The sequence below is a fragment of the Paracoccus denitrificans genome, assembly GCF_900100045.1.
Lineage (GTDB): Bacteria > Pseudomonadota > Alphaproteobacteria > Rhodobacterales > Rhodobacteraceae > Paracoccus > Paracoccus denitrificans.
On record NZ_FNEA01000025.1, the window covers coordinates 1 to 57,238 of the forward strand.

At 66.2% G+C, this 57,238-nt stretch carries 49 protein-coding genes and 1 pseudogene (1 of these 50 cut by a window edge); 29 read left to right on the top strand and 21 right to left on the bottom strand.

All coding sequences use genetic code 11. The annotated features are described in order from the left end of the window. Nucleotides 1-29 precede the first annotated feature (29 nt). From BLT64_RS19205 to BLT64_RS19255, 11 genes are read right to left on the bottom strand one after another with little or no spacing between them, the layout of a single operon-like run. Nucleotides 30-1,685, bottom strand: a complete 1,656-nt coding sequence (locus BLT64_RS19205) for an acyl-CoA synthetase (RefSeq protein WP_011747436.1) — start codon at nt 1,683-1,685, stop codon at nt 30-32. 39 nt (nt 1,686-1,724) lie between these two features. Then, nucleotides 1,725-2,117, bottom strand: coding sequence for a rhodanese-like domain-containing protein (locus BLT64_RS19210; RefSeq protein WP_011750813.1), 393 nt, complete (start codon nt 2,115-2,117; stop codon nt 1,725-1,727). A 2-nt stretch (nt 2,118-2,119) separates the two neighbouring features. Beyond that, a complete protein-coding gene (locus tag BLT64_RS19215) occupies nt 2,120-2,698 on the bottom strand; it encodes a peroxidase-related enzyme (RefSeq protein ID WP_011750814.1) in 579 nt (192 codons plus the stop codon). Then, a complete protein-coding gene (locus tag BLT64_RS19220) occupies nt 2,695-5,010 on the bottom strand; it encodes a molybdopterin-dependent oxidoreductase (protein ID WP_011750815.1) in 2,316 nt (771 codons plus the stop codon). The genes BLT64_RS19215 and BLT64_RS19220 overlap by 4 nt, the downstream gene beginning before the upstream one ends. Nucleotides 5,011-5,022: 12 nt before the next feature. Further along, nucleotides 5,023-6,567: an acetolactate synthase large subunit gene (locus BLT64_RS19225; protein ID WP_011750816.1), complete on the bottom strand. Its 1,545-nt coding sequence runs from the start codon at nt 6,565-6,567 to the stop codon at nt 5,023-5,025. After that, entirely contained in the window at nt 6,564-8,054 is a 1,491-nt protein-coding gene (locus BLT64_RS19230) for an FGGY family carbohydrate kinase (RefSeq protein ID WP_011750817.1), read from the bottom strand. The genes BLT64_RS19225 and BLT64_RS19230 overlap by 4 nt, the downstream gene beginning before the upstream one ends. Then, nucleotides 8,054-8,731 carry an L-fuculose-phosphate aldolase gene (locus BLT64_RS19235; RefSeq protein WP_011750818.1) on the bottom strand — a complete coding sequence of 226 codons (678 nt, stop codon included), beginning with the start codon at nt 8,729-8,731 and terminating at the stop codon, nt 8,054-8,056. The genes BLT64_RS19230 and BLT64_RS19235 overlap by 1 nt, the downstream gene beginning before the upstream one ends. An 8-nt stretch (nt 8,732-8,739) precedes the next feature. Further along, nucleotides 8,740-9,786, bottom strand: a complete 1,047-nt coding sequence (locus BLT64_RS19240) for a 2-hydroxyacid dehydrogenase (RefSeq protein WP_011750819.1) — start codon at nt 9,784-9,786, stop codon at nt 8,740-8,742. Next, nucleotides 9,783-10,982, bottom strand: coding sequence for a CaiB/BaiF CoA transferase family protein (locus tag BLT64_RS19245; RefSeq protein WP_011750820.1), 1,200 nt, complete (start codon nt 10,980-10,982; stop codon nt 9,783-9,785). Before BLT64_RS19245 ends, BLT64_RS19240 begins: the two co-directional genes overlap by 4 nt. Next, nucleotides 10,979-11,746, bottom strand: a complete 768-nt coding sequence (locus BLT64_RS19250; protein WP_011750821.1) for a CoA-transferase — start codon at nt 11,744-11,746, stop codon at nt 10,979-10,981. Before BLT64_RS19250 ends, BLT64_RS19245 begins: the two co-directional genes overlap by 4 nt. Beyond that, nucleotides 11,743-12,552 (bottom strand): CoA transferase subunit A, encoded by an 810-nt coding sequence (locus BLT64_RS19255; protein WP_011750822.1) that lies wholly within the window; start codon nt 12,550-12,552, stop codon nt 11,743-11,745. The genes BLT64_RS19250 and BLT64_RS19255 overlap by 4 nt, the downstream gene beginning before the upstream one ends. A gap of 203 nt (nt 12,553-12,755) precedes the next feature. On the opposite strand from BLT64_RS19255, the gene BLT64_RS19260 reads away from it, so the two are divergent. From BLT64_RS19260 to BLT64_RS19305, 9 genes and pseudogenes are all read left to right on the top strand, one after another. Continuing rightward, complete coding sequence (locus BLT64_RS19260; protein ID WP_254777246.1) at nt 12,756-13,907, top strand: ABC transporter ATP-binding protein; 1,152 nt, start codon at nt 12,756-12,758, stop codon at nt 13,905-13,907. After that, nucleotides 13,904-15,679, top strand: coding sequence for an ABC transporter permease subunit (locus BLT64_RS19265; protein ID WP_011750824.1), 1,776 nt, complete (start codon nt 13,904-13,906; stop codon nt 15,677-15,679). Before BLT64_RS19260 ends, BLT64_RS19265 begins: the two co-directional genes overlap by 4 nt. 31 nt (nt 15,680-15,710) lie before the next feature. Beyond that, a complete protein-coding gene (locus BLT64_RS19270) occupies nt 15,711-16,787 on the top strand; it encodes an extracellular solute-binding protein (protein WP_011750825.1) in 1,077 nt (358 codons plus the stop codon). Nucleotides 16,788-16,884: 97 nt separating this feature from the next. Beyond that, nucleotides 16,885-17,640 (top strand): IclR family transcriptional regulator, encoded by a 756-nt coding sequence (locus BLT64_RS19275; RefSeq protein ID WP_011750826.1) that lies wholly within the window; start codon nt 16,885-16,887, stop codon nt 17,638-17,640. A 63-nt stretch (nt 17,641-17,703) separates the two neighbouring features. Then, a pseudogene (locus tag BLT64_RS27435) lies at nt 17,704-18,172 on the top strand (aldehyde dehydrogenase family protein). Nucleotides 18,173-18,305: 133 nt separating this feature from the next. Further along, complete coding sequence (locus BLT64_RS19290) at nt 18,306-19,538, top strand: putative DNA modification/repair radical SAM protein (protein ID WP_011750828.1); 1,233 nt, start codon at nt 18,306-18,308, stop codon at nt 19,536-19,538. Next, the gene (locus tag BLT64_RS19295) at nt 19,535-20,974 is read left to right on the top strand and encodes a UdgX family uracil-DNA binding protein (RefSeq protein WP_011750829.1); all 1,440 of its coding nucleotides are present in this window, start codon (nt 19,535-19,537) and stop codon (nt 20,972-20,974) included. Before BLT64_RS19290 ends, BLT64_RS19295 begins: the two co-directional genes overlap by 4 nt. Before the next feature lie 72 nt (nt 20,975-21,046). Continuing rightward, the gene (locus BLT64_RS19300) at nt 21,047-21,529 is read left to right on the top strand and encodes a pyridoxamine 5'-phosphate oxidase family protein (protein ID WP_011750830.1); all 483 of its coding nucleotides are present in this window, start codon (nt 21,047-21,049) and stop codon (nt 21,527-21,529) included. 279 nt (nt 21,530-21,808) lie between these two features. Then, nucleotides 21,809-23,284 (top strand): phospholipase D-like domain-containing protein, encoded by a 1,476-nt coding sequence (locus tag BLT64_RS19305; protein WP_011750831.1) that lies wholly within the window; start codon nt 21,809-21,811, stop codon nt 23,282-23,284. Nucleotides 23,285-23,304: 20 nt separating this feature from the next. Here BLT64_RS19305 and BLT64_RS19310 read toward each other — a convergent pair whose 3' ends face one another. Next, entirely contained in the window at nt 23,305-24,534 is a 1,230-nt protein-coding gene (locus BLT64_RS19310; protein ID WP_011750832.1) for an NAD(P)/FAD-dependent oxidoreductase, read from the bottom strand. A 31-nt stretch (nt 24,535-24,565) separates the two neighbouring features. Then, nucleotides 24,566-26,614 carry a catalase gene (locus tag BLT64_RS19315; RefSeq protein WP_041530701.1) on the bottom strand — a complete coding sequence of 683 codons (2,049 nt, stop codon included), beginning with the start codon at nt 26,612-26,614 and terminating at the stop codon, nt 24,566-24,568. Nucleotides 26,615-27,036: 422 nt separating this feature from the next. Between BLT64_RS19315 and BLT64_RS27165 the strand changes: the two genes are divergently transcribed. The 4 genes from BLT64_RS27165 to BLT64_RS19340 all read left to right on the top strand — a co-directional run bounded on the left by BLT64_RS27165 (nt 27,037) and on the right by BLT64_RS19340 (nt 30,047). Then, nucleotides 27,037-27,771 carry a peptidoglycan-binding domain-containing protein gene (locus BLT64_RS27165; protein WP_011750834.1) on the top strand — a complete coding sequence of 245 codons (735 nt, stop codon included), beginning with the start codon at nt 27,037-27,039 and terminating at the stop codon, nt 27,769-27,771. A gap of 213 nt (nt 27,772-27,984) precedes the next feature. Next, entirely contained in the window at nt 27,985-28,542 is a 558-nt protein-coding gene (locus tag BLT64_RS19330) for a hypothetical protein (RefSeq protein WP_011750835.1), read from the top strand. A gap of 43 nt (nt 28,543-28,585) precedes the next feature. Next, complete coding sequence (locus tag BLT64_RS19335; protein ID WP_128493111.1) at nt 28,586-28,984, top strand: hypothetical protein; 399 nt, start codon at nt 28,586-28,588, stop codon at nt 28,982-28,984. Between the two features lie 139 nt (nt 28,985-29,123). Then, entirely contained in the window at nt 29,124-30,047 is a 924-nt protein-coding gene (locus tag BLT64_RS19340; protein WP_232290649.1) for an extracellular catalytic domain type 1 short-chain-length polyhydroxyalkanoate depolymerase, read from the top strand. Nucleotides 30,048-30,153: 106 nt separating this feature from the next. Here BLT64_RS19340 and hydA read toward each other — a convergent pair whose 3' ends face one another. The 3 genes from hydA to BLT64_RS19355 are packed head-to-tail and all read right to left on the bottom strand — an operon-like array spanning nt 30,154 to nt 33,079. Beyond that, nucleotides 30,154-31,554 carry a dihydropyrimidinase gene (gene hydA, locus BLT64_RS19345; RefSeq protein ID WP_011750838.1) on the bottom strand — a complete coding sequence of 467 codons (1,401 nt, stop codon included), beginning with the start codon at nt 31,552-31,554 and terminating at the stop codon, nt 30,154-30,156. Further along, a complete protein-coding gene (locus BLT64_RS19350; protein ID WP_011750839.1) occupies nt 31,551-32,270 on the bottom strand; it encodes a GntR family transcriptional regulator in 720 nt (239 codons plus the stop codon). Before BLT64_RS19350 ends, hydA begins: the two co-directional genes overlap by 4 nt. Before the next feature lie 41 nt (nt 32,271-32,311). Continuing rightward, complete coding sequence (locus tag BLT64_RS19355; RefSeq protein ID WP_011750840.1) at nt 32,312-33,079, bottom strand: maleate cis-trans isomerase family protein; 768 nt, start codon at nt 33,077-33,079, stop codon at nt 32,312-32,314. Nucleotides 33,080-33,285: 206 nt separating this feature from the next. Here BLT64_RS19355 and BLT64_RS19360 point away from each other — a divergent pair, with 206 nt between their 5' ends. The 5 genes from BLT64_RS19360 (at nt 33,286) to BLT64_RS26955 (ending at nt 38,371) form a co-directional block, all read left to right on the top strand. Then, nucleotides 33,286-34,404, top strand: a complete 1,119-nt coding sequence (locus tag BLT64_RS19360) for a TRAP transporter substrate-binding protein (RefSeq protein WP_232290650.1) — start codon at nt 33,286-33,288, stop codon at nt 34,402-34,404. Continuing rightward, nucleotides 34,401-35,054 carry a TRAP transporter small permease subunit gene (locus tag BLT64_RS19365; RefSeq protein WP_233902072.1) on the top strand — a complete coding sequence of 218 codons (654 nt, stop codon included), beginning with the start codon at nt 34,401-34,403 and terminating at the stop codon, nt 35,052-35,054. Before BLT64_RS19360 ends, BLT64_RS19365 begins: the two co-directional genes overlap by 4 nt. Beyond that, entirely contained in the window at nt 35,051-36,352 is a 1,302-nt protein-coding gene (locus BLT64_RS19370; RefSeq protein WP_011750843.1) for a TRAP transporter large permease, read from the top strand. Before BLT64_RS19365 ends, BLT64_RS19370 begins: the two co-directional genes overlap by 4 nt. Next, complete coding sequence (locus tag BLT64_RS19375) at nt 36,353-37,825, top strand: amidohydrolase family protein (RefSeq protein ID WP_011750844.1); 1,473 nt, start codon at nt 36,353-36,355, stop codon at nt 37,823-37,825. A 243-nt stretch (nt 37,826-38,068) separates the two neighbouring features. Then, nucleotides 38,069-38,371, top strand: coding sequence for a membrane dipeptidase (locus BLT64_RS26955; protein WP_011750845.1), 303 nt, complete (start codon nt 38,069-38,071; stop codon nt 38,369-38,371). A gap of 69 nt (nt 38,372-38,440) precedes the next feature. On the opposite strand, the gene BLT64_RS19385 is transcribed toward BLT64_RS26955, so the two are convergent. Continuing rightward, nucleotides 38,441-38,902: an Lrp/AsnC family transcriptional regulator gene (locus BLT64_RS19385; RefSeq protein ID WP_011750846.1), complete on the bottom strand. Its 462-nt coding sequence runs from the start codon at nt 38,900-38,902 to the stop codon at nt 38,441-38,443. Nucleotides 38,903-39,022: 120 nt separating this feature from the next. Between BLT64_RS19385 and BLT64_RS19390 the strand changes: the two genes are divergently transcribed. Further along, nucleotides 39,023-40,090, top strand: a complete 1,068-nt coding sequence (locus tag BLT64_RS19390) for a Glu/Leu/Phe/Val family dehydrogenase (RefSeq protein WP_011750847.1) — start codon at nt 39,023-39,025, stop codon at nt 40,088-40,090. Between the two features lie 235 nt (nt 40,091-40,325). Next, nucleotides 40,326-40,892 carry a YitT family protein gene (locus tag BLT64_RS19395; protein WP_128493113.1) on the top strand — a complete coding sequence of 189 codons (567 nt, stop codon included), beginning with the start codon at nt 40,326-40,328 and terminating at the stop codon, nt 40,890-40,892. 567 nt (nt 40,893-41,459) lie between these two features. Here the strand turns inward: BLT64_RS19395 and BLT64_RS19405 are convergent. The 3 genes from BLT64_RS19405 to BLT64_RS19415 form a co-directional block, all read right to left on the bottom strand. Next, nucleotides 41,460-42,698: an NAD(P)/FAD-dependent oxidoreductase gene (locus tag BLT64_RS19405; RefSeq protein ID WP_011750850.1), complete on the bottom strand. Its 1,239-nt coding sequence runs from the start codon at nt 42,696-42,698 to the stop codon at nt 41,460-41,462. Between the two features lie 16 nt (nt 42,699-42,714). After that, nucleotides 42,715-44,958, bottom strand: coding sequence for a S9 family peptidase (locus BLT64_RS19410; protein WP_011750851.1), 2,244 nt, complete (start codon nt 44,956-44,958; stop codon nt 42,715-42,717). A 92-nt stretch (nt 44,959-45,050) separates the two neighbouring features. Next, nucleotides 45,051-45,671, bottom strand: a complete 621-nt coding sequence (locus BLT64_RS19415; protein ID WP_011750852.1) for a TetR/AcrR family transcriptional regulator — start codon at nt 45,669-45,671, stop codon at nt 45,051-45,053. Nucleotides 45,672-45,861: 190 nt separating this feature from the next. Between BLT64_RS19415 and BLT64_RS19420 the strand changes: the two genes are divergently transcribed. The 9 genes from BLT64_RS19420 (at nt 45,862) to BLT64_RS27660 (ending at nt 56,743) form a co-directional block, all read left to right on the top strand. Then, nucleotides 45,862-47,244: an MFS transporter gene (locus BLT64_RS19420; protein WP_011750853.1), complete on the top strand. Its 1,383-nt coding sequence runs from the start codon at nt 45,862-45,864 to the stop codon at nt 47,242-47,244. Nucleotides 47,245-47,292: 48 nt separating this feature from the next. Then, nucleotides 47,293-48,405, top strand: a complete 1,113-nt coding sequence (locus tag BLT64_RS19425; RefSeq protein ID WP_011750854.1) for a serine hydrolase domain-containing protein — start codon at nt 47,293-47,295, stop codon at nt 48,403-48,405. 9 nt (nt 48,406-48,414) lie between these two features. Beyond that, nucleotides 48,415-49,917 (top strand): M81 family metallopeptidase, encoded by a 1,503-nt coding sequence (locus BLT64_RS19430; protein ID WP_011750855.1) that lies wholly within the window; start codon nt 48,415-48,417, stop codon nt 49,915-49,917. Between the two features lie 97 nt (nt 49,918-50,014). Then, nucleotides 50,015-51,493, top strand: coding sequence for a M17 family metallopeptidase (locus BLT64_RS19435; RefSeq protein ID WP_011750856.1), 1,479 nt, complete (start codon nt 50,015-50,017; stop codon nt 51,491-51,493). Nucleotides 51,494-51,498: 5 nt separating this feature from the next. Then, the gene (locus BLT64_RS19440) at nt 51,499-52,545 is read left to right on the top strand and encodes a M42 family metallopeptidase (protein WP_011750857.1); all 1,047 of its coding nucleotides are present in this window, start codon (nt 51,499-51,501) and stop codon (nt 52,543-52,545) included. A gap of 226 nt (nt 52,546-52,771) precedes the next feature. Continuing rightward, on the top strand, nt 52,772-54,118 hold the full coding sequence (locus BLT64_RS19445; RefSeq protein WP_011750858.1) for a carbohydrate porin: 1,347 nt from the start codon (nt 52,772-52,774) through the stop codon (nt 54,116-54,118). 134 nt (nt 54,119-54,252) lie between these two features. Next, nucleotides 54,253-55,299, top strand: a complete 1,047-nt coding sequence (ocd, locus tag BLT64_RS19450) for an ornithine cyclodeaminase (protein WP_011750859.1) — start codon at nt 54,253-54,255, stop codon at nt 55,297-55,299. 444 nt (nt 55,300-55,743) lie between these two features. Then, nucleotides 55,744-56,613 (top strand): class II aldolase/adducin family protein, encoded by an 870-nt coding sequence (locus BLT64_RS19460; RefSeq protein ID WP_074810595.1) that lies wholly within the window; start codon nt 55,744-55,746, stop codon nt 56,611-56,613. Nucleotides 56,614-56,620: 7 nt separating this feature from the next. Further along, nucleotides 56,621-56,743: a hypothetical protein gene (locus BLT64_RS27660; protein ID WP_260155472.1), complete on the top strand. Its 123-nt coding sequence runs from the start codon at nt 56,621-56,623 to the stop codon at nt 56,741-56,743. 48 nt (nt 56,744-56,791) lie between these two features. Here BLT64_RS27660 and BLT64_RS19465 read toward each other — a convergent pair whose 3' ends face one another. Continuing rightward, nucleotides 56,792-57,238: the 3' portion of a hypothetical protein gene (locus BLT64_RS19465; RefSeq protein WP_011750861.1), read on the bottom strand. It continues 1,062 nt past the right edge of the window; the window shows 447 of its 1,509 coding nt (coding positions 1,063-1,509); its start codon lies beyond the right edge, outside the window — the gene reads right to left on this strand; it ends in the stop codon at nt 56,792-56,794.

The window sequence follows — 57,238 nt, forward strand, 5'->3', positions numbered from 1 at the left end:
CCGGATCCGGCCCTTCAGGTCCCCGCCCTTCAGGTCATTGCCCGCGCCAGTTCCGCCGCCCGCGCACGCAGGGCGAACTTCTGGATCTTGCCGGTCGAGGTCTTGGGCAGCGGCCCGAACACCACCCGCGACGGGCATTTGTAGCCCGCAAGCCCGGCGCGGCAATGCGCGATCAGGCCGGGCTCGGTCTCCTCGCCGCCCTCGCGCAGCTCCACGAAGGCGCAGGGGGTCTCGCCCCATTTCTCGCTGGGCATGGCGACCACGGCGCAAAGCGCGACGGCGGGATGGCGGTAGAGCTGTTCCTCGACCTCGATCGAGGAGATGTTCTCGCCGCCCGAGATGATGATGTCCTTGGAGCGGTCCTTGAGCTGGACATAGCCGTCGGGATGCATCACCGCCAGGTCGCCGGAATGGAACCAGCCGCCGGCAAAGGCCGCCGCCGTGGCCTCGGGGTTCTTCAGATAGCCCTTCATCACCACATTGCCGCGAAACATCACCTCGCCCAGCGTCCGGCCGTCGGCGGGCACGGGCTGCAGGGTTTCGGGGTCCATCACCGCCAGTTCGTCCAGCGACAGGTAGCGCACGCCCTGCCGGGCCTTGCGCGCCGCCTGCCCGGAAGGCGGCAAGCCGTCCCAACCGGGATTCCATTCGTTCACCACGGCCGGGCCATAGGTCTCGGTCAGGCCGTAAAGATGGGTGACCCCGAAGCCGGCCTTCGCCATGGCCTGCAGCACCGTCTCGGGCGGCGGCGCGGCGGCGGTGTTGAACGTCACCTGCTGCGGAAAGCCGCGTTTCCGGTCGGCCGCAGCGTTCAGCAGCGTGGACATAACGATGGGCGCCCCGCACAGATGCGTGACGCCGTGATCCGCGATGGCGTCGAAGATCGCCCCCGCCCGGACCCAGCGCAGGCAGACCTGCGTGCCCGCCTGCACCGGCACCGTCCAGGGAAAGCACCAGCCGTTGCAGTGAAACATCGGCAGGGTCCACAGATAGACCGGATGCCGGCCCATCCCGGCATGGATGACGTTGTTCAACGCCATCAGCGCCGCACCGCGATGGTGGTAGACGACGCCCTTGGGATTGCCGGTGGTCCCCGAGGTATAGTTCAGCGAGATCGCGTCCCATTCGTCGCCGGGCGGGGTGGCGGCGAAATCCGGGTCGCCCTCGGCCAGCAGCTGCTCATAGTCGAGGCTGCCGATGGGTTCGCCCTTGGGATGGGGGGCATCGTCGGGATATTCGGCATCGTCGAAGTCGACGACCAGCGGCCGCACCCCGGCCAGGGCCAGCGCCTCGGCGGCCATTGCCGAGAACTCGCGATCCACGATCAGGACGCGGCTTTCCGCGTGGTCCAGCTGGAACGCCACGGTGGCGGGATCGGAGCGGGTGTTGATCGAATGCAGCACCGCGCCCCCGGCCATCGGCACGCCGAAATGGGCGTGGATCATCGGCGGCGTGTTCGACAGCAGGACCGAGACGGTATCCCCCCGGCCGATCCCCCGGCCCAGCAGCGCCGAGGCCAGCCGGCAGCAATCGGCCCAGAGCCGGGCATAGCCGTGGCGCTGGCGGCCATGGATCACCGCCGGGTGGTCGGGATGGATCCGCGCCGTCCGCCGCAGATAGGATATGGGCGTCATCGGCTGGTGGTTGGCCGCCGCTCGTTCCAGCCCCTCGTCGTATTCGGTCATGCTTTTCCCCCTGATCCGCCCGGATGCGTCGGACAATGCCTATCCCCTTGCCGGGCGTTCGGCCACCGGTTGGCCGGCCCTGCGCCATTCCCCGAAGCCGCCGCGCAGGGACCGCGCGTCCAGCCCCATCTCCTGCGCCACCCTCGCCGCCAGCAGCGAGCGCCAGCCCGAGGCGCAGTAGAACACATAGGTCCCGCCCTCGGCAAAGCGAGGCTTGTGATAGGGGCTGTCGGGGTCGATCCAGAACTCCAGCATCCCCCGCGGCGCGTGAAAGGCGCCGGGGATCAGCCCTTCGCGCTCAAGCTCGCGCGGGTCGCGGATATCGACCAGGACCACCTGCGGATCGTCCCGCATCCGGGCCGCCTCATCGACCGTGACCGATTGCACCACGGCCTCGGCCTCGGCCAGCAGCTGCTTGTAGCCGACAGCCATGCTCAGCGGCCCATCGTGTAGAATTCGTCGTTGGGCCGCATGCTGGACACGTTGGCCAGCCGGTTCGACATGCCGAAGAAGGCGGCGATGGCGGCGATGTCCCAGATGTCGTCCTCGTCGAAGCCGTGGCCGCGCAGGGTGGCGAAGTCGTCGTCCCCGACCTCTTGCGCGCGGGCCGAGACCTTCATGGCGAAATCCAGCATCGCCTTTTGCCGGGGCGTGATGTCGGCCTTGCGATAGTTGATCGCCACCTGGTCGGCGACCAGCGGGTTCTTGGCGCGGATGCGCAGGATCGCGCCGTGGGCGATGACGCAATACTGGCACTGGTTCACGGTCGAGGTGGCCACCACGATCATCTCGCGCTCGGCCTTGGTCAGGTTGCCGGGGCGGTCCATCAGCGCGTCGTGATAGGCGAAGAAGGCACGGAATTCGTCCGGACGATGCGCCAGCGTCAGGAACACATTGGGGATGAAGCCGGATTTCTCCTGCACCGCCTCGATGCGGGTGCGGATATCCTCGGGCATGTCGGCAAGGCGGGGAACGGCAAAGCGGCTGACGGGGGTGTCGGCGGTTTCGGTCATGGGGTCTCCTCCAGGTCGGGCAGGATGTCTGCCAGTTGCGATTGATAGGTCCGCATCGGGTCGCGGTTGTCGCCGGCATGGGGGGCGACGCGGATCAGGCAGGTATGGGCGGAGCAGCCCTGCCCAAAGGCCGAGGTGCCGATGTCGAGCGTCAGCACATTGGGGTTGCCCGAGATTTCCGGGCCGTCCCCGACGGGCGTGAACCAGGCCCCGGTCGGCAACACCGCAACGCCCGGCGCGGTGTCGCTGCTGATGCAGGCCGTGGCAAGGCAGGCGCCGCGCGCGTTCCACAGTCGCACCGTGGCGCCATCCACGATGCCGCGCGCCTGCGCATCGGCGGGGTTCAGCCGCAATTGCTCGCGCCCGTGGCGCTTGCCGGCCATGCTGGCGGCGCCGGTCTCCAGTTGGCTGTGCAGCCGCCCGGCCGGCTGGTGCGAGATCAGGTGCAACTCGTCCCCCCTTGCCTCGCCCAACCATTCGGCGGGCGGCAGCCAGGCCGGATGCGCCGGGCAGTCGTCATGGTCCAGCCGCGCCAGCGTCTTGCTGCCCAGCACGATCCGCCCGCTTTCCGTGTCCAGCGCATTGCCCGCCGGGTCATGGCGAAAGCCGGCCAGATAGACATGGTTGCGCTGCACCGGAACCGGGGCATGGCCGCGTTCCCAGAAGGTCTCGAAATCCGGCATCAGGAAGCCATGCGCGCGCAGGGCATGGGTGCGGCTTTCATCGTAGAGATGCCGGATCCAGCCCATCTCGTCCCGGCCCTCGTTGAACTCGGGGCCGACGCCCAGCCGCTGGGCCAATGCGTCGAAGATGTCGAAATCCGAGCGCGACTGGCCCAGCGGCGCGATGGCCTGCCGCATGGCCAGGATCAGGTCGCAGCGCTTGTTGCCGGCCAGGTCGTTGCGCTCGATCGAGGTCGAGGCCGGCAGCACGATATCCGCCCGGCGCGCGGTCGCGGTCCACATCGGATCCTGGACGACGATCGTTTCTGGCCGGGTCCATGCCTCGGACAGCCGGTTCAGGTCCTGATGGTGGTGGAAGGGATTGCCGCCCGCCCAATAGACTAGCCGGGTGTCGGGATAGTGCCGCGTCTCGCCCTGATAGGTGAAGGGCGCGCCGGGGTTCAGCAGCATGTCGCTGATCCGTGCCACCGGGATGAAGCTGTCGATGGGCTTGACCCCCTGCGACATGCCCGGCGACTTGCCGACGGAAAAGGGCGCACCCACGCCGCCGAGTGAGCCGTAGCCGTAGCCGACCCCGCCGCCCGGCAGGCCGATCTGGCCCGCCACGGCTGCCAGCCCAAGCGCCGCCCAGAAGGGCTGCTCGCCATGATGGGCGCGTTGCAGGGCCCAGCTGACGGTCAGCATGCTGCGGCTGTCCACCAGCCGCAGCGCCAAGGCCCGGATCGCATTGGCGGGCAGGCCGGTGATGGCCGCGGCCCAGGCGGCGTCCTTGCGCTGTCCGTCCGGCTTGCCGCGCAGATAGGCCAGGAACTCGTCCGAGCCGCTGGTGCAGCGGGCAAGGAAATCGGCATCGTGCCGCCCGGCCATCACGATTTCGCCTGCCAGGCCCAGCATCAGCGCCGCGTCTGTATTGGGCCGGATCGGCCACCATTCGGCGCCCACCCAATCCGGCAGGTCGTCGCGCAGCGGCGAGACATGGATCACCCGCACCCCGCGTTCCGCGATCCGGCGCAGATAGCCTTCCAGGTAATGTGCGCCGATGCCGCCGGCCTCGCTTTGCGCGGTGCGGGGCGACATGGCGCCGAAGACCACCAGCGTTTCCGTATTCTCGGCGATGTCGTCCAGCGTATTGGCCTGCCCGCCGCAGGCACGGTCGTCGCCCAGCACATGGCGCAGGATCACCGGCCCGGCGGCGATGGAATAGGTATCGACATGGCCGGTATAGCCGCCTGCCAGGTTCAGCATCCGTTTCAGCAGCGAAGAGGCATGATGGAACCGCCCGCAAGAGGTCCAGCCGTAGCTGCCGGCAAAGATCGCGGCATTGCCGAAGCTGCCTGCGACGCGCGCGATCTCGCCGGCGACCAGATCCAGCGCCTCGTCCCAGGGAACGGCCAGGAAACGCTCGCGGCCCCGGCCATGGCGGTCGCTGCCCTCGCGTTTGGCCAGCCAGCCTTCGCGCACCATGGGGCGCAGCACGCGGCGGTCGGGTTTCGCCCATTCGGCGACGGAATGGATGATGGCCGAGGGCGCGGGGTCCAGGGCCAGCGGTTCGACGCCTGCGATCCGCCCGTCCTCGACCAGGATCGTATAGGCGCCCCAATGGCTGCAATGCGGGATGCGGCGGATCATGGCTGGCCCCCTTCAGACCACGGCTTCGATCAGGAACGGTCCCTTGCGCGACATGGCGGAACGCAGCAGGTCGAAGAAGGCTTCGGCGGTATCGGCCCGGGCCGCCTCGACCCCCATGCCGTTCGCGATGCGCACCCAGTCCAGCGCCGGATCGTCCAGGTCCAGCATCCGCCGGGCATTTTCGCCGGGGGCACCCGCGCCGACGTTCTGCAACTCTCCATGCAGGATCTTGTAGAGGCGGTTGGCAAAGACGATGGTCACCACGTCCAGCCGCTCTCGCGCCTGCGTCCACAGGCCCTGCACCGTATACATGCCGCTGCCGTCGGCTTGCAGCCCGATCACCTTGCGGTCGGGGCAAGCCACGGCGGCGCCGGTGGCCATGGGGATGCCCTCGCCGATGGAGCCGCCGGTCAGTTGCAGGAAATCATGCGGCGCGGCGCCATGGGTCGAGCGGAAGAAGTCCCGCCCCGAGGTTATGGATTCGTCGCAGACGATGGCGTCTTGCGGCATCAGATGCGCCAGCGCGATGGCGATGGCGTCCGGGGTCAGCGCGCCGCCGGGCATGTCCGGCGCGCCGTGTTCCGCCAGTCGCGGGGCAGGGGCCAGGCCGGTTTCCCCGGCCAGCGCGGCGATGGCGGCGGGCAGGTCATCGTCTGCGTCCGCCATGGCGATCACCCGGCAACCTTCGGGCAGCATCGAGCCGGGCTTGCCGGGATAGGCGAAGAAGCCGACCGGGGCATTGGCGCCGATCAGCACCAGTTGCTCGGTTTCGGCGAAGGTCGCCAGCGCCTGGTCGATGACATACGGAACGCGGTCCAGCGCCACCCGGCCCGCGCCGCGCTGCATCCGGGCATTGGCCTGCTGCGCCATGACGCGGGCATCGGTCTTTTGTGCGATACGGTCCAGCATCTCGGTCTGTGGCGCGCGCAGGGCGCGGCCGGTGACGAGGATGGTGGTGCGCTTGCCATTGCGCAGTGCCTCGGCCGCCTCGCGGATGCGGGCGGGATCGGGCGCGGCGGGGGCGGCGGGAACCACCGCTGCCGGGACCGGGGCCGAGGTCTCGGTCCAGGCGGCGTCGGCATGCAGGATCAGCGTGGCGATGCCGCCCGCGCCGGCCCGCGCCGCCGCGATGGCCTCGGCGGTGCGTTGGCCCACGGCCTCGGCGGTCTCGGCCCGGCCGATCCAATGCGACATCGGCCGGGCGAGGCTGTCGATGTCGCTGGTCAGCGGCGCGTCGAGGGCCAGGTGGCAGGTCGCATGGTCGCCCACCACGTTGACCATGGGCGAGCGCGCGCGCCGCGCGTTGTGCATGTTGGCAAGCCCGTTCGCCAGGCCGGGGCCGAGATGCAGGAGGGTCGCTGCGGGTTTCTCGGCCATGCGCGCATAACCGTCGGCGGCGCCGGTCACCACGCCCTCGAACAGGCCCAGCACGCAGCGCATCCGCGGCTGGCGGTCCAGCGCCGCGACGAAATGCATCTCGGAGGTGCCGGGATTGGCGAAGCAGGTGTCGATGCCGTTCGCCAGCAGGGTTTCGCACAGAAGATCGGCGCCGTTCATGGGGTCTCCATCAGTTTTTCGGCCTGTTCGCGCAGATCGGAGAGCGGTTCCCAGAACGGGGACACGGCCTCCAGCAGGGTGGCGAACAGACGGTATTTGTCTTCGGCATAGGCTGCGACGGGGCCGGGGTCGGGCGCAAGGCCGTGCCCGGTCAAACCGACCCATGGCGCGGGGTCGCGGGCGTCCAGCAGGAAGCGCGCGGCGATGGCGGCAAGGCCGCGCAGGCCGGCATGGCTGCCGGGACTGCGCTGCACCGTGCAGCCGGTGACGGTCGCAAGGAACTGGGCGAAATGTTCGTCGCCCGCCAACCCGCCGCCCAGCGACAAGGCACCACCGGGCGCGCCCATCACCGCGTGGCTGGCGCGGGTGACGAAGGCCAGCGCCTCGCGCCCCGCCCAGGCAATTTGCGCGGGCGTGGCGGCTGCGGTCAGGCCGATGATCGCGCCCGAGGCATGGGGGTCGGTCCAGGGTGCGCGCTCTCCGCCCGGTTCAAGGAAGGGGTGCAGGATCAGGGCGGAATAATCCGGCGCGGGTGCGGCGGGCAGGTCGGCAAAGCGGCGCGACAGGTGATGCAGCAGCGTGGCGCCATTGAAGCAAGGATGAAAGCACAGATAGCCCGACCCCAGAGCGAATTGCTGGATCATCGCGCCGGCGGGAGCCTGCGGCATGGCGGTCGGGTCGTCCAGCAGGCAGGCATGGATCGCGCTGGTGCCGAAGATCGAGGCGCGGCCGACGCCGGCCCGGCTGCCCAGCCCCAGCCCGATCAGTGTCGCCTGCACATCGCCCGGTCCCAGCAGCACCGGCAGGCCCGGCGGCAGGCCGGTCGCTTCGGCAGCGGCTTGGGACAGCTCGGCCCGTGCCGCGCCGACGGGGGTCAGGTCGGGCAGCAGATCGGCTCCGCGCGACAGGCCAAGGCTTTCCGCCACCACCGGCGCCAGCGCGCCGCTGCGCCAGTCGCCCCAGACCGGCAGCAGCGCCGTCGGCTCGGCCATCAGCCGCCCGGTCAGCGCCAGGAACAGCCATTCCTTCGCCCGCAGGGCATGGGCGATGCGGGCATGGCGGGTGGGGTCGTTTTGCTGAAGCCACAGAAGCTGCAGGCTGGCCGAGGCGGCGGTCGGCCGCGTCCCGGTCGCCGCCTGCACCGCGTCCAGCGCCGGCGCCATCGCGGCCACCAACCCGCGCGCCCGTCCGTCGAGCCAGGTCAGCGCCCGTCCGACCGGCTGGCCACCCGCATCCACCGGCCAGAGCCCGTCGCCCTGCCCGGTGACGATCAGCCCCGCGAAGGGCTCCGTCACCTGCGCCGCGCAATCGTGCAGCACGGACAGCGCTTCGGCGCGCGTGCGGTGCATGTCCTGTTCGACCCGCGCGCCCTCGCGTTGCAGCGCGCCGTTCGGGCGCTCGGCCTGGGCCAGGAGGCGCCCGCCGCCGTCGAAGGCCGCCGCCTTGACCGAGGTCGTGCCGGAATCGAGGCAAAGCAGAACAGCCATCAGGACGCCTGGCGCAGCCCTTCCAGCGCGGCGCTGCTTTGCTGGCCATAGGTCTTGAACTTGACCAGGACTTCGGCGATCTGCTCGTCCGACAGCACCGGCGGCTCGCCCAGGGGCAAGCACAGCAGGTATTGCCTGGCCAGTTCCTCGACCGTGACGGCCAGCGCCAGTGCACGGGCGATAGTGGCATGGGCGGCGATGACGCCGTGATGCGCCATCAGGCAGGCGCGGCGCCCCTCCAGCGCGGCGACCACGCGGTCGGCCAGTTCCTGCGTGCCGAACAGTTCATAGGGTGCGCAGCGGATGCTGTTGCCGCCGGCGGCGGCGATGACGTAATGGATCGCAGGGATTTCGCGCCCCAGGATCGACAGCGCCGTGGCATGGGTCGAATGGGTATGCACCACCGCGTTCAGGTCGGGCCGCGCCTGCAGGATGTCGCGATGAAAGCGCCATTCGGACGAGGGCTGGACCGCGCCTTCATAGGTCGCGTCCCAGTTCATCGCCACGACATGTTCCGGTTGCAGCTTGTCATAGGGGATGCCGGTGGGCGAGATCAGGAAGCCGTCGCCGTAACGGACGCTGATATTGCCCGAGGTGCCCTTGTTGATGCCCAGCCGGTTCATGGCGCGGCAGGATTCGATCAGCTCAAGACGCAGGGCGCGTTCTTCGTCGGTCATGGGATGCCTCACTTGCAGGGATAGAGCGGCGGCTTGCCGTCAAGGATCAGCGCGATGTCGCCGGCGATCATGGCGGCGGCCTTGATCGCGGAATAGCGCGAGGCGCCGGCGATATGCGGCGAAAGCGTGACGTTGGGCAGCCTCAGCAGCGGCCAGTCGGCGGGCGGCGGCTCGGGCTCGAACGTATCCAGCGCGGCGCCGCGCAACTGTCCCGAAACCAGCGCGTCGTAAAGCGCGTCATAGTCCAGCACCTGCCCGCGCGTGGTGTTCACGATATAGCCGCCGGGCTTCATCATCGCGATCCGTGCGCGAGAGATCATGCCCCTGGTCTGGGGCGTGACGCGGGGGTGCAGCGTCACCACGTCGGCGCGGGCCATCAGGTCGTCCAACTCGGCCTTTTCGAAGCCGGCGGCCGTTTCCTCGGGCGTCAGCTCCTTGAACGGGTCGTAGATCAGGATGCCGCAGCCAAAGGGTTGCAGCAGCCGCGCGACCCGTGTGCCGATGTCGCCATAGCCGACGATGCCGACGGTCAGCTCGCACAGTTCGGGGCCGGTATTGGCGTAGTGATAGAATTCGCGCCCGAACCGGCCGCTGGCGACGGCCATGTGGCCGCGGATCAGGTTGCGGGTTTCCGCCAGCAGCGAGCCGACGGTGAATTCCGCCACCGCCGAGGCATTGCGGCCGGGCGTGTTCACCACCGGGATGCCGCGCGCGCGGGCCGCCGCCATTTCGATATTCACCGGCCCGCCGCGCGACACGGCGATGGCCTTGAGCCGCGGGGCGTGGTCGAGGCTTGCTGCGGTGATCGGCGCCAGGTGAGTGATGAGGATGTCGAGATCGGCGAGGAAGTCGAAATAGTCCTCGGGCCGGCCGACGAACTCGCCCACCGGCAGGGTGGGGTCGTATTTGGTGGATTTCAGCCGCAGCGGCCAGTCGATCTCCATGCTGCGGATGGTCAGCTCGCGGCCGGGCAGTTTCTCGCGCAGTGCGGTTTCAAAGAAGCCCGGCTGCATGAAGCCGTCGCCGATGATGCCGATGGTCAGGCTGTCCGTCATGCTTTCCTCGCGGCGTTCTGTTCGGGGTCCGGACCCGGCAGCACCTCGCGATAGCTGTCGGGGTCCAGCGCGCGTTCCGCCATGACTTCGCCCGTGTGCTGGGCAAAGCCGGGCGGCGCGCGGCGATAGCTGGCGGGCGTGCGCGACAGCTTGATCGGGCTGCCAGTGCCGCGATACTCGCCGATATCCACCACCATCTCGCGGTGGATCGTATGCGGGTCGGCGATCACCTGGTCGATGCTGCGCACCGCACCGCAGGGCACGCCGGCCTTGATCAGCCGGTCGGAAAGCCCGGCGCAATCGAAGGCGGAAAGCGCCGCTTCCAGCGCCGCCTTCAGCGCGTCTCGGTGGATGTTGCGCTGGCTGTTGCTGGCAAAGCGCGCGTCCTGCGGCAGGTCGGGCCGGCCGATCATGGCGCAGAGCGTGGCGAATTGCCGATCGTTGCCGACGGCGAGAAAGATCGGCTCGGTCCCGGTGGCGAATGTGTCATAGGGGCAGATGTTGGGATGCGCATTGCCCGAGGGCCCCGCCACCCTGCCCGAAAGGTAGTAGTTGGGCAAATGCGGATGCAGCAGCGAGACGCCGCAATCGTAAAGGCTGGTCTCGACGAACTGGCCCTTGCCGCTGGTCGCGCGCTCGCTCAGCGCCATGAGGATGCCGATGGTGGCGTTGAGGCCCGTCACCATGTCCACCACCGGCAGGCCCACGCGCAGCGGCTGGCCACCCGCCTCGCCATTCACGCTCATGATGCCGCAAAGCGCCTGGATCGCGGCGTCGTAGCCCGGCAGCCCGCCCATCGGCCCGTCCGCACCGAAGCCCGAGACGCGGCAATGCACCAGCCGCGGGAAGCGCCTTGCAAGTTCGTCCTGGCCCAGGCCCCAGCGTTCCATCGTGCCGGTCTTGAAATTCTCGATCAGCACATCGGCGTCTTCCAGCAGCGCCAGCAGCAACTCGCGCCCCATCTCTTGCGACAGGTCCACGGCGATGCCGCGCTTGTTGCGGTTCAGGCCCAGGAAATAGCTGGCCGCATCGCCCAGGAAGGGCGGGCCCCAGCCGCGCGTCTCGTCGCCTGCAGGGGGTTCCAGCTTGACGACATCGGCGCCGTGATCGGCCAGTATCTGGCCGGCATAGGGACCGCCCAGCACGCGGCTGGCGTCGATGACCCGAAGATTGGCGAGCGATCCGGGATTGATCATGCGGGGCTTCCTTCGCGGGTCAGGGCCGCCAGGTCGCTGCGCCATTCGGCGGCGAAGGCGGGGTAGGTTTCGGCAAGCTCATCCAGCACCCGGCCGCGCAGCAGCGACAGGGTGGCGGTGTCGGGGGCAGGGGTGGCGGCGGGCGTTTCCGCATGGTCGAAGGCAAAGCCGGTCGCCGCGCGGATCTCGTCCAGGTCATGGCCGGGATGGACGCTCTCCAGCGTGAAGCCCGGCCGCGCCTTGTCGAAGCGGAACAGCGCCTTGCCGGTCAGCAGCGCGACCGGCCCGCCGGTGCGATAGACGCCGGGGGCGCTGGTGCCGGGGGCGCTGATGAAATCGACCTTGTCCACCAATACGCGCGGCGAATGCTCTTCGCGGAACAGAATCACGCGCGGCACGGTGAAATACAGATAGGCCGAGCCGAACGAGCCGGGCCAGCGCACCTTGACCTGCGGATAGTCGCCGACGCCGACCAGGTTCACATTGGCCTGGCCGTCGATCTGGCCGCCGCCCAGGAAAAAGGCATCCAGCCGGCCCTGGCCCGCGCTGTCGAACAGTTCCGCCGAGCCGTTGGTGAAGAAATTGTGCTCGACCGAGCCAAGGATCGACAGCCGCACCGGACGCTGTCCGTCGTCCAGCGCCCGGCGCAGCATCGCGCCGGCGGCAGGCATGGGGGAGGAGGCGCCGACCGCGACATGGCGCACGCCGTCGAGCAGCCGGGCGATGGTGCAGATCAGGATCTCGCGGGGCAGGGCGGCGCTCATGCCGGCACCTCCTGCCCCACGAAGCCCGCCATGTATTCGGCAAAGCCCTTGGCCGTGCGGGCGGCGGCGGCATAGCGCATCAGCTCATCCGTGTCGGAGGCATATTCGCCCCAGAGGCCATAGGGCCAGGCGCCGCGCGGCGCCTGCGCCACGGCGCTGACGTAAAGCGCGGGCAGGGTGCCGGCGGCGGTCATCTCGTCGGCCAGCAGGCTGCGGTCCACGATGCGTTCCACCGTGACCAGCGTTTCGCTCGCGGCATAGGCCATGGCGGCCAACTCGCGCCGGCGGCCGATCCAGACATTGCCTTCTCGGTCGGCCATCGGCGCATGAAAGATCGCCACGTCGGGCCGGATCGCCGGGATCAGCGCGACGGGATCGCTCGCTGCAAAGGGATTGTCGATCACCCGCCAGTCGGGGCGGTTCGCCAGCACGTCCGAGCCGATCAGCCCGCGTATCGGCAGGAAGGGCACGCCCTTCTGCGCCGCCATCAGCCCGGCATGGATCGCGGGGCAGGTGGCGTCGAGGATACGGATATCGCCCTGTCGCACGGCATCGTTGAACCGCGGCGCGCCCCCGGCCTCGCCCAGCGACACGGCGCTGGTCTCGACCGTGGCGACCAGCCCGGCACCGATCAGCATGTCCACCTGCAGGCCGCCGGTCGGCACGCAGACCAGGTGCAACCCGCCCGCGCCATGCTCGATCAGCGGCCGGGTCATCGCCATCGAGACCCCGGCGTAATCCACCGGCAGCGCCAGCGACATGCCCGGCGTGACGCGACGGGCCATGTCGCGCAGATCCTGTGCCATGTCGCTCCCTTCTCTTATTGTTCCAAAATACGGAACATAGTTCTGAAAATTATGATAGGCAGAGCCAAACCGGCAAGTCAATCCATTCCCATCGCGGCATTTTGCGGAAATTTCTTCAGTCGGTCGGAAATTCTTGACAAGCGAAGCAGAGCGCTGACAATAAAATACAGAATAGCGTTCTACAATACGGAACGAAAGGGGAGATGATGGTGCAGACATTGGCACGGCGCGAGATGAGCCTTGAAGCACCCCGCACCACGACCACTGCCGCCGTGCGGACGCAAGGGGCGATCGGCGCCGGCATCTCGATCCGCGAGGTGGTCAAGAGATACGGCGCCTTCGTCGCGGCCGATCGCATCAGCCTGGACATCGAGCCGGGCGAGTTCATTACGCTGCTCGGCCCCTCGGGCAGCGGCAAGACCACGCTGCTGAACCTGCTCGCCGGGTTCCAGAGCCTCGATGGCGGCCAGATCCTGGTCGATGGCAGGCCGATCCAGAACGTGCCGGTGCATCGGCGCGGCTTCGGCATGGTGTTTCAAAGCTATGCGCTGTTTCCGAACATGACCGTGGCGCAGAACGTGGGCTTTCCCATGCGCATGGCCAGGATCGACCGCGAGACCACCGACCGCCGCGTGGCCGAGACGCTGGAGATGATGCGGCTGTCCGATCATGCCGGCAAGCTGCCGGCGCAGATGTCGGGCGGCCAGCAGCAGCGCGTGGCCATCGCCCGCGCCATCGTCATGCGCCCGCGCGTGGTGCTGATGGACGAACCGCTGAGCGCGCTGGACCGCCGGTTGCGCGAATCGATCCAGATCGAGCTGCGCGAGCTGCATCAGGCCATCGGCTCGACCATCCTGTTCGTGACCCATGACCAGTCCGAGGCGCTGACCATGTCCGACCGCATCGCGGTGATGGACGCGGGCCATATCGTGCAGGTGGCCCGCCCGGCCGAGATCTATCGCCGCCCGCAAAGCCGGTTCGTTGCGGGTTTCGTGGGCGAAAGCAACCTGATCGACGCGCAGGTGCTGGGCCGAAACGGCCGCGTTCTGACGCTGCGCACCCCCGGCGGCCATGTCTTCGAGGCGGAATCGCGCCATGGCGTGTCAGCGGACAGCGCCACGGTGCTGATCCGCCCCGAGCGCATCGCGATCCATGCCGCCCCGGCGCCCGCCACCTTGCCTGCGACTGTGACCTCGGCGCTGTTCCTGGGCGAGGTGCTGCGCATCGAGGTGGTGCTGGACGATGGCCAGCGCCTGCTGATCCGCTGCCCCGACATTGCCGGGCGCGACTTGCCCGAGGTCGGCACGCAGGTGCATGTCGGCTGGGGCGCCGCCGACAGCTGGGTGCTGTCATGAGCGACGCGACCCTTGCCGCCTCCCGCACGCCCCTGGCACAGCGGCTGAAAAGCCCGGTGCTGCTGCTGGTGCCGGCGGTGCTGTTCCTGGCGGTGATCTACCTGCTGCCGCTGATCGACCTGTTCCGGGTCAGCATGTCCGGCCCGACCTGGTCCACGCATTTCGAGCGGGTGTTCTCGGTTCCACTTTACTGGGAATCGCTGATCCGCACCATGCAGATTGCCTTTACGGTGGCCTGCCTCTGCGCGCTGCTGGGCTATCCCACGGCGCTGCTGATCCATCGCACGCGCGGCATCGCCCAGATCCTGATCGCGACGGCGGTGGTCCTGCCCTATTTCATCGCCATCCTGATCCGCACCTATGCCTGGATGGTGCTGCTGGGGCGCAACGGCCCGATCAACAAGCTGCTGCAAACGCTGGGGCTGATCGACACGCCGCTGGCGCTGCTGTTCAACCGGGGCTCGGTGCTCTTGGGCATGACGGCGGTGCTGTTGCCGCTGATGGTGCTCAGCATCTATGCCTCGGTGGCGCGGCTGGACACCAGCCTGACGCGCGCGGCGCTGGCCTCGGGCGCGGGGCCGCTGGCGGTGTTCTGGCGCGTGCTGCTGCCGCTGACGCTGCCGGGGATCGGCGCGGGTTTCCTGCTGGTCTTCGTGGCCGGGCTGGGGTTTTTCATCACGCCGACGCTGCTGGGCGGTCCGGGGGACCAGATGTTCGCCATGCACATCACCCAGCAGGCCGATTCCATTACCGGCGAGGGTTTCTTGCAGGCCCTTGCCGTGGTGCTGCTGGTCATCACCCTGGTCGTGGTCGGCATCGCCGGCCGGATCATGGGGTTCGAGTTCATCTGGGGCGGCGGCAAGCTGGGCGATGGCAAGCCCAGGCCCGTCGCCACGGCAGCCCGCGTGCAGGCGCCGCGCCGGGGGTTCGGCATGGTGCTGGCCGATCTGCTGGGCTGGCCGCTGTTGCGGCTGATGGGGCTGCTGTCCGCCGGCTGGGGACGCTGGACGGTGCGGATCATGGGCGGGGCGGTGATCGTCGCGCTGGTCGTGCCGATCATCGTCGTCATGGTGATTTCCTTCAGCAAGGCCAGCTACCTGACCTTTCCGCCGCCCGCCTGGTCGCTGCGCTGGTACGAGAAATTCTTCAGCGACAGCAACTGGATGAACGCTTTCCGCAACTCGCTGCTGATCGCCCTGCTTTCGGCGACGATCTCGGTCAGCCTGGGCGCGACGGCGGCCATGGGCATCGTGCGCAGCAATATCCGCTACAAATCCGCGCTGATGCTCTTGCTGGTCAGCCCGATGATCGTGCCGCCGGTGGTGTTGGGCCTGTCGCTTTACGCGCTGTTCCTGAAGCTGGGGCTGGTCGGCACCTATCTCGGCCTGGCCGCCGCCCATGCCATCGGCGGCATCCCGATCGTGGTGGTGATCGTCGCGGCGTCGCTGCAGGCGGTGGACCAGCGGCTGGAGCAGGGGGCCGCGGTGCATGGCGCCTCGCCGCTGACGGTGTTCCGCACGGTGACGCTGCCCGCCATCGCGCCGGGCCTGGCGGCGGCGGTGTTCTTTGCCTTCCTGCATTCGTTCGACGAACTGGTGCTGTCGCTGTTCCTGTCCAGTCCGCGGATGAAGACCCTGCCGCTGATGCTGTGGGCGGACATCAACTATCAGCTGAACCCGGTTCTGGCCGTCGTCTCGACGCTGGAGGTGCTGCTGGTCGTGGGCGGGATCATCCTGGCCCGGCCGGTCCTGACACGCGGCAAGCCCGCGTAACCACAAGAACGTTCCAATGGAGGAGGATGGAATGCTGCGACTGAACAGACTGACCGGCGCGGTCTCGGCGCTGGCCCTGGGCACGCTGTTGGCCGGCCCCGCGCTGGCCCAAGGCGAGGTGGTGATGCAGGATCCCGGCGGCGCCTATGGCGACGCGTTGCGCGAGGTCATGTATGACCCGTTTGAGAAGGAAACCGGCATCGACGTGGTGACGGTGCAAGAGGCGCGTTCCGGCCCCCGCATCAAGGCGCAGGTCGAGGCGGGCAAGACCGAATGGGACCTGACCTTCATCTTCGACCAGGAAACCAGGCTGCTGGGCGATTGCTGCCTGGCGGACATCGACTATGCCAAGCTGTCGCCCGAGGCGCAGGAGACGCTGGCGACCATGCCCGACAACCTCAAGCGGCCCAAGGGCGTGGCCTTGCAGGTGATCGGCGTCGCCATGGTCTATAACACCGACACCTATGCCGATGCGCAGCCGAAAAGCTGGGCCGACTTCTGGGATACCGAGAAATTCCCCGGCAAGCGCTGCATGCCCGCCTGGCCGCGCTTTGTCATGGAGGCCGCGCTGATGGCCGACGGCGTTCCCAAGGACCAGATCTATCCCATCGACATGGACCGCGCGCTGAAGAAGATCGCCGAGATCAAGCCGCATGTCTCGAAATGGTGGACCACCTCGGCCCAGGCGCCGCAACTGCTGCTGGATGGCGAGGCGGACATGTGCATGGCCTATACCGGCTCGTCCTCGGTCCTGGCGCTGGAAGGCGCGCCGCTGGAAGTCGAATGGAACCAGGGCTTCGTCTATTACGACTTCTTCTCGATCCCCAAGGGCGCGCCGCATTACGACAACGCGCTGAAGCTGCTGTCCTGGCGGCTGGATGCCAGGCGGGCGGCGGAACTGACCTCTGCCTATCCGGTCGCGCTGCCCTCGCCCCTGGTCTATGAGCAGGCCGATCCCGAGATCAGCAAATACTGGGCCAACAACCCCGAGAACCTGGCCAAGGCCATCGAATGGAGCCCGGATTACTGGGGCGCCGCCTCGGGCCACGGCACCACCACGAACGAGGAATACGGCCAGGAACAGCTGAACGCGCTTTTGGCGCAGTGATGATGCCTGGGCTGGCCTGTTCGGTGCGGCCTGGGGCATATATGACAAAAGGGCGGGCCGCGCCGGCCCGCGCCAGCAAGGGAAGACCAAGCCGGACATGGACAAGGCATTCATCAAGGGGTTGCGGCTGATCGAGGCGCTTGCGCTCAGCGATCAGCCGCGGGGCGTGACCGACCTGGCCAATGCGCTGGGGCTGACGAAAAGCAATGTCCACCGCCTGCTCGCGACGCTGATCGCGCAGGGCTATGTCCGGCAGGTGCCGCCGCAAAGCCATTACGAGCTGACCACGCGGATCTGGGAACTGGGCAGCCATGTCATCCGCCGCATGGACCTGACCCGCATCGCCCGCCCCGCCATGGCCCGGCTGGCCGAGCAGACCGGAGAGACGGTGCATCTGTCGGTTCTGGACGGCAGCGAGGTGGTCTATCTCGACAAGATCGAAAGCGCCCACCACATCCGCGCCCATACCAGCGTCGGCGCCCGCGCCCCCGCCTATACCGTCGCCACCGGCAAGGCGATGCTGGCGCAGATGCCCGACAGCTATCTCGACCGCTTCGAGGGCCGGATGCAGCGCTATACCGACACCACCCGCATCACGCTTGCCGAACTGCGCGAGGATATCCGCATCGCGCGCGAGCAGGGTCATGCCCTTGTCCCCGAGGGTGAATGGCGCGAGGGCATCGCCGCCTGCGCCTGCGCGATCCTGAACCGCTCGGGCGAGCTTGCCGGTGCCATCGGCATGTCCGGCCCGGATTCGCGCATCAAGCGCAAGCAACTGCGCGAGATCGCGCCGCTTGTGATGGAGGCCGCCCGCGCCATTTCCCTGGCCCTGGGCTATGCCCCGCGCGTCTGAAGCAGCAAAAGGGAATGGCATGACCGCCGCCTATCCCGACACGCTTCTGTTCATCCATGGCCAATGGCGGCCGGGTGCCGAGGCCGCAGCATCGCGGTAACCGATCCCGCCAGCGGCGCTGTAATTGGTCGGCTGGTCCGTGCCGAACGCACGGATCTGGACGCGGCGCTGGCCGCCGCCGCGCGCGGCTTCCGGGTCTGGAGCGTGAGCGGTGCCTTCGACCGCTATCGCATCATGCGCCGATGCCATCGCCGCCATCATGGTCCGCGAACAGGGCAAGCCGCTGGCCGAGGCCAAGGGCGAGGCCATGGCCGCTGCCGATGTCATCGACTGGTTCGGCAAAGAAGGTCGCCGCGCCTATGGCCAGATCATCCCGCGCGTGCCGGGTGTCACGCAGATGACGATCAAGCTCCCGGTCGCGGCCTTCACGCCCTGGAACTTTCCGATCAGCCAGATCGTGCGCAAGCTGTCGGGGGCGCTGGCCGCCGGCTGCTCGATCATCGTCAACCCTGCTGACATGGCTACCGCATGAGGACAATCATCCGCTCGGGTGATTTCAGCCCGAACGGGTTTCCCGGCCGATGCCATGGCAGGCACCGTCGAATCTGAATGTCCGTCCTCGTGGCCGGTTGACGAACATATCATGAACATGCGATGCCTTCGCCATGGCGGGACGATCACTTCAGGACAAGCTGGCCATCCTTTCGGACGCGGCGAAATACGACGCGTCCTGCGCCTCCAGCGGGGGTGAGCGGCGGGACGCGCACAAGGGCGGGCTGGGCTCGTCCGGGGGCAGCGGCATCTGCCATGCCTATACGCCGGATGGGCGCTGCATCTCGCTGCTGAAGATCCTGATGACGAATTTCTGCATCTTCGATTGCGCCTATTGCATCAACCGCGTGTCGTCGAATGTCGAACGCGCGCGCTTTTCGGTCGAAGAGGTCGTGTCGCTGGTGCTGGAATTCTATCGGCGCAACTATATCGAGGGGCTGTTCCTGTCCTCGGGGATCATCCGCTCGCCGGACCAGACCATGTCCGACATGGTGCGGATCGCCCGCAGCCTGCGCGAGGACCACCTTTTCAAGGGCTACATCCACCTCAAGACGATCCCCGACGCCGCACCCGAACTGGTCCGCGAGGCAGGGCTGTGGGCCGACCGCCTGTCGATCAATGTCGAGCTGCCCCAGGATGCCAGCCTGCGCCGGTTTGCGCCCGAAAAGCGGCCCGAGACGATCCGCGGCGCCATGGCGCAGGTGCGGCTGGAGGGCGAAGCGGCGAAGGAAAAGACCTTCACCGGCCGCAAGCCGCCCCGCTTCGCGCCGGCGGGGCAAAGCACGCAGATGATCGTCGGTGCGGACGGGGCCGACGACCTGACCATCCTGAACAGCGCGACGCGGCTTTATTCCGGCTACCGGCTGCGGCGGGTCTATTATTCGGCCTTCAGTCCCATTCCCGACGCATCCTCGGCGCTGCCGCTGGTCAAGCCGCCCTTGCTGCGCGAACATCGGCTTTATCAGGCGGACTGGCTGCTGCGCTTTTACGGCTTCACGGCCGAGGAAATCGGGCAGGGCGCGACCGGCGGCCATCTGGACCTGGAGCTGGATCCCAAGCTGGCCTGGGCGCTGAAGAACCGGGGGCTGTTTCCGCTGGACGTGAACCGCGCCAGCCGCGAAATGCTGTTGCGGGTGCCGGGCTTGGGCACGCGCAGCGTGGATCGCATCCTGGCTGCACGCCGCCACCACAGCCTGCGGGTCGAGGATCTGGCCCGTATGGGCGTGCTGGTAAGGAAGGCGCGGCCTTTCATCTGCGCACCGGGCTGGACACCGCGCGGGCTGACGGACAGCGCCGGCCTGCGCGCGCGCTATGCCCCTGCGCCCGTGCAGCTTGCGTTGATATGAACTATGCCGTCGCGCTGCCCGACCAGGCCGTGTTCGAGGCATGGCGCGATGCAGCGCGTTGCGCCATCAGCCATCGCATCGCGCCGGAGCGGATCGACTGGACCGACGGCGGGCTGTTCAAGGCCGCGCCCTTGCCCGACGCCCCCGATCCGCACGAAATCCGCGTCTCGAAGCAGTTCCTTTCGCTTGCGCGTTCGGTCGTCTGGCACAAATCGCCCGAACGCTTCGCGCTGCTTTACCAGGCGCTGTGGCGGCTGGACCGGGGCGACGGCGCTCCGTTGTCGCCCGCCGATGCCTTGGGCCGCCGGTTGCAACTCATGGCAAAGGCCGTGGGCCGCGACATCCACAAGATGCATGCCTTCGTCCGTTTCCGCGAACTGCCTGCCGAGGGGCCGCGCCGCAGCTTTGCCGCTTGGTTCGAGCCGGAACACAACACGCTGGAACCGGGCAGCGCGTTCTTTGCCGGGCGCTTTGCCGACATGGACTGGCTGATCGCGACGCCGCGCCTGACGGCGCGCTTTCGGGCGGGCCGGCTGAGTTTCGCCCCCGGCGGGGCGAAGCCCGACTTGCCCGATGATGCGTCCCAGGCGCTATGGGCCACCTATTTCGCCAATATCTTCAACCCGGCTCGGATCAAGCTGGACGCGATGCGGTCGGAAATGCCCAAGAAATACTGGAAGAACCTGCCCGAGACGCGGCTGATCCCGGCGATGCTGGCCGATGCCGAGGCGCGCGTGGAACGCATGCGCGCGGCGGGGGCCTCGATCCCGCGGCCGGGGGCCGGGCCCGTCTCGACCCGCTATCGCAATGCGATGCCGCAAGCCGTCGAACCTCCCGCGACGCTGGACCAGGCCCGGCAGGCGGCGCTGCAATGCCGCCGCTGCAAGCTCTGCGAGGCGGCGACGCAAACGGTCTGGGGCGAGGGGGCCGCGGATGCGGCGGTGATGATCGTCGGCGAACAGCCGGGCGATCACGAGGACCTGACGGGCCGGCCCTTTGCCGGTCCTGCCGGACAATTGCTGCGCGGGATGATCGCGGATGCCGGGCTGGACGGTGCGCAGATCTGGCTGACCAACGCGGTCAAGCATTTCAAGTTTGCTCCGCGCGGCAAGCGCCGCCTGCACCGGAACCCCGCCCGCGACGAGATCCGGCATTGCCGGTGGTGGCTGGGGCTGGAACTGGCCTTCGTCCGGCCGCGCGTCACGCTGGCGCTGGGTGCCTCGGCGGCCTTTGCCCTGACCGATGACGACCGCCCGATGCATCGGCGTCGCGGCACGGTCGAGACGGGGCTGCATGGCGGTCCGGTCCTGATATCCTGGCATCCCGCCCATATCCTGCGTCTTCCCGACCCCGACCGGCGGAACCATGCCCGCCTGCAACTGGCCGAGGATCTGGCCAGGCTGGTGTCCCTGGCCGAAGAAGGAAGGCAGCGATGATCCGCCCGCCCGACATGCCTTCAGGAACATTTCCCGATGTCCCTCGTTGACCGGCAGCAACAGGAGGCGAGCATGACCGATCATGACGATCACGTCGAGAAATTCTGGAGCCGGCTCGGCGGCATAAATTCCGGCATGCTGGGCTTGACCGAGGACGCCCGGCTTGTGCCCATGTCGCATTATGCCGAAGCCGAGACGGGCAGGCTGTGGTTCATCACCGCCAAGGGGACGGACCTGGCGCGCTCGCTTGCCGCTGGCGGCAAGGATGCCGTGCATGTGGTCGGCGACGAGGGGAAGGGGCTTTTCGCCCGCATCCACGGCACGCTGGCCCTGTCGGACGACCGCGCCAAGCTTGACGAACTGTGGAATGCCGTGGCCGCGAGCTGGTTCGAGGACGGCCAGCAGGACGAGGATATCCAGCTTCTGCGTTTCGATCTTGCCGAGGCCGAGGTCTGGGCGACGGGGGGCAGCCTGTCCTTCATCTACCAGATCGCGAAGTCCAAGGTCACCGGCAACAAGCCGGATATGGGCGAGCATTTCACCCTCTCCTTCTGAACCTCGCCCCGGCGGCTTGCCCCATGGATCATGTGCGACAGCGCCGTGTCGTGATCGGTCGCCGGCGACGGAAACGGGGCGGACGACCGGTCCGCGACCCGATGGCCAGCTTGCCGGCATGTGTTGTGAGATCAATGGCAAGAAGCCCGCCGGAGCCCTGATGAGAGCTGTTACCCCGCCGATGCGTTGTTCATCCATTCCGTCCCTCGTGGTTTGCCGCCGAGGAACCCGCAGGCCATTTCCGCGTTCCCAAACAAGCTCGTGCTGGAGTGAGGCCACATGACAGAAGACCGCTTGCTTCAGCCCGGTCGCAATTGCTGGCGCGTCGAACCTGCAGATCGCTTCGCCTTCATCGTGGATGCGGCCGATTATTTCGTGGCCGTCCGGCAGGCCATGCTGAAGGCGCGGCATTCGATCATGCTGGTCGGCTGGGATTTCGACGCGCGCATCGGGTTTGGCCCCGGCGGGGACGATGGACCGGAAAGGCTGGGCGACTTCATCCTGTGGCTGGCCGATCGCACACCCTCGCTTGAGCTTCGGTTGCTGCGTTGGGATACCGGCGCCCTCAAGGCGATGCTGCGCGGAAATACGCTCTGGACCATCCTGCGCTGGAAGGCGCATCCGCGTATCACTCTGCGCCTTGACGGGGCGCATCCGCCTGCCGGCTCGCATCACCAGAAGATCGTGGTGATCGACGATTGCATCGCTTTCTGCGGTGGCATCGACATCACCATGGAGCGCTGGGATACGCGCGAGCACCTTGACGACGACCCGCGCCGTGTCAGCCCGGGTGGCCGGCCGCACGACCCGTGGCACGACACGACCAGCGCTTTCGACGGGGCGGCCGCGCGCGCCATCGGCGATCTTGCCCGTGATCGCTGGAATGCCGCGACGGGTGAGACGTTGCCGTCCTGCGACGAATGCCACGACTGCTGGCCCGAGACGCTGACACCGAGCTTTGCCGATATGCGTCTGGCCATCGCCCGCAGCATTCCCAGGATGGACGGCGTTGCCGCCGTGCATGAGATCGAGGCGGCCTATATCGACCTGATCGCGGGAGCGCGGCGGATGATCTATGCCGAAAGTCAGTATTTCGCCTCGCGCAAGATCGCCCATGCCATCGCGAAGCGGCTGGCCGGGGACGACCCGCCCGAGATCGTCCTGATCAACCCCCATAGTGCGAACGGCTGGCTGGAGCCCCTGGCGATGGACACGGCGCGGGCGAAGCTGGTCGAGGCGCTGCGGCGCATCGACCGCCACGGGCGCCTGCGCATCTATCACCCGGTGACGCAGGGCGGGGCCGATATCTATGTCCATGCGAAGGTGATGGTTGTGGACGACCTGGTGCTGCGGGTGGGGTCGTCGAATTTCAACAACCGCTCGATGCGGCTCGACACGGAATGCGACGTGATCCTGTCGGCGGACGAGCCGGGCAACGAACATCTGGCCGAAAAGATCGCCGCCCTGCGCGACGACCTTCTGGCAGAGCATCTGGGCGTGACGGCGGCGGATGTGGCGGCGACGCTGAAGGAAACCGGCTCGCTGATCGCTACCGTCGAGGCGCTGCGCGGTCCGGGCCGTGGGCTGGTGCCTTATCGGATCCCAGAGCTTTCCGATTTCGAGGAGTGGCTGGCCGAGAACGAGATCCTCGATCCCAACGGCCCGGATGAGATATTCGAGTCCACGACCAGGCGCGGGCTGTTCAAGGGGTGGGAGCGGCTGCGGGGCGGGTTCCGGCGCCCGGCCCGGCAATAACGAGCGGCCTCTGCCGCGCTTCAGCGATAGCGAAAGATGTCCGCGTCGGGATCGGGCTTGCCGGCGATGGCGGCGGCGGCGATCTGCGCGGCGATCATCGAGAAGGTGATGCCGTTGCCGCCGAAGCCCATCACCGCGAAGATGCGCTCATGTCCCGGCACGCGGTCGATGATCGGCAGGCCGTCGTCGGTGACGCCGAAAGGCGCGGACCAGGCATAGGCGGGCCGGCCGATACGGATGCCGGTCAGGGCGTGCAGCTTGCCGGCGATCACCTTTGCCTTGGCCGCCAGCTTGGCCGGGTCGGCATTGGTGTTCGCCGCGTCTTCGTCCTCGCCCCCGGCGATGACCCGGCCCGACCCGTCGGTGCGGAAATAGAGATAGGGGTCTGCCGCCTCCCAGACGATCGTCTCTTGCATCCAGCCGGGCAGGCCGGCCACCGGCCTTGATGCCAGCGCCCAGGTCGAGGTGACGTGATGCGACTTCGTCCTCATCTGCGGCAGGTATTCGTAGCCGGTGCAGAAGACTGCGTGCTCCGCCACCAGCACCTCGCCCTTGTGCGTGGCCAGCGCCACGCCCGAGGGCAGTTCGGCCATGTCGGTGATCTCGACCGGCGAGACGATCTGCGCCTTGCGCGCCAGCGTCGCACCAAGCAGCCCGGCCGTCAGTTGCGCGGGATTGGCCGAGGCCGAGGCATCGGACAGGATCGCCGCCGGACGGTCCATGCCGAAGCGGCCGATCAACTCGCCGCGTGCCAGATATTCGGCGCCGATGCCGATTTCCTGCCGCGCCTTAGCCTCGTTCGACAGCGCCCTTGCGCCCATCTCGTCTCCGGCCAGATAGATCGCGGGTTTCGGGCGCATTCGGCAATCGAGCCCCAGCTTTCCGGCCAGCGCGACCAGATCCGCCACCGCCCTGGCCGAGCGCAGCCAGGCGCGGTCGGCATGGTCCTTGCCGATCCTGCGGCGCAACCGGGTCAGGGGCACGTCGATCTCGTGCTGGATCATGGCCGTCGAGGCGGGGGTCGAGCCGCGCACCGGCGGGCGGCGGTCCAGGATCAGGACGGATTTCCCCGCTTGCGTCAGCGCCTCGGCCACCAGCGCCCCCGAGATGCCCGCGCCCACCACGATCACGTCGAAGCGGTCGCCGGTCAGGCGGGGCAGGGGCTTTACCGTCGAGTTCGGCGTCCTGACCCAGAAGGGCGTCCCGGTGCGCAGGTCGTCCTTGCGGGTGTCGGCGTCGAGGTCGGGCATGGTCGAGGCTCCGTCGCTGAAGGCTCGCAGGTCAGGCCAGGTCGCGGACCTTGGGCTCGCGGTCCCAGTAGCGGCGGGAGGCGGTCTTGGGCAGGGCGGCAAGGTCGGTGACGCCCTCGTCCGGCTCGATCCCCGCGCGGTCCAGCAGCGGCTGCGCGCCCGGCGTATGGCCGATGGCCTTGAGATGGGCGAAGGCGTCCATGACGAAGCCGACCGCCGCGCCGTCCCGCGCCAGCTTTTGCGCCGCCTGTTCGGTCAGGACCAGCGCCACCGCGTCGAACAGCACCGAGGGCGAGCCGGCGAGTTGGCCGTCGGCCCTGGCCTCGCCGCCCGACAGCGGGATGCCGCCGACCTTCGGGGCGATGGTGAAGGGCGTGCCGCCGGCCTTTTCGACCGCCGCGACCAGCCCGTCGAGTTCCGCCTTGTCCGTGCCTTCGGCGAACAGGATGCCGACCTTGCGCCCCTTCAGCGTCTGCTGCCAGTTCTTCTGGATCGACAGCGCGTCGGAAGGCTCGATATCGACCGGCTTGCGAAACGGCTTCGCCGCCTTGGGCAGGTCGAGCGCAAGCCCCGCCGCCACCCGCCTGGCCAGATCCTCGTCGATATTGCGCAGATGGCTGACCACGCGGCTGCGCACATGGTCCAGCCCCACCTTGGACAGCTCGAACACGAAGGCCGAGGCGATATGCGCCTGCTCGTTTTCGGTCTGCGAGCGCCAGAACAGGCGCGGCTGGCTGTAGTGATCGCCGAAGCTTTCGGCCCGGATCCGCAGCTTGTCGCCGGAGACCTGCTGCGGCGCGGTGGCGAAGCCTTCGGCGCTGGCACGGGGGCCGGGATCTTCGCCCGCCTGGTCCAGGCTGTTCGGCTCGTAATTGGCGCGGCCCTTCGGCACCTGGGTCTGCATCATCCCGTCGCGCATCATGTTGGCAAAGGGGCATTTCGGCGCATTCACCGGGATCTGGTGGAAATTCGTCGTGCCCAGCCGCGATTTCTGCGTGTCGAGATAGGAAAACAGCCGTCCCTGCAACAGCGGGTCGTCGGAAAAATCGATCCCCGGCACGATGTTGGAGGGCAGGAAGGCGACCTGCTCGGTCTCGGCAAAGAAATTGTCGGGATTGCGGTCCAGCACCAGGCGGCCGACCATGCGCAGCGGCACGATCTCCTCGGGGATGATCTTGGTCGCGTCCAGCACGTCCCAGGGCAGGCTGTCGGCCAGTTCCTGGTCGAAGATCTGCAAGCCCAGATCCCATTCGGGATGGTCGCCGGCCGCAATCGCCTCGTATAGGTCGCGACGGTGATAGTCGTTGTCGGCGCCCTGCATCTTGGCGCTTTCGTCCCAGACCAGCGACTGCATGCCCAGCCGCGGCCGCCAGTGGAACTTGACGAAATGCGTCTCTCCCCCGGCGTTCACCAGCTTGAAGGTATGGACGCCGAAGCCCTGCATCATGCGATAGCTGCGCGGGATGGCGCGGTCGGACATGGCCCAGATCACCGTATGCAGGCTTTCGGGCATCAGCGAGACGAAATCCCAGAACGTGTCATGGGCCGAGGCAGCCTGCGGATAGCCCCGGTCGGCCTCCATCTTGACCGAATGCACGAGGTCGGGAAACTTGATCGCGTCCTGGATGAAGAAGACCGGGATGTTGTTGCCGACCAGGTCCCAGTTCCCTTCGTCGGTATAGAACTTGACCGCGAAACCGCGCACGTCGCGGGGCGTATCGACCGAGCCCGCCCCGCCCGCGACGGTGGAAAAACGCACGAAGGCGGGGGTCCGCTTGCCCTTCCTGGCAAACAGGCTGGCGCGCGTCAGCTCGGGGATCGGGTCGGTGCATTCGAAATAGCCATGCGCGGCCGAGCCGCGGGCATGCACGATGCGCTCGGGGATGCGCTCATGGTCGAAATGAAAGATCTTTTCGCGCAGAAGGAAATCTTCCAGCAGCGTCGGGCCGCGATGGCCCGCGCGCAGGCTGTTCTGGTTGTCCGAAAACGGGATGCCGTGATTGGTGGTCAGGGTCTCGCCGCCGCGCTGCTGCGTTTCGCCGGCATTGCCTTGTTCGGTCTTGTCGGGGATCGGTGCCATCGTTCCTTGCCTGCCGTGAAGGTGGGTGGGCACTGGCACACCGACCAGCGCCGCCGGAGATGGTGCAACGTCGGGCAAGGGCAACGGTTCCCCGCAGGGCATCGTCATGCGCCGGCAAGGCGCGATGGCGCCGAGGCTGCGCAGAGCGGTTTCAGGCAGGCGGCCGCCGCGACCGACAGCTTGGGGCCGAAGGTCGCAGGCCGGCCGCCGCGGGCCTTCGCCAAGGCCGGGATCGTCCGGGCAGAAGCTGCGACCCCCAGGACCTCGGCAGAGCCCGACCCGCTTCGGCCCGTCATGGCGAGACCATCCATCGCATCACCGCTGCGGCCAGCGGTGGAACTTCGTCGGGAACCGGCGGCCCCCCGACCACGCTATATATTCAAGCGTTCCCATCTGGAGTATGAGAAAAGGGGGACCATCCGATGGTCAGAACAATACTTGCCGGAGCCTTTGCGGCCGCTCTTGTCGCCGCGCCGGTGCAGGCGCAGGACAACGTCCGGGACATCGTGGGTGGGATCGCCCGCGAGTATCTGCAACAGGAACAGGACCGTGCCGCCTTCTCACAGGCGCAGAATACCAACACGCTCTCGGCCTATCAGTCCTATTTGCGGCAGTTCCCGAACGGGATGTATGCCGCACAGGCGCGTGATCGCGTGGAACGGCTGGGTGGGGCGACGTCCCGTCCCGAGACCCCGAGCGCCGCGGATACGGCTTCGCTGACGGCCCAGCAGCGCCTTGAGATCCAGCGCCGCCTGAATGCATTGGGATATGAGACCAACGGCGTCGACGGAAGCTTCGGACCGGGGACTCGCCGCGCCATCGCGCTGTGGCAGCGGGACCGCAACTATTCGCAGACCGGCGCGCTGAACGCGGCCCAGGCGAACGAGATCCTGCGGGGAACGACCAGCGGCAGCCGCACCGACAGCGCGGATTCCGCCAGAGGTCCGGCGCAGGTCGAGGCGGCGCTGAACCTCAGCCGCCAGCAGCGCAGCGCGGTGCAGGCGGGATTGACGCGGCGCGGCTTCGACACTCGCGGTGTGGACGGGGTGTTCGGGCAAGGCACCCGCAACGCCATCGCGGCGTGGCAACGGGCCAACGACGAATCCGTCACCGGCTACCTGACCGGAGCACAGGCGGAACGGCTGATCGCCCGCTGAACGGCACGTCTCGATGAGCGCCCGATAACCGTTCTGGCGCTGGAAATCGTGCCGGCAAGCTCACGGCGTCGCGGCTGGCACTATCCTTGCGGCGCCGGCAGGCGGGTTGTGTCGCAGCGATGCGGGAACAATTCCGCCCTCTTGCGGGTTCATGCTTCCGACCGAAAGCGGGAGCGCGCCTGGGCCGGGCAGTTTGTCCGGATGGAGGAAACCATGCCCGTGATCACCAGACTTTACGAAACCTGCAATGACGCCGCCGCCGCGGTGGAGCGGATCGAGGCGCTGGCCCTGCCCGGCGTGGAGCCCTCCGTCATGGGCGGCGAAAGGTTGCGGGACTATCGCGACATGCGCGTCGAGTGCGACCCGGCGACCGGCAGGCGCATTCAGGTGCCCGATCCCGCGCCGGCCACGACAGCCGGTGCAGCGCTTGGTGCGGCGGTCGGCGGCGGGGCAGGGCTGCTTGCGGGGCTTGGCCTTGTCGCCGTTCCCGGCTTCGGCCCGATGATGGCCGCCGGCTGGCTGGCCTCGGCCCTGACCGGCGCTGCCGGGGGTGCGCTTGCCGGCGGCACGATCGGCGCCTTCGTCGATCTGGGCATCCCCGCGGATGACGTGCCGCTTTATGCCGAAACCTTCCGGCGCGGCGGCGTCGCGCTCAGCGTCCGCTTTCCCGAGGAGCACCGGACCGTGGTCGAGGATACTCTGGCCGCGACCGCCCCCTTTGCGCTGCCGGACCTGCGCCGGCGCTATGAGGCCGAGGGCTGGCGCGGCTGAGGCGAATGTGGGTAAGCTGAAGGGGCAAGAAGGGGATATGCCGATGAATCGCGTCACCCTCGCCATCATATGCGTCGCCTTGTTCGGGCTGGCGTCCTGCGGCACGCCGGCCGAGCAATGCGAGGCGCGCGTCGCGGCCGAGCAAAGGAACGTCTCGCGGCTTCTGCAAGAGGTCGAGGCGAACATCGCGCGCGGATATGCCTGGGAGAGCACGGTGAACGACACCGGCTTCCGCCTCTGCGCGGGCGGCTTCCGCGGCGGCTACGGCCGGTTGGGCCTGGGCTATTCCAGTTGCTACGGCGGTCCCGATACGGCGCGCCAGCGGGTGGCCATCGACCCCGCCGCCGAAATGCGCAAGCGCGATGCCCTGCAAAAGCGCCTTGCCGCGCTGTCCTCGCAGGGGGTGCCGCAATGCATCGCGCGCTATGGTGCGGCGAGGTGAGCCCGGACACCGCAAGCGCGTTCCCCGATCAGCCGTCCCAGGTCATATGACCAGCACCCCCAAACGCCGAAGACATGGCACCGGCAGACGTCGCACGCGCAAGGCGTCATCGACGCTGACCCGCGGGCTGAAGCTTGCCATGCGCCTTGCCTCGATGGCCTCGACGGCGCTGAGCGCGATGACGCCCAAGGTCGCGAAACCGTCCCGAACTCCGACGAAACCCGCGAAACGTGCCGGCAGGGTCCAGGGCAAAGCGCGGCAGGGGTCAAGCTTTCGGGCTGGCACGCATGACTGCGACCATGGCAGCAGGCGCTACAAGCTGTTCACGCCCGGCCTCGCGGCGGACGCAAAGCCCCCGCCCTTGCTGGTGATGCTGCATGGTTGCGGCCAGACGCCCGACGATTTTGCCAAGGGCACGCGCATGAATGCGCTGGCCGGCGAGTTCGGCTTCATCGTGGTTTATCCGGCGCAGCCGCGCGATGCGCATCCCAACCGCTGCTGGAACTGGTTCAGCCGCGACGATCAGGCCCGCGGTTCGGGCGAGCCTGCCTTGCTGGCCAGCCTGACCCGCCACATCGTCGACCGGCACGGCGCCGACCCCGGCCGCGTCTATGTCGCGGGCCTTTCGGCCGGAGCCTCGGCGGCGCTGATCCTGGCGGGGGCCTATCCCGAGATCTTCGCGGCGGTCGGCGCGCATTCCGGGTTGCCTGCGGGCGCTGCGCAGGATCAGGCTTCGGCGTTGCTGGCGATGCAGCGAGGCAATCCCGGCCGGCGGCTGGAACATCCGATGCCGACCATCATATTCCATGGCAGCCGCGATCATGTGGTTCACCCCCGGAACGGACGGCTGGCTGCGATCCGGGCGCGCGAGCCCTACGCATCCTTGCGCGCGACCGAGTTTGCAGGCCAGATCCCGAACGGCCACCGCTATGTCAGGACCGTGCATCGGATCGGTTCGGGCCGCCCGCTGGTCGAGCATTCGGGTGCGGCATCCTCGAATTTCGCGGCGAACTCGATCCCGGCGAGAGTGACTTTCAGACTGGACATGGTTTCTCCTTGTTGAGTCAAGCTGGGCATGCGGGGCATGGGAGGCGCTGATCCTTGGCCATGACTTGCCTTACGGGCTTGTGGACGGGTTGGCAGCGGATCGCCTCGATGGGTTCCTTCGCTCAGGCGTGGTCGCTGATGCGTCGCGCGACATGCGCGCCTGCGCGGATCCCGGTCAGCACGCCGTCCCGCATGATGGTCTGTCCGCGCAACATGGTCAGCACCGGCCAGCCAGTCAGTTCCATTCCCTCATAGGGTGTATAATCCGCCCCATCGTTCAGCATCGCATGGGTCAGCCGGTTCTTCGCCCCGGGGTCCCAGATGGCGATGTCGGCATCCGCGCCGACCGCGATGGTGCCCTTTTTCGGGTAAAGGCCATAGGTCCGGGCATGGTTGGTCGCGGTAAGGGCAACGAAGCGATTGATATCGATGCGCCCCTTCACGACCCCTTCCGAGAACAGGATCGGCAGCCTTGCCCCGACGCCCGGAATCCCGTTCGGCACCCAACGGAAGCTGGTGCGACCCTTGGGAGTCAGCTTGCCCTGCGGATCGTCGTAGCGGAACGGGCAATGGTCCGAGGAAAACACGTCGAAAACGCCCTGTTGGAGCCCCTCCCAGCAGGCTTGCTGACTCTCGTGATCGCGCGGCGGGGGTGAGCAGACGTATTTCGCCCCCTCCATGTTCAGCCCTTCCAGGTCACCTTCGGTTAGCGTCAGATACTGCGGACAGGTCTCGCCGAAGATCCTGAGGCCCTTCTGCCGGGCACGGCGGATTTCCTCCATCGCCTCGCGATTCGAGACATGAACGACCATCAGCGGCACTTCGGACAGTTCGGCCAGCGAGATCGCACGATAGGTCGCCTCGCGCTCGGCGATCACGGGGCGCGACGTGGCATGGAAAAAAGGCGCGGTCCTGCCCGCCTGCTCAAGCTGGTCGGTCAGATAGCGGATGACGTCGTAATTCTCGGCATGAACCATGACGAGGGCGCGTGTCTCGCGCGCGACGGCCATCACCTTCAGCAGTTCCAGATCGCTCAGTGCCAGCCCTTCATAGGTCATGAAGACCTTGAACGAGGTATAGCCCTCATGCACCAGCGCGGGCAGGTCCTGCCCCAGAACCTGTTCGGTCGGATCCGAGATGATGAGATGAAAGGACACGTCCGTATGGCAGCTACCCTCGGCCTTGGCGTGATAGTCTTTCAGGCTTTCGCGCAGGGGCACGCCGCTTTCCTGAAGGCAGAAGGGCAGCACCATCGTATTGCCGCCAAGCGCGGCGGAACGGGTGGCGCTTTCGAAATCGTCGGCCATCACGACCCCCTCGCCGGAGGGCTGCGAGATATGGACGTGGCTGTCGATGCCGCCGGGCAGAACCCATTTTCCGGTCGCGTCGATCGTTTCGTCCGCGATGCCAAGGTCGTGGCCAAGCGCGGCGATACGCCCCTCGCGAATGCCGATATCGCATTGGAAGGTATCCGAAGCGGTGGAAATGCGGCCGCCCGTGATGATCGTGTCGAAGCGGGTCATGCGGATTTCTCCTTCTTGCTTCGGGGATTGTGTTCGGCGATTTCGGCGAAGGCGCGGATCATCGCCTCGCCCGTCAGGCGGTTGTGTTCCTGCAGGCGCTCGGCCAGATCGAGACGAGCGCGGGCGCGCAGCGCCACCATGATGTGTTCGTGTTCCTGGTAGGACGTGACCAGACGCTCGTCGAATTCGTTGACGGCGAAACGGTAGCGCCAGATCTTCTGTTGCAGCGCCTCGTAATTCTGCGCCAGCAGGGGATTGCCGGTTGCCTGCGCCAGAAGCTGGTGAAAGGCGTAGTTAAGTCGCGTATAGGCATTCTGATCGCGGCGGGACAGCGCTTCGCCAAGCGCGTGGTGATGTTCCTCAAGCGCGGTCATGGCCGCATCGTTGGCGCGTAGGGCGGCCAGGGTGCCGATCAGCCCCTCCAGCGCGCCCTTCAACTCGAAAATGGGACCGATGGCCGTGGCATCGATGGGGGTGACGACCGCACCGCGATTGGGGCGCAGCGTCACCAGCCCCTCGGCGGCCATGACCTTGAGCGCCTCGCGCAGGGGGGTGCGCGAGATGCCGAAACGTGCGCAAAGCTCGGCCTCGGGAATGCGGCGACCCGCGGCGAATTCGCCCTCAAGCAGGATGTTGCGCAGCTGCCCGACGACCAGATCGTGAAGCGTGGCCGCACTTTCAGGCGCTTCCGGCTCATTTCCGGCTGGTCGTATCATGATCGATGGCCCTCCCATTCCTGCCAATGTCCTCGATATGATCATTGGGCCGGGACGGCGCACAATCCTTGATCGCGCCCTGATACGAACATCTGCCCATAGCCTGCCAGCCTGTCCATCGGCACGCCGGTTTCGCGCAGGCATCCCCAGAGCGTAAAGGCCACCGAGTCCAGGATCGGGATGCCGGTCTGCCGTTCAAGCTCGGGTGCGATCAGCGGGCCGCGCATGTTGGTGCAGACGATGGCGATCGCATCAGGGCGGGCCTGCGCCACATCGAGACACATCTCGCGGATCTCCTCTTCGGTCACCTCCGCGAAAGAATGATTGTCGGACCGCCCGCTATGGCGCTCGGCCACGGTCTCGATGCCGATGGCCGCGTAGTTTGCGATGATCCGCTGCTGCACGTCCCGCGTGTAGGGCGTCACGAGGCCAAGACGCTTGACCCCCATCTCGGCCAGCAGCCGGTTCAGGCTGAGGATCGCGCTGGTCGCGGGAATACCGGTGCGCTTGGTGATCGCAGCGCACAGCCGGTCGTCGGTGTCGAAACCCAGCCAGCTTGCCGAGGTTCCGTTCCAGGCGATGATCGCGGGTTTCGCATCGGCCAGCAGATCCGCGGCCGCGAGGATCGGTTCAAGCGTGAACTGGCTGTTCGAGCCTTCGTCCAGCGCGATTCTGGTCACTCGGAAACGTCCGAAATGCACGCTCACATCTGGATAGAGCGGCCAGGCCATCGCGCTGGTCAAGGGTTCCACAACGGTGTTCGACGAAGGGGTAAGCATCGCGAGCCCGACATTGCCGTCATTTTGCATTCATTTTCACCAAAAGATTCTGCTGTCTCATCGAAGCTTAGGCCAGCTTCGGCCTTGACCGCAAGCCTGTCATGGTGCGCCGCATCCATCCCTTTCTGGATCTCATGGGTCAAACTCCTTCTTAAAATGCTGATTTTTCATGCGTATTTTGGGGAAATTTCTGAAGATGCACAATCTTTCACCCGACGCACTCGTTATTTCTTGCAATGAACATTCGAATCCGCAACAGTCGTGGAAAACAGAGAACCCTTAAAAATGAATTCAAACAGGGAGAAATCAGCATGAAACTGTCGCATACCCTCGCAGCGGCTGGCATGGTGCTGCTTGCCGGCGCCACGCTGGCCGCATCCGATACGCCCCTGCGCGTCGCAGGTAATTTTTCGCAGAACATCACGCAGGTCGAGATCGAGCGGACCTTCTTCAACGGGCTGAGCGAGGCCACAGGCGTTGGTATCTCGATGAACTACAATCCAATGGATGTCGTTGGCGTGAAAGCCCCCGATGCCCTGCGGATGTTGCGCGGCGGGTCGTTCGACGTGATGTCGGTGCAGATCGGCATGGCCTCACGAGACGATCCGTTCTTCGAGGGCATCGACCTGATCGGCGTCGCCCCGGATATGGAAACGCTGCGGAAAGTCGTGGACGCCTATCGCGAACCCTTCGATCAGCGCCTGCAAGAGCGCTTCAACGCCAAGGTGCTGACCCTCTGGCCGTTCGGGCCACAGGTGTTTTACTGCAACCATCCGCTTGAAAGCGTGAACGACCTGCGCGGTCTGAAGGTGCGTTCCTTCACGCCGTCGATGTCGGCGATGCTGGAAAGCTTCGGCGCAACGCCCGTGACCCTGCAATTCTCCGAGGTCTACCCCGCCTTGCAGCGCGGCGTGGCCTCTTGCGGGGTCACCTCGCCTACGTCGGGCAATACCGGCAACTGGCCCGAAGTGACCACTCATTACCTGCCGATGGCGGTATCTGGCTCGGTTCAGGGACATTTCATCAATCTTGCCGCCTGGAACCGCTTTTCGCCCGAAGAGCAGGAAAAGCTGCTGGCCGAGTTCGCAAAACTGGAAGGCGAGATGTGGGATCTCGCCACCAACTCCAGTTCCAACGCCGACGCCTGCAACACCGGGCAGGACGAATGCACGGACTACCGCAAGTTCACGATGCAGATGGTTCAGGTGACCGACGCCGACCGCGAGCGGCTGAAAAAGATCGCGGAAAGTTCGGTCCTGCCGATCTGGAAGCAGACCTGCAACGCAGTGGACCCGCAATGTTCGGAGATCTGGAACGAAACCGCCGGTGCCGCCGCTGGGCTGCGGATTGATTGAGGTCCTGGCGCGCCTCGGTAGAAGCGCGCCCATCAACAAAGGTCTTCCCCATGACTTCTGACAATCCAGTCACGCAGGCGGCCACTCCTCTTGCCCGTTCTTTCGCCCTGATTGCAGGATACATGCTGTTGGGCGTGGCACTTTTCGTGACCGCCGAGATCCTGGCCCGCCGATTCTTCAACATCTCACTGCAAGGCGGCGACGAACTGGGCGGCTACATGCTGGCCATCCTTGCGGCCTTCGGCTTTTCCTATGCGCTGATCGAGCGCGCCCATACCCGCGTCGAGATCTTGATCGAGCGGGTGGGCCCGCGCATCCAGGCGGTGCTGAACATCTTTTCGGCATGGTGCATCGCGCTGATGGCGGTTTTCATGGCGTGGCGCGCCTGGGCAACCCTGATGGAAAGTGTGGAATACCGCTCGCTTTCCGGCACACCGTTGATGACGCCCCTGTGGCAACCGCAATCCTTGTGGTTCGCGGGGCTTCTGCTCTTTGCGGGAGTGGCGCTGGCGGCAGCAGTCCATGCCACCCTTCTGATGCTGCACGACCAGCACAGGCTGAACCGCTTTTACGGCGTCAAGACCCTCGAAGAAGTGATCGAGGAAGAAACCCTCACCTCGGAATCCGGCATGGAGAGTGCAGCAAGATGATCGGTGTTTTCGGAGCCGCGGTCGGCTTTCTCATGATGCTGGGCCTGATGCTGACGGGCTTGCCGGTGGCGGTCGCGCTGTTTCTGACAGCATTCATCGGCGCCTGGGCCTTTCTGGGTCTGCCTACGCTTCTTTCCTTCGGCAACCAGATGTGGAGCGGACAGAACGACTTTATCCTGACCGCTATCCCGCTTTTCATCTTTCTGGGCGAAATCCTGGTGCGCTCGGGCGTGACGGACGGACTTTATCGCTGCCTTTCGGATTGGCTGCGGCGCCTTCCGGGCGGGTTGCTGCATACGAACATCGGGGCAAGCACCTTCTTTTCGGCGGTTTCCGGTTCGTCGGTGGCAACGGCCGCCACCATCGGCACGGTGGCCATGCCGATCATGAAACAGCGCGGCTACGATGCCCGGCTGACCACGGGCTCCATCGCCGCTGGGGCTACGCTGGGCATCCTGCTGCCACCCTCGATCAACATGATCATCTACGGCTCGATGACGAATACCTCGATCGGGCAGCTTTTCGCGGCCGGTGTGGTGCCGGGACTGATCCTTGCCGGGCTGTTCATGGTGCTGATCGCCGGGGTCTGCATCCTGCGGCCCGAACTTGCCGGGCCGATGCTGCCCGCGCGGTCCTGGCCCGAGAAAATCGCGAGCCTCGTCGATATCATCCCGCCGATCGTGATCTTCCTGATCGTGATGGGGACGATCTATCTGGGCTGGGCCACGCCGACCGAATCGGCGGCCATCGGGGTCGTCTGCGGTCTTGGGGTCGCCATCGCCAAACGACGTCTTTCGCTGTCGATGATGCATGAATGCATGATATCGACCGTGCGCATCTCGGCGATGATCCTGCTGATCATGGTGGCGGCGCACTTCCTGAACTTCGTGATCGGGGTGCTGGGCATTCCGCAGGCACTGACGGGCTTTGTCGCCGACGTCGGGGCGGGACCGCTTCAGATCATCCTGCTGCTGATGGTCTTCTACCTGGTCCTCGGCTGCTTCATGGAGACGCTGTCGATGATGATCGCCACGCTTCCGGTCGTCTTTCCGCTGGTCCTGCATCTGGGGATCGACCCGGTGTGGTTCGGGATCTTCCTTGTCGTGATGATGGAGATCGGGCTGATCACACCCCCCATCGGCATGAACCTCTATGTCGTGCAGGGCGTGCGGGGGCATGGCTCGATCATGGACGTGATCTATGGCGCACTGCCCTTCGTGCTGCTGATGCTGGGCTTTGTCGGCCTGCTCATCGTGTGGCCGCAGATGGCCCTTTGGCTGCCGCAGAGGCTGTTCTGAATGCTGATCATCGAGGCGGATCACCTGATCGCCCATGCCGCCGCGCCCCAGCAATCGGGTGCGGCGGTCGTCGTCATCGACGGGCTTGTCCACGCAATAGGGCCGCGGGCCGAGTTGCGGGCGCATTATCCTTTGGCCCGACGTCTTGATCTGGGCGGATCGCTGCTGCTGCCCGGCCTGATCAATGCGCACCAGCACGGGCGCGGGCTGAGCCAAATTCAGCTTGGTTATCCCGACGACCAGCTTGAACCATGGATTGCGCGCAGGCGCGGGAGGGGTGCGCCCGATACCTATGCACTGACCCGGCTTGCCGCGCTGCGAATGCTGGCAAATGGGGTCACCGCGACACTTCACGCCAATTATAGCTACGCTTCGGGCGATTACGAGGCCGAACTGCGCGCAGCGATCCGCGCCTATGCGGATACCGGACTGCGGGCTACCATCGCGGTCGGATATGCCGACCGTGGCGCGCTGATATATCCGCCCGACGATGAGGCGGCTTTCGTCTCCACGCTTTCGGCCAAGGCACGCGAGCTTATTCGCGCCGGGCGCCCCGCCTATCTGCCGCTGACCGAAACGCTTGACCTCATGGCACGGCTTTGCGCCGAATATGCCGGGCATCCGACGCTGAGTTTCGCCTATGGTCCTGCAGGACCGCAATGGGTCAGCGACGAGGCCTGGCGCGTATTGGCGGGCGATGCCGCACGGCGGGGCCTTGGGTTGCATTTTCACCTGCTGGAATCGCCTGCGCAGGCAGCGTGCGCACGACAGCTTTATCCCTCGGGCGTACTTGCGCATTTGGAAAGGCTCGGTGTGTTTCAAGCGGCGGCCAGCGCCGCGCATTTCGTCCATGCGACCGAACGCGATATTGCCGATGCCGCACGGCTTGGCATCGCGATCGTGACCAACCCGGGTTCGAATATGCGTTTGGGCAATGGCCCACCGCCGCTTGACGCGCTGCACCGGGCGGGGGTGTGCATCGCCATTGGCAGCGACAACTGCACCTTGCAGGATGACGAGGATCTGCTGGCCGAACTGCGCCTTGCCGATGCGCTGACGCGACGGGGTCGCGCCGATGATGTGACGGGCGGAATGTGGATGCTCGACGCCGCGACAGGTGCTGGGACGCAGGCGGCTTTCCTGAACGGGGCCGGCGCAATCGCACCAGGAATGAAAGCAGACCTGATCGCACTTGATCTTGATCCCACGCAAGGCGCTTTTCTCGACCCCGATATGGGGTTGTTGGACGCCACCATGGCCCGCGCCAAGGGGCGTGACGTGACGCTGACGATGGTTGCTGGGCGCATCCTTTATCATCAGGCCAAGTTTCCCGGCGCTGATCTGGCGCAAGCCCGCCGTGCCGCCTGCCGGACGGCATATGCGTCCCGATCAGTGGGACCCGACACCCAAGCTGCAGCCGAAGAAATCGCCGAAACCCTACGCCGTCATTACACGCAACCAGTCAGGACCTGACCTTGTTGGACGGGAGTGCAGCCGTGAAGCGGAAACGTAAAGGGACATGCCCGTGATCGAGCGGCCAACAAGACCGAAGTCGGAGGCACTTTCTATTTTGCGCTTGGTTGGGAGGTCGCCATTTTCATGCTCTGTCCTGATCCGCATGATCGTGTGTGACCGTCCAGGCCGGCTCGCCGTCAGCAATCCCGGCTATGCGTTTCTGGGCGAGGTGATCGCCCGGCTGACCAGCGGCAGTCGGCAATGGTGCTGCGCTGTTCGCATACAGGCGGCCGGACTGTGCGCGAGGCAATGGATGCGTCCGCCGATCCGGTGATCTTCTCGCATTCCAATGCCCGCGCCGTCTGGGATCATCCGCGCAACATCCCCGACGACCTGATGCGCGCCTGTGCCGAACGGGGCGACGATCTGCGGATGATCGCACCCCGGCGCCTGCCGGCGCTGGCCCAGCGACTTGTCGACCGGGGATACGGCGCCGCTGCGCTGGCGAAGATCATGGGCGGCAATCTTGAACGCATTGCGCGGCAGGTCTGGAAGACGGGCTGACGAGCGGAACCACCCTGGGCAACCCGTCGCGCCACCCGTTCGGGCGAAGGTGCGACGGGCGTCGCGCTGTCAGGGAATGCGCGGCCGGTCGATGAACTTGCGCAGCGCGAAATGCGTGCGCACGCTGCGCACCCCGGCAATCTTCAGCAGCTTGCCTTGAAGGAAATCCTGGTAATCCTCGAGGCTGCCGACGACGACTTCAAGCAGGAAGTCCTGCGAGCCGGTCATCAGCATGCCGGCCACCACCTCGTCGAACTGCGCGACCTTCTGTTGCACCAGCTCGATCTCGTCGCCGTCCTGTCGCTCCAGCTCGACCGAGACGAAGGCGGTGATCCCGAAACCGGCGGATTTGTGGTCGATGCGGGCGGCATAGCCGGCGATCACGCCGCCCTCTTCCAGCCGTTGCAGCCGCCGCTTGCAGGGCGTGGCCGAGAGACCGACACGATCGGCCAGCTCGACCACGGGAATCCGGCCCTCCTGACCAAGAACGCGCAGTATCCGGCGATCAATCGAATCGATGGTGATATTCACGCAAATATCCCTGAACCATAGAGATAATCACTCAAGATTATGCCATAAAGCTTTCATATAGGAGAGTTTCACCGGGTAAAAGCGCTATAATCGCCCAATCATCAAGGCGAGGAGGAAATCATGGCGCTTGTGATCACGGATGAAACGCCGCCGGCGGGCTATGAACGGCTTGTCCATGTCGAAGATGTCGAAAGCGGCCTTGACGCTTTTATCTGCATCCACTCCACCGCTTGCGGTCCCGCGGCGGGAGGATGCCGGATGTGGAACTATGCCTCGCTTGACGATGCACGCCGCGATGTGCTGCGGCTGGCGGAGGGGATGACCTGCAAGAACGCCATCGCCGATCTGGGCCTTGGTGGCGGAAAGTCGGTGATCATCGGCAATTCGCGCACCGACAAGTCGGAGGCGCTGTTCCGCGCCTTCGGCCGCGCGGTCGACAGTCTGGGCGGGCTTTACTACACCGCCGAGGACGTCGGGATCACGCCCGACGACATGGCCATCGTGGCAAGCGAAACCCCCTATGCGGTCGGGCTGAACAGCGGCGCCCATGCCAGCGGCGATCCGTCGCCCTTCACCGCCGAGGGCGTGTTTCAATGCCTCCGGGTCGGGGCCGAGCAGGTCTTCGGCAGTGCCGATCTGACCGGAAAGCGGGTGTTGGTGCAGGGGCTGGGCCATGTCGGCATGGCGCTGGCCGAAAAGCTGCATGCGGCAGGGGCCGTGCTTATCGTGTCCGATCTGAACCAGAATGCGGTAAAGCGTGCGCAGACCGATCTGGGCGCAGAGATCTGCAGCCCGGAAGAGGTGTTTTCCCAGCAGATGGATATTTTCGCGCCCTGCGCCCTGGGCGGTATCCTGACCGCCGAGACGGTCGCGCGGCTGACCGCGAAGGTCGTCTGCGGGGCGGCGAACAACCAGCTTGCCACCCCGGACATCGCCGGGCATCTGCGTGCCCGCGGCATCAGCTATCTGCCCGACTACGTCGTCAACGGCGGCGGCATCATCAGCGTCGCGGGCGAGATACACCGCCGCGGCGAAAACTATCGCCGCGAACGGCTTGCAGGCATCGCCGAGCGTATCCGCCGCATCCTGGCGCTGAGCCAAAGCAGCGGCAAGACCACCACCGAGGTCGCGAGCGACATGGTCGCGGATATTTTGGCGCAGGCGTCCTCCCGCCGGGTCCTGGCCTGATCCTCGGGACAGCAGCTCCTGCATCGCACCATCCCCTGAAAGCAGGGGGTGGCGCCGCAATTTCTATCGAAAGGGGGCCCCGTTGAGCCAGGCCTTGCCAGAGGTTTCCGCGTCTGCGGGACGAAGTGCCGATCCCTTGCCTGATCGCGATCCGGTTGTCGCCGGGGCAGCGCCGGCGTCTGCGCATCTGTCAAGGCTGGCGCGGGCGGCCACCGATCACAGCCCCCTGGAGGATATGCAGGGCATTTTCACGGGCGCATTGCTGGGGGCGCTGGGGCTGGCGCTGCTGTCGCATCTGGGGTTGCTCACCAGCGGCGCCGCCGGGCTCGCGCTGATCGTTTCATATGCGTCGGGCCTTGATGTCAGCCTGTCGATGCTGCTGGTGAACGCGCCGTTCCTGGTGCTGGCCGGTCTGCGGATGGGGCGGGCCTTTACGATCAAGACCCTTGTGTCGGTCGGTCTCTTGTCCTTTCTCACATCGCTGCAACCCCACCTCGTCAGTTTCGGTCGTATCGAGCCTGCGGCGGGCGCGGTGATGGCGGGTCTGTTGCTGGGCTTCGCCGTTCTGGCGCTTTTCCGGCACCGGGCCAGTTTTGGCGGTGCCGGCATTCTGGCGATCCTCTTGCAGGATCGCCGTGGCTGGCGCGCAGGCTATACCCAGCTTGCCATGGACCTGGTGGTCCTGGCGGCGGCGCTGGCGGTCGCAGACCGCAGTTCGGTCGCTTACTCGCTGATCAGCGCGATGGTGCTGAACCTGTTTCTGGCGATCAACCACCGCACTGACCGCTATGTCGCGCGGTAGTTCGCGTATTCGCGCGCCGGAATCGGCCGGCATCGCTCTCTGACAAAATGAAAACAGAGAAGTCATTTTCTAACAGTGCATATTCGTCCTTGGCATATCGACGTCGGGGAAGAGAGAAGGTCGGCCCGACCATCTCTACAGCGACCAGCATCTCAACCTTGTCGCTTTGGGATCGTCCGGGCGGACCTGGCGGAACGAACTGGAATTTCCGCTGGCCGAGACGGCGCTGGACGACCGTGTGACCCGCCCTCGCTCCATGTCGGCCTGGATCTTGCCAAGGTGTTCTCGCAGCCGCGCCTGCGCATCGAGGGGGCGGAAGGTGCCGGGGCGGTCATCGGCATGAGGGGGCGGTCGGAAAGGGCACGCTGGATTTCGGATATGCCATGTTCGTGCAAGCATCGGACAATATCGCCATGCCAGGCGGCCGGTTCTACTTATTGCTGAGCCTTCGGATGTGAACGGCCATCCTTCCGCCTTGCACCGGCGGGCCGCTTCGCGCCGCATCGGCGATGCTGCCGCGTTTGATCAGCCATAGGAATGTCGGCCGCGGCGGCGAATGTGCTTCCGTCAGAACCCATACCTTGCCGGCAGAAACGGTTCCGGCGCTGTCGCAGGAGGTTCGCTCGACATCAGGGCAGCCAGGTGTCGGCCGCTGGCGGGGCCGAGCGTCAGGCCCTGGTGGCCGTGGCCGAAATTGACCCATAGCCGTGGAAGCCTTGTGGATTCCCCGATCAGCGGGATCATGTCGGGCAGGCAGGGGCGGGTGCCTGTCCATGGCTGGATCTCATCGGCCCGCCCGATGTCCAGGATACCGCGCGCCGCCGTTTCGGCGCTGGCCAGTTGCGCGTAGTCCGGCGGAAGGTGCAGCCGGGCAAGATGCGCGCCGGTGGTGATCCGCAGCCCCTGTTCGACCGGGGTGGCGACGTATCCGTGGTCGGTGTCCAGCATCGGCACGTTCAGCGGAACCGGCGCGGTATAGTGGCGATGATAGCCGCGCTTGTAGACCATCGGGACGCGGATTTGCAATCCGGCCAGCAATCGCGGTGTCCACGGGCCGGCGGCAAGCACCAGATGCGGCGCCGACCAATCGCGCCCTGCCGTCTTTGCCGTCCAGCCGGTGGCGGTTGCCCGGATCGCGGTCACCTCGGCCCCGACGATATGCCCGCCTCGGGCGACGAGGGCAGCCGCATAGGCCGTGGTCAGGCGACCGGGATTGCTGACGCTCCAGGGATCGAGCCAGTGGATGGCGCCTGCACCGGGCTCCGTGATGGCCGGTTCGGCCGCCTGAAGCGCCGCCGCATCCATCACCGCCAGGTTCAGGCCATGACGCGCGGCCATCTCCTTGCTGCGGCGGGCGGCAGCCTCGAACACGCGCGGGTTGCGGAAGTATTCGCGGTATCCGGTGCGACGGACCAAGCTTCCCGCGCCGGAGGCGTCGATGAAATCCCGATGCGCCGCCAGCGAGGTTCGGATCAGGCTTTCATAGGCCGCCGACAGGAGGGCATGGCGCGCGGGGGTCGAGTGGAACCCGTAGCGGACCAGTGCGCCGGCCTGCCATGCCAGTTCGCGCCATCGCGCGCGGACATCGTTCCTGCGGCCCAGAAGCACCCCCAGCAGGAAACCGGGCCCAAGCGGCATCGCATAGGGGGCGACGGCCTCGCGCTGGAGGATGCCGGCATTGCCGAAACTGGTTTCGCAGCCCGGCTCCTTGCGGTCGATGACGGTCACGGTCCAGCCGCGCTCCTGCAGTGCCAGGGCGGTAGAGACGCCGACGATGCCGGCACCGATGACAAGGGCCTCGTTCATTGCGGATAACGGCCTCTCATTCCCGACCTGCAAGGTGACGCAGGAAATAATCGACAGTCCGGCGAAGGGCATAGGGGTGAAAGGCAACGCCATGGCCGGCGCCCGGCACGATGAGCATGTCGAAATCGGCATCGGCCTTCACCAGCGCATCGACAAGGCGCAGCATCTGGCTGGGCTGGACATTGTCGTCCATCTCTCCCTGAACCAGGAACAGCTTGCCGGCGATCCGGTCGGCCACATCGGCGCTGGCCAGGCCGCGGCGGGAACCGGCATCCATGCCCTGGAACATCTCTGCCCAGTTGGCGATATACAGCGAAACATCGTGGTTGCCGCAGATCGACACCCCGACGGTGAAGAAATCGGGATGGACCGCCATCCCGCGAACCGTCGCGTAGCCGCCGCCCGAGAACCCGGTCAAACCGACGCCCTCTGCAATGTCCATCCAGGGGCGATCTGCCGCCAGGGACCTGATGGCCGTCACATGGTCGGCAAGGCCCCCGCAGCTTTCCATCCTTCCATGGGAATGCAGCCAGAAATCCCGGGATCGTCCCGGTGTTCCGGGGCCGTCAAGCAGAAGCGTGACGAAGCCCGCCGCGGCGAGGCCCTCGGCATATCGGGCATAGGTTGTCTGGCCGAACGATTTCGGCGCCATGAAGACCTGCGGACCGCCATAGATGACGTCGATGACCGGATAGGATTTCTCCGGATCGAACCCCGGGGGCTTGTAGAGCACCCCCCAAAGCTCCGTTTCGCCGTCCAGGGCCTGGACATGAAACGGCTCGGGCAGCGGCATGTCGGCGGGCCAGGCTGCCCCGGCATCCGCATGTTCCAGCGTCGTGACCACCCTGCCGTTCCGGTCATACAGGGCCGAGACGGGCGGCCGGTCCGGCGCTTCATGGGCGGCGACGAAAAACGTTCCGTCGGGGCTGGTCCCGTTCGGATATCGCCCGCTGCCGGCCGGGACTTGCGTCAGCGCGCGTGACGGCAGGGACAGGTCATGGTTGAGATCCTGATGGGTCAGGCGGCGCAGATCCGTTCCGTCGAAGCGGATCGAATAGACCTGGAGGTAATAGGGATCCAGCCGCGGCTCACGGCCTGCGGCAGCGAAGAGGACGGTTTCGGCATCCTCGTCGACATGGAGGATCGAAACGACGTTCCATCCGCCCGCGGTGATGCGGCGGCGGCTGCGCGGATCGCCGGGCTCGACGAAATAGAGATGGCGCCAGCCGTCAGCCATCGACGACCAGAGGATGCGGCCGTCGCGCAGCACCTGTGGTTGCGGGCTCGGGCTGAAACATGGCCTCCCCGCCGCGGGGCCCTCCTCGATGACCAGTCGCCTGGTGTCGCCGGTTGCGGTGTCCACCTGCCAGAAATCCAGCCGATCTCCGTCGCGCGATCCTTCATGCAGGTAGAAGTGACCTCCGTTGTCGGACCACCAGGCGGGATAGCTGATCAGCGGATTGGCGCCAAAGCTGACCAGTCGATCCATCCTGGCCGGCACCCGCTGTCCGTTCCTGTCGATGAACCACAACTCGCTCAACGCGCCATGTTCATCGCCGGGAACGGGATAGGGAAAGCTGTGAAGCCTGGGACGCGATCCATCCGGCGGGATCGCCTCGATCAGATGGGCAAGGGGAACCTGGCGCAGATCGGTGCGCAAGGTTGCGATCCGGCTGGAATCCGGCGACCAGAGCGCAATCGGCGGACAGCGGGCTTCCGCGAGGTTGTAGTCGAAACCGAGAAAGCCGCCGTAGCCGTTCCCGGCTTCGCCGTCGCTGGTCAACGGACGCTTGCCCGAATGATCGACCAGCCAGAGATTGTGATCCCGGATTACCAGACGCGCCGAATGATCCGGCGCCACGTTTTCGGCCGGTGCCGCCACGGGGCCCAGATCGGTCAAGACCAGCCCATCGCGCGTGGCTCGCCAAAGGCGCTCGTCCAGGCGGAATTCGATTGCCGTGGCATCGCGGGCAAGCCGCACATCCACAGGCTCGGCCGCCTCCGGCGCGACCGGCAATGCGGCGATCCGCGCGGCAAGCGCCTTTCGGTCGAAAAGGGGCGCGACCCTTCCCGTCCCGGCCTCGACCAGCAGGTAGTCCGTTCCGTCCGGCGTGCGGCGGCAATAGGAAAAGAGCTTTCCGTCATCGGACCAGAACGGGCGAACCGTGTCGTTGAAGACCCGGACATTGCGCAGTCCCGAGGCAAGGTAACGTGCCCGCTCGTGCGGGTCGGTTCCGGTCGAACTCCCGTTCGCGAGCATGTGTTCCTCCCTCTCCCAGCGCCATCATGTCATAGGGCAGGAATGCAACTACACAATTGTGTAGTCAATGGTCAATGTAAACGGGATGCGGGTCAGGTGCTGCGTTTTCCACCTTCTTCCGATGCCAGGCCCGCCAAAATCAATTGCATGATCCGCTCTTCCTGCAAATTGCGGCGCTTCAGTTCCTCGACCGAGAAGAGATTGCGATTCAGCAAGGTTTCGAATTGCGGCGCCAGCAGAAGATAGCCGATTCGCTGGGCGACCATCCGGATCGAATCCCAAAGGGCAGGTTCATCCGGAAACCGGGCGCGGAGATCCGCGTTCAGCATCTCGGTCGTGCCCAGAAGTTCGCGCAGGAATTCAAGCGCGATGGGCCTTTCCTCCATGATCGCGCGGCGCAGATAGCGGACGATCCCCGACAGGCTGCCCGTCTGGCTCTCTATCATCGAGGAAAGCTCTTCGGGGGATGTGGCACGGTTGGCGACCTGCACCAGTTGCAGATAGTCGGTCATGACACGCTTTTCCACCGCGTCGCGCAGACCCTCTTTCGACTGGAAATAGAAGCGGACGAGCCCCCAGGATACGCCCGCTTCGTCGGCAATCGCCCTGACGGATGTGGCATCGAAACCGTCGCGCCCGAACAGCATGATGGCTGCCTCCAGCAGGCGTTCGCGTCCGTTGGTCTGTTCGGCTGGCGGGTCTTTCTGTGTCATGGCGGCAATCTAGGCGAAGGCCGGTGCGAAGGCAATTTCCGCTGCCTCTGCCGGATCGGCATGCGTCCTGGGACTCCTGCACATGTTCCATTCTCCAGGTGCTTGAGGGCCCGGGATTCAATCCTCTGGACTGGAACTACACAAATGTGTAGTAACCTTGAACTCAGGAAAGCCGGGGGAGTCGCGCAAGATGGATACCGAAAACAAGCAGCATGCACGGGCGTGGTTGGCGGCCGTCGTCCTTGCCATGGCCGCGATGATCGCCATGGCGGACAAGACGCTGCCGATGCTGCTCATGGAACCGATCAAGCATGCCATGGCGCTGACCGACGTGCAGATCGGCATCTTGACCGGCTTCACCTTCGCGATTGCCATGGCGGTCGCCGCCCTGCCGCTGGCATGGCTGGCGGATCGCTATGACCGGACGCTGCTGCTGGCGATCGCCATCACCGTCTGGTGCCTGCTGACCATCGCCAGCGGCTTTGCCACGAACTTCACCGCCTTGTTCCTGTGCCGGCTTGGGGTCGGCCTGGGCGAGGCGGCGCTGATGCCGGCCGCATTGTCGTTGATCGCCGATCTGTTTCCGCTTCGGCGCGTTGCCAGGGCGTCGGGGCTGTTCTTCTTTGGCGTGACCTTCGGCGGAGTCGTGGCCATGGTCGGCGGTGGCGCAGTTTACGGATATCTTCATGCCGCCGCGCTGGAAGGCACGCTGCCCCTGGCAAGCGACGATGCCTGGCGCTGGACCACCATCGCATTCGGCGCCGCCGGTCTTGTCGTCGCCGCCCTCGTCGCCACCGTCCTTCCCGAACCGCGCCGCCGCAATCCCGCCATGGCTGCCGCCTCGATCGGCATGCCCGAGGCGGCTGGATTTCGCGAATACCTGACGGCGACGCTGCCCTTCATCGTGCTTCTGGTCACCTGCCTGGGCATGAGCGCGATCTTCACCGTTGGCTTCAACGGCTGGCTGGCGCCGTTCTTTACCAGAACCTATGGCTGGTCCATCGAGAGGACGGGCAGCACGCTGGGAACGATCCTGCTGGTTGCCGGCCTGCTTTCTCCTTTCATCGGGGTGTTCTTCAATCGGATCGTCCGCCGCTGGATGGACCGCGAAGCGCCGCTGGCTGCGATTTCCCTGATGCTGCTTGTGACGCTGCCCTTCGTGATCGGCGGCCCGCTGATGAAGGACGGGCTTTGGGCGGCGGCAGCAGTCGGCATCGTCATCGCGATTTCCGGGGGGTGCTCGATCGTCATGTCGGTCATTTATGTCAGCATCGCACCGTCCCACCTGCGCGCCCGGATCACTGCCGTCCTGTTGCTCGTGCTGGGGCTGATCTCTGGTGTCGGAACGGTGGTCTATGCAGGCTTTACCGATATCGTGCTGGGGGATCCCGCCCGAATCCACCTGACGATGTCGCTGCTGTCGGGCCTGCTGATCCTGTTTACCGCGATCACAAGCTTCTTCGTCGACCGCCGCTATCCGGCCGTCGTCGCCATGGCGAAACAGGCAGAGCTGCGGCATCTCGAAAGCGGCGCAGCCGACCCGCGGGGGCACGAGCTTTCCGCGACCAACTGAACGCCCGGGCGTTCGCGCCACACATCCATCGGCAATACAGGTGAAACAATGACCTCTCACGGCGCTGTCGAGCGTTTGCAACTCATGCTCGACGACCATGTCGAGAATTTCGGCGCAATCGGCGTGATTGTCGGGATCGACCTGCCCGACGCCGGGCGCATCTGCCTTACCGCCGGATCGCGCGCGCAGGGCGAGGCGGCGCTTGGGGCATCGGATCTGTTCCAGATCGGCAGCCAGACCAAGACCTTTGTCGCCTTGTCGATCCTTCTTCTGTGCCGCGACGGCCTGCTGGATCTCGACGACCCGGTCGTCCGCCACATCGACCTGCCGATCGACGGGCGGATCACGCTTCGCCACCTGATCATGAACACATCGGGGTTGCCCGAATATCTTTCGCTCATCGATCCGACCTCGGCCGGTCGGATGGCTCCGCGGGACATGGTGATCCCGGCGCTCGAGCAAGGCGTGCTGTTCGCTCCGGGGCAGCAATTCGACTATTCCAACACGGGCTGGGTGATCGCCGCCATGGTGATGGATGCGACGGCCCCGGGAGGCTATGCCGGTTACGTGAAAGAGCGGATTTTCGGCCCGCTCGGCATGCAGGATTCCTGGGTCGGCAGCGGCTACCCGGAGGAACGGCTTGCGCAGGGCTATCTGAAGCGCGCCGGACGGCCGGCAATCAGTGCCGCCAGGGGTTTTTCCCTGGCCTGGGCCTATGGCGCCGGGGACATCATCTCGAATTGCGCCGACATGCTGGACTTCTATCGGGCCTTGGCACGGCCCGACAATCCGCTGGGCGTGACGATGCAGGACATGACCGCGCATTGGGCGCTGCCCGCCGAGAAGCCTTTCCACCCGCTCAGCCTTGGCGCGGCTTACGGCTTTGGGCTGGAAAGGCGGCGCTGGGGCGGGCTGGAGGTCTGGGGCCATCCCGGCCGGACGGTGGGATACGGCGCATCGTCGTGGTTCGTGCCCTCGACCGGAGCGATCGTGACGACGGCCTTCATGTATGTGGAGGACGAATCCGAGCCGCCCCATATCGCCGCGCAGCGATACAACCCCTCGATGCTGTTCACGCAGGTATTGTGCACCGCCCATGCCCTTGCCGATCTTCTGCCCGCGGCGGTCCCGGCACCCGTCCCGGTCGCCGGCAACCGATAAGGCCGCCCGATGCGCTTCTTCATCGCCGGCCTCGCGACCGAAACCAACAGCTTCTCTCCGATCCCGTCCGGCGCGCTGGCCTTTTCGCTCGACCATGTCCGCCGCGTCCGGGCGGGCGAAATCGCACCGCCCAAGGACGAGATGCTGGCGGTCTTCCACGAGCTGTGCAGCACCGACGGCCACGAGGTCGTGCAGGGCATTGCCGCCGGGGCGGAGCCCGGAGCCCCGGTCGTGCGCGCCGTCTATGAGGAACTGCGCGACATGATCCTGGACGATCTGCGCGCTGCGGGCGATGTCGATGTCGTCCTGCTTGCGCTTCACGGAGCGATGATCGCGCAGGGATACGACGATTGCGAAGGCGATCTGCTGGCCCGTATCCGCGAGATCGCGCCCCGGGCGATCATCGGCGCCCAGCTGGACCCGCATTGCAGCCTGACCGAAATCATGGTCGCCAATGCCGACCTGATCACCATCATGCGTGAATATCCCCATACCGATTTCGCCGAACGGGCAGCGGATCTGCATCGGCATTGCCTGCGGGCGGCGCGGGGGGAGATCCGCCCGGCGGCGGCGCTGATCGACTGCCGGATGATCGGTTTCTTTCCGACCACGGACGGCGCGATGAAGCAGGTTGTCGGGGCCTTTCGCCACAGCAGCGCCGAGCCGCGCATCGTTACCGCGGAATTCGCGCATGGCTTTCCCTGGGGCGACGTGCCGGAGATGGGCGCGCGCGTGCTGGTTTACGCGGATGGCGATCTGGAAATCGCCAAGGCAGAGGCCCTGCGGCTGGCGCGGCTGGTCCATGACAGGCGGCGGGAATTGCAGGCCGCATTCCCCGACCTCGCGTCCTCGCTCGACCGGGCGGAGGGGCTGGACGGCCTGGTCGTGCTGGGCGACTTTGCCGACAATCCCGGCGGCGGGGCGCCCGGCGACAGCACCTTTGTCCTGCGTGAACTGCTGGATCGGGGCATTGCCGATGCGGCGATTGGCGCTTTCCACGACCCGGAGGCGGCGCGGCTTTGCGCCGATGCCGGGCCGGGCGCCACGATCCGGCTGCGTCTGGGCGGCAAGCTGGGACCGGAATCCGGCGACCCGGTCGATCTGGTGGCCGAGATCGTCGCGGTGGCCGAGGACCATGCCTGCACGGCCTTCGGCATGCGCGTGCCGCTGGGCCGTTCTGCCGCGATCCGCTGCCGGGGCATCGATATTCTGGTCGTCTCGTCCCGTAGTCAGCTCTATGGCGTCGACGGCTTCACCGGGCTTGGCATCTCGCTGCGCGACAAGCGGTTGGTCGTCGTCAAGTCCAGCAACCATTACGTTGCCAGCTTCGGCCCCCTGGCCGATCACACCTGGCATATGGCGACGCCCGGCGCGATGAACCTGGATTTCGCGTCGATTCCCTATCGGCGGCTGGATCGCCCCGTCTTTCCGCTGGTCGAGGACCCCTGGCCCGGCGAAGACATGCAGGCCGCGATCCGCATCGCGAAAAGACCTGCACCCGGCGGCATATAGGAATTGCAAACTACACAATTGTGTAGTAAATATTTCATCACCCTCCGCGCCTGGATTCGGACGGTAGAACAGCGGGTTCGCCCCTTCGGGAGTTGGCATGACAGCCTGGACACAAATCGACATTCTGCAATCCGATGAGCCCGCGGCGGAATTCGTTCTTGCCTTCGCCAGCAAGGACGGCGCGATACCCGAACAGGACGAGGCGCGACTTTCGCTGGCGATCCGCCACGCGGGCTTTGCCGCCCAGCCCGGCCAATGGCTCGACGTTTCGCCGGCGAAGGGCACCGATCCCCGCATCATCCTGATCGGCGCGCCCGAGATCGGCACGGCGACGCCGCATGACTGGGCAAGCCTGGGCGGCAGCATCGTCGAGGCTATGGCGGCGCTTCGGCTGGAAGCCGCCCGGCTGTCCGACGGGGCGGCGCTGGCCGACGATGCCCGCCTGTCCGGGGTCCTGCTGGGGGTTCTGCTGCACGGTTTCCGCCCCGACACCGGGCGCAAGCAGCCCGATCCGACGCCATGGCCGCAACGCCTGTTGATCCCGCAGGGACGGAACGGCGCGTGCGACCAGGCGATGCGCACGGCGCGCGCCGTCAACCGCGCCCGCGCCTGGGTCGAGGCGCCGGCCAACCGGCTGACTCCGCAGGTCTGGGCGGCGGAACTGCCGGCGATCTTCGAGCCGCTGGGCGCGACCTTGCGGATATTCGACAGCGGTGCCCTGCAGGAGATGGGCGCATCGGCCCTGTTGGCCGTCGGCCGCGCCTCGGAGTTTCCGCCGCTGCTGGCGGTGGTGGAATGGCGCGGCGCGCCTGCGCGCAAAGGTTGGGATGCGGTGCTGGTCGGCAAGGGCATGACCTTCGACAGCGGGGGGCTGAACCTCAAGACCGCGGCACCCGTGATCGCCCGGATGGGCTTCGACATGGGCGGTGGGGCCGCCGTGCTGGGCGCGGTGGAACTGGCGGCATCGCGCAAGGCGGGCTGCAATGTCGCGGCCATCGTGCCGATGGCCGAGAATGCCATCGACGGGAAAAGCTTTCGACCGGGCGACGTGATCGAATCCCTGGGCGGCCTGACCATCGAGATCCGCAATACCGATGGCGAGGGGCGGCTGGTCCTGGCCGACGGCATCGCCTATGGGTTGCAGACCTACCGGCCTGCCCATGTCATCGACATCGCCACGCTGACCGGCATGATCGCCGTGGCGTTGCTGGAGGAATTCGCCGGGCTCTATTCCAACGACGATGCGCTTGCCGCCGAACTCGACGAAGCGGGTCGGGCAACGGGAGAGTTTTTGTGGCGCATGCCCTGCCAGTCCAACCAGGACCATGTGGTCGAGACCCCGGTTGCGGACGTGGCCAACATGAGCACCTTTCCGGGGCTGCTGGGCACCGGCCTGTCCGCGCCGGTTTCCGGGCCGAAGCTCTTGCAGAAATTCGTGGGCGATACCCCCTGGGCGCATATCGACATCGCCGGCACCGTCTGGGCCACGCGCCGCTCGGCCTATGGCGGCAATAACGCCACCGGCTACGGGGTCCGCCTGCTGGACCAGTGGCTGCGCCGTTTCGAAAGAGGGTGACCGCCATGGATCGCGACAGCGAATTGTTCGACCTGATCGGCGACCTGATCATGTGCCATTCGCCCAGCGGGGTCGAGGCGCGGATCGACGCCTTCCTTCTGCAGCGGCTCTCGGAACTGGGTATCGAGGCGGCGCTGGACGCCGCCGGGAACGTCGTCGCACGCATTCCCGGCAGCGGGGCGGGCAAGCTGGCGATCACCGCCCACAAGGATGAGATCGGCGCATCGGTCAGCACCGTCGGGGACGATGGCCGGCTCAGGCTGCGCGCCTTGGGATCGTCCTTCCCCTGGGTCTATGGCGAGGGAATCGTGGATATCCTGGGCGACAACGAGACGATTCAGGGCGTCCTCAGCTTCGGATCGCGCCACATCACCCGCGCCTCGCCGCAATATCCGCAGCAAGAGACCGCGCCGGTCAAATGGTCGGATGTCTGGGTCGAGACCAAGTGCAGCTGCGACGACATCGCCAAGGCGGGCGTGCGGCCGGGCTCTCGCGTGCTGGTCGCGAGGCATCGCAAGGCGCCCTATCGGTTGGGCGACCATATCGCCGGCTATACGCTGGACAACAAGGCCTCGGTCGCGGTCCTGATCGAGCTGGCCAAGCGGATCCGCAACCCGGTCTCGGAGATCTGCCTGGTCTTTTCGTCCATGGAAGAGGTCGGTGCCTGCGGCGCGCTGTATTTCACCAGAAACGAGCCCGTGGATGCGATCATCGCGCTGGAGATCGCCCCCCTGTCCGATGAATACGACATCGTGGATGGCCCGGACCCGGTGATCTATGCGCAGGATGGCTATGGCCTTTACCATGAGGGGCTGAACGGCCGGATCGCCGCCGCGGCCGCGCGGGCGGGGGTCGGACTGCAACGCTCGGTGGTCCATGATTTCGGCAGCGACGCCTCGATCGTGATGCGCAACGGGCATGCGCCGCGCGGGGCCTGCCTGGCCTTCCCGACGCAGAACACCCACGGATACGAGATCGCGCGCCTTGCCGCGATCGGGAACTGCGTCGCCGTCCTCGATGAACTTTGCAAGGGGGATCTGTCGCAATGGTGATGCCGGACCACCTGACGCGGGCCCTTGCAGGCGGACGGCATCGCGAACGCCTGACGCGATAGGCCAGGGACCGGCCGCCAACCACCCTGACCGGCGGGCCGCAAGAAGGTTGCGGCGCCGGGCGGAAGCCTGCGCCCGAACGCAGGCCAGGCGCAGATACGACCAACCCAAGGGTCCGAAGAAGACCCGGCGACAAGACGCCAACGAACCAACAGGAGATGATATCGTGACCGACACGCAAAGTCCCAACCCGCAGAAACCTCGCCACCTCGGCGAGCGTGCTCTGGCCCTGATGCTCAGCGGCCTGTTCGCCACGGTCCTTCTCGGCGGCACGGCGCCGGCCGTCGCGCAGGCGCTGCCGAACTGCGCCAAATACGACCAGCTCAATCACCGGGGGTCCGAGGTCCCTTATCCATCGAATTGCGAAGCAATCGACCCCGAATTGGGCGGCCTGCGCGAAAAGCTTTTCAGCCGCGGCTGGAATCTGCAGGTCGTCACCACCCAGGGCCTGACCTATGACCTCCGCGGCAACGATGGCGGGCCGCAAATCTATACCGGCCAGAAACCGACCGCGAATGCCTCGGTCTCGCTGGTGTTCACGCATGATCTCAGCCGATACGGACTGCCAGACGGATCGCTTCTGACCTTTGCCCCCGTGGCCGGCTACACATCCTTTTCAGGTGCAGGGCTTTCCCACGCCTATATCAACCAGCTTTCCGCCATGGTGCCGCTGAACGACGGGCAGGTGGTCCTGCAAGCCGGGCAATACAACATGGCATCGCAATTCTACGGGCAGGCCATCGGCAACAACCTTGCCGCTTCGGCGCTTGGTCCGCAGAGCTTCATCCTCTACGGGCTGGGCGTCGGCGGGTTGAAACCGACGCCGGCCTTCGACATTCGCCTGTCCTCCGCGGACAAGCGCTTCTACACTCATTTCGGTGTCGCCCGAAGCATCAGCCCCGACGGACTTTTCGCCGATGGCGAGGAAAACCATTCGGGCCTGAAATTCTCGACCCGCGGGGCGAAGGCGGTCTTCATCAACGAGGTCGGCTACAGGGTCCAGCCGGACGTGAACCAGCGCAACATCTGGCTGCGGGCAGGCGCCGTCTACAACACTTCCGACTTTGCCCATCTCGACGATCCGGCGACGACCGGCAAGAATTACGGCGGCTATGTCGTCGCGACCTACCAATTGTCGCAGCCCGACATGTCCGCTCCCTACCGGGGCTGGTATTTCACCGGCAGCGTGAACTTCGCCAGGAAACAGGTGAACGCCTTTTCGCATGATGCAGGGCTGGTCTTTTATCGCATCGGGACGTTCAAGAGCCGGCCCTATGACGTGTTCTCGATCGGTGCCGCCAAGACCTATTTCAGCGACGTGGTGGTGCAGAACGCGACCGATCTGGGGCTGGAGGCGGCTTCCAGTTCGACCAGCTTCCTCGCCTCCTATACCTACCGGCTGCAACAGGGCGCCTATCTGCAATCGGCCATCACCTATATCGACAACCCGACGCTGGCCCCGGTCCGGCCTTCGGCGCTCAACGCAAGCGTCAACCTGACGCTGGTATTCTAGGGCGCCGGGCATCTTCGTGCCTGATGCCCTGAAATAAAAGCCTTCCCGATGACCATGCGACGGGCCATCGGGACAGTTTTCAAGATCGCTCGCCATCGATCAAATCCGAAACCCATCCCAGGATGATGTTCGCCATGCTCTTGCCGGATCGTGCCCGTGTCCCCTTCGTCAGCGTCGAAAACATGGCGAGGCTGGTGCATTCCATCGGACTGCCGCTGGCACTCGAGGAACTGGCGGCCTGCATCGAGGCCGACTTCCTGCGCTGGGACGAGTTCGACAAGACGCCGCGCCTCGCCTCCCATTCCGTGGACGGGGTGATCGAGCTGATGCCGATCTCGGACCGGCGGCACTATGCGTTCAAATATGTGAACGGACATCCCGTCAACCAGCGGCGGGGGCTGCAGACGGTGGTGGCCTTTGGCGTCCTGTCGGACGTGGCATCCGGCTATCCGTTGCTGATGGCCGAGATGACGCTGCTGACCGCACTTCGGACGGCGGCTATGTCTGCCGTGGCCACGCGCGCGCTGGCGCGCAAGGACGCACGGGTTCTGGCGCTGATCGGCAACGGCGCCCAGGCCGAGTTCCAGGCGATCGCCCTGCAGACGATCTGCGGCATCGAGCGGGTTCGGCTCTACGACATCGACCCTGCGGCAACCCGCAAGGCGGCAGGGAACCTGCGGGCCGCGGGGCTTTCGGTGACCGAATGCCGCACCGCCCACGACGCCATCGAGGGCGCCGACATCGTCACCACCTGCACTGCGGACAAGAAATACGCGACCATCCTGTCGGACAACATGATCGGCGCGGGGATACATGTGAACGCCATCGGCGGCGATTGCCCCGGCAAGACAGAGTTGCACCGCGACATCCTGCTGCGCTCGGACGTTTTCGTGGAGTTTCCCGAACAGACCCGGATCGAGGGCGAAATCCAGCAGATGCCAGAGGACTTCCCGGTGACCGAGCTATGGCGGGTTCTGTCCGGCCGGCGTCCCGGTCGCGTATCCGATCAGCAGATCACGCTGTTCGACGGCGTCGGGTTTGCCATCGAGGATTTCAGCGCCTTGCGCTATGTATATGATCGCATGCAGGGCACCGATTTCTTCGACCGGCTCGATCTGCTGGCCGATCCCGACGATCCCCGCGATCTCTATGGCATGTGGCGACGCTTTGGCACCGGATAAAATCGGGCCGTGGCGGATGCCCGGGGGGCTGGCCACGCGTCCTTCCCGCCGGGCAGACGCTGCGCGGCAGAGGCCATCCACGTCGACCGCGAATGGTCGCGGATCATGAGGGAACGCCCCGAAACCGGCGAGGCTGCCGCGGGCGAGGCGTCCAAGTCCCAACGCCATCTCATCCGGCCCGGCCGAGAGGGGCTGGCGGCGGGTTTTCCCATCGACGCCGGTCGTGCGGCTGGCGGATGCCTGCCATCGGAGCTGGGCCATACCGTCAGCGCCGACAACCGCAGGCGGGTCTTTGCCTTTTGCCCGGACGAGGATCCGGCGGCTGTGCGATTGTCTTTATGTCTCGCCACAATCGCCGGTGTCCCGGTTCACCGCGCCGGGCGCGGATCGTGACACGGTGATCGACCTGCGCGCGATCTTCCAGCAGCGATCACCCAACTGGTGATGACCAATCGCATCTTCGCACGCGAGTCGATCATCGACAATCTCGGCCATGTCAGCCTTCACCATCCGCTGCATCCCGACCGCTATCTGCTGTCGCGTTCGCGCAGCCCCCAGAACGTGACCAGCGACGACATCATGGAGTTCACGCTTGACGGCGAGCAGGTCGGGGACGATCCGCGCACGCCCTATTCCGAGCGGCATATCCACGGCGCACTCTACGAGTTGCGCCCCGATCTGAATGCGGTGGTCCATCACCATGCCCGGCCGGTGCTGCCGTTCACCATACTGGACATCCCGCTCAGGCCGGTGTTCCACATGGCGGCGGTGATCGGCAACCGGCGTCCGGTCTGGGAAAGTCAGCACGAATTCGGCGATACCAACATGCTGGTGGACAGCATGGACATGGGCCTGTCACTGGCGCGCAGCATGGGACAGGGCAATTCGGTGCTGATGCGCATGATGAACGACGCCGAGCACCGGCTGCGCCACAAGCTGGAACATGCGCCCGACGGCGCCTGGTCCGCCTCGAGCGATCTCGAGCAGTCCGGCGTCGGCGATCGCAGCGTGCACCGGATCGCCCTGACCATGACCAAGAAGGGTGGCCATCTGACCTTCGATTTCACCGGGACCGATCCGCAGGCGGGCGTGATCAACTGCACCCATGCGGGGTCGCGCGGCGGGGTGATGGTGGCGCTGCTGCCCATTCTGGCCGGCGACATTCCGTGGGCCGCCGGCGGCATCCTGCGCCTCTTGCACGATCACGCCCTTGGGCACATCGGTGCCGATGGCCATGGTGATCTCGACCTTGGGCATGGCGATGGCGCAGAACCAGGGCCTTGCCGGCGGGCATCCCGGCAATACCGGGCATAATGTGGTCATGCGGAACGCCGGGCTGGACGAGCTGTTCTCCGCGGGACGGATGCCGGCTGATCTCGATGAACTGGGCGATTGCGCCGAGGTGATCCAGTGCATGGCCGGCGGGCTGCTGAACCCCGGGTAGCCGGGACGTTTCGGGCGCGATCTCGACAGGCCATAAGCCTGTCGCCGCTCATGGAACAAAGTCGCGGGATATGAACAGGCCCGGCAGTTTCGTGGCGCTGGACGCGGTCGAGAACAGGAAGGAAAAATCCGACGCCAGCGTTGCGCTGTTGGCGATGGTGGCGCCCTTGTGGCAGGCGGTGCAGGACGGCCCCAGACCGGGGGTGAATTGCTGCGCATAGGTCTCCATCGTCGTATTGGCGACCGGCACGCTGCCATCCGTCTGGAAGGTGCCATAGACCAGCGGAACCTGGGCATTCGCGCCGGGTTCCGGTGACGGCGGGGTCGGTGCGCCGTCCCACAGCACGTTCACGAGCTGGTAGTACTGGAACACCGACTTGCCCCCCGTCCGGTCCGCAAGCAACTGCTGCACGTCGCGGTTGGTCTGCGCCACACCGGCCGGGATCGCGACTTCGCGCGTGACCTGGATGGGGAGGGAATAGTCGCAGACACCATT

What these genes read in the sequence shown, in the direction of transcription:
- BLT64_RS19360 (WP_232290650.1), top strand. Translation starts at nt 33,286, where the DNA reads ATGAACATTCGAATCCGCAACAGTCGTGGAAAACAGAGAACCCTTAAA.
- BLT64_RS19215 (WP_011750814.1), bottom strand. Translation starts at nt 2,698, where the DNA reads ATGACCGAAACCGCCGACACCCCCGTCAGCCGCTTTGCCGTTCCCCGC.
- BLT64_RS19430 (WP_011750855.1), top strand. Translation starts at nt 48,415, where the DNA reads ATGCGCTTCTTCATCGCCGGCCTCGCGACCGAAACCAACAGCTTCTCT.
- BLT64_RS19370 (WP_011750843.1), top strand. Translation starts at nt 35,051, where the DNA reads ATGATCGGTGTTTTCGGAGCCGCGGTCGGCTTTCTCATGATGCTGGGC.
- BLT64_RS19230 (WP_011750817.1), bottom strand. Translation starts at nt 8,054, where the DNA reads ATGGCTGTTCTGCTTTGCCTCGATTCCGGCACGACCTCGGTCAAGGCG.
- BLT64_RS19235 (WP_011750818.1), bottom strand. Translation starts at nt 8,731, where the DNA reads ATGACCGACGAAGAACGCGCCCTGCGTCTTGAGCTGATCGAATCCTGC.
- BLT64_RS19210 (WP_011750813.1), bottom strand. Translation starts at nt 2,117, where the DNA reads ATGGCTGTCGGCTACAAGCAGCTGCTGGCCGAGGCCGAGGCCGTGGTG.
- BLT64_RS19275 (WP_011750826.1), top strand. Translation starts at nt 16,885, where the DNA reads ATGGACAAGGCATTCATCAAGGGGTTGCGGCTGATCGAGGCGCTTGCG.
- BLT64_RS19375 (WP_011750844.1), top strand. Translation starts at nt 36,353, where the DNA reads ATGCTGATCATCGAGGCGGATCACCTGATCGCCCATGCCGCCGCGCCC.
- BLT64_RS19245 (WP_011750820.1), bottom strand. Translation starts at nt 10,982, where the DNA reads ATGATCAATCCCGGATCGCTCGCCAATCTTCGGGTCATCGACGCCAGC.
- BLT64_RS19435 (WP_011750856.1), top strand. Translation starts at nt 50,015, where the DNA reads ATGACAGCCTGGACACAAATCGACATTCTGCAATCCGATGAGCCCGCG.
- BLT64_RS19220 (WP_011750815.1), bottom strand. Translation starts at nt 5,010, where the DNA reads ATGATCCGCCGCATCCCGCATTGCAGCCATTGGGGCGCCTATACGATC.
- BLT64_RS19305 (WP_011750831.1), top strand. Translation starts at nt 21,809, where the DNA reads ATGACAGAAGACCGCTTGCTTCAGCCCGGTCGCAATTGCTGGCGCGTC.
- BLT64_RS19300 (WP_011750830.1), top strand. Translation starts at nt 21,047, where the DNA reads ATGACCGATCATGACGATCACGTCGAGAAATTCTGGAGCCGGCTCGGC.
- BLT64_RS19240 (WP_011750819.1), bottom strand. Translation starts at nt 9,786, where the DNA reads ATGACGGACAGCCTGACCATCGGCATCATCGGCGACGGCTTCATGCAG.
- BLT64_RS27165 (WP_011750834.1), top strand. Translation starts at nt 27,037, where the DNA reads ATGGTCAGAACAATACTTGCCGGAGCCTTTGCGGCCGCTCTTGTCGCC.
- BLT64_RS19395 (WP_128493113.1), top strand. Translation starts at nt 40,326, where the DNA reads ATGCAGGGCATTTTCACGGGCGCATTGCTGGGGGCGCTGGGGCTGGCG.
- BLT64_RS19340 (WP_232290649.1), top strand. Translation starts at nt 29,124, where the DNA reads ATGCGCCTTGCCTCGATGGCCTCGACGGCGCTGAGCGCGATGACGCCC.
- BLT64_RS27660 (WP_260155472.1), top strand. Translation starts at nt 56,621, where the DNA reads ATGCGGAACGCCGGGCTGGACGAGCTGTTCTCCGCGGGACGGATGCCG.
- BLT64_RS19390 (WP_011750847.1), top strand. Translation starts at nt 39,023, where the DNA reads ATGGCGCTTGTGATCACGGATGAAACGCCGCCGGCGGGCTATGAACGG.
- BLT64_RS19270 (WP_011750825.1), top strand. Translation starts at nt 15,711, where the DNA reads ATGCTGCGACTGAACAGACTGACCGGCGCGGTCTCGGCGCTGGCCCTG.
- BLT64_RS19335 (WP_128493111.1), top strand. Translation starts at nt 28,586, where the DNA reads ATGAATCGCGTCACCCTCGCCATCATATGCGTCGCCTTGTTCGGGCTG.
- BLT64_RS19295 (WP_011750829.1), top strand. Translation starts at nt 19,535, where the DNA reads ATGAACTATGCCGTCGCGCTGCCCGACCAGGCCGTGTTCGAGGCATGG.
- BLT64_RS26955 (WP_011750845.1), top strand. Translation starts at nt 38,069, where the DNA reads ATGGTGCTGCGCTGTTCGCATACAGGCGGCCGGACTGTGCGCGAGGCA.
- BLT64_RS19460 (WP_074810595.1), top strand. Translation starts at nt 55,744, where the DNA reads ATGACCAATCGCATCTTCGCACGCGAGTCGATCATCGACAATCTCGGC.
- BLT64_RS19355 (WP_011750840.1), bottom strand. Translation starts at nt 33,079, where the DNA reads ATGCAAAATGACGGCAATGTCGGGCTCGCGATGCTTACCCCTTCGTCG.
- BLT64_RS19425 (WP_011750854.1), top strand. Translation starts at nt 47,293, where the DNA reads ATGACCTCTCACGGCGCTGTCGAGCGTTTGCAACTCATGCTCGACGAC.
- BLT64_RS19440 (WP_011750857.1), top strand. Translation starts at nt 51,499, where the DNA reads ATGGATCGCGACAGCGAATTGTTCGACCTGATCGGCGACCTGATCATG.
- BLT64_RS19315 (WP_041530701.1), bottom strand. Translation starts at nt 26,614, where the DNA reads ATGGCACCGATCCCCGACAAGACCGAACAAGGCAATGCCGGCGAAACG.
- BLT64_RS19405 (WP_011750850.1), bottom strand. Translation starts at nt 42,698, where the DNA reads ATGAACGAGGCCCTTGTCATCGGTGCCGGCATCGTCGGCGTCTCTACC.
- BLT64_RS19350 (WP_011750839.1), bottom strand. Translation starts at nt 32,270, where the DNA reads ATGATACGACCAGCCGGAAATGAGCCGGAAGCGCCTGAAAGTGCGGCC.
- BLT64_RS19420 (WP_011750853.1), top strand. Translation starts at nt 45,862, where the DNA reads ATGGATACCGAAAACAAGCAGCATGCACGGGCGTGGTTGGCGGCCGTC.
- BLT64_RS19410 (WP_011750851.1), bottom strand. Translation starts at nt 44,958, where the DNA reads ATGCTCGCGAACGGGAGTTCGACCGGAACCGACCCGCACGAGCGGGCA.
- BLT64_RS19260 (WP_254777246.1), top strand. Translation starts at nt 12,756, where the DNA reads ATGATGGTGCAGACATTGGCACGGCGCGAGATGAGCCTTGAAGCACCC.
- BLT64_RS19290 (WP_011750828.1), top strand. Translation starts at nt 18,306, where the DNA reads ATGGCGGGACGATCACTTCAGGACAAGCTGGCCATCCTTTCGGACGCG.
- hydA (WP_011750838.1), bottom strand. Translation starts at nt 31,554, where the DNA reads ATGACCCGCTTCGACACGATCATCACGGGCGGCCGCATTTCCACCGCT.
- BLT64_RS19225 (WP_011750816.1), bottom strand. Translation starts at nt 6,567, where the DNA reads ATGAACGGCGCCGATCTTCTGTGCGAAACCCTGCTGGCGAACGGCATC.
- ocd (WP_011750859.1), top strand. Translation starts at nt 54,253, where the DNA reads ATGCTCTTGCCGGATCGTGCCCGTGTCCCCTTCGTCAGCGTCGAAAAC.
- BLT64_RS19255 (WP_011750822.1), bottom strand. Translation starts at nt 12,552, where the DNA reads ATGGCACAGGATCTGCGCGACATGGCCCGTCGCGTCACGCCGGGCATG.
- BLT64_RS19415 (WP_011750852.1), bottom strand. Translation starts at nt 45,671, where the DNA reads ATGACACAGAAAGACCCGCCAGCCGAACAGACCAACGGACGCGAACGC.
- BLT64_RS19265 (WP_011750824.1), top strand. Translation starts at nt 13,904, where the DNA reads ATGAGCGACGCGACCCTTGCCGCCTCCCGCACGCCCCTGGCACAGCGG.
- BLT64_RS19310 (WP_011750832.1), bottom strand. Translation starts at nt 24,534, where the DNA reads ATGCCCGACCTCGACGCCGACACCCGCAAGGACGACCTGCGCACCGGG.
- BLT64_RS19250 (WP_011750821.1), bottom strand. Translation starts at nt 11,746, where the DNA reads ATGAGCGCCGCCCTGCCCCGCGAGATCCTGATCTGCACCATCGCCCGG.
- BLT64_RS19205 (WP_011747436.1), bottom strand. Translation starts at nt 1,685, where the DNA reads ATGACCGAATACGACGAGGGGCTGGAACGAGCGGCGGCCAACCACCAG.
- BLT64_RS19330 (WP_011750835.1), top strand. Translation starts at nt 27,985, where the DNA reads ATGCCCGTGATCACCAGACTTTACGAAACCTGCAATGACGCCGCCGCC.